At 63.1% G+C, this 49,886-nt stretch carries 41 protein-coding genes and 3 pseudogenes; 21 read left to right on the forward strand and 23 right to left on the reverse strand.

Features of this window, described 5'->3' with window-relative positions; translation table 11 throughout:
• Nucleotides 1–29: 29 nt before the first annotated feature.
• Nucleotides 30–1,177 (reverse strand): IS3 family transposase gene (locus J7E83_RS09720; RefSeq protein WP_214961497.1). Its coding sequence is split into 2 segments (ribosomal slippage): nucleotides 30–904 and nucleotides 904–1,177, totalling 1,149 coding nucleotides; the frame shifts between segments, so codons are not numbered across the junction.
• 380 nt (nucleotides 1,178–1,557) lie between these two features.
• Here J7E83_RS09720 and J7E83_RS09725 point away from each other — a divergent pair.
• Both J7E83_RS09725 and J7E83_RS09730 read left to right on the forward strand, forming a co-directional pair.
• The gene (locus J7E83_RS09725) at nucleotides 1,558–2,049 is read left to right on the forward strand and encodes a hypothetical protein (protein WP_251043703.1); all 492 of its coding nucleotides are present in this window, start codon (nucleotides 1,558–1,560) and stop codon (nucleotides 2,047–2,049) included.
• 184 nt (nucleotides 2,050–2,233) lie between these two features.
• The gene (locus J7E83_RS09730; RefSeq protein ID WP_214961498.1) at nucleotides 2,234–2,653 is read left to right on the forward strand and encodes a hypothetical protein; all 420 of its coding nucleotides are present in this window, start codon (nucleotides 2,234–2,236) and stop codon (nucleotides 2,651–2,653) included.
• Nucleotides 2,654–2,766: 113 nt separating this feature from the next.
• Here J7E83_RS09730 and J7E83_RS09735 read toward each other — a convergent pair whose 3' ends face one another.
• Complete coding sequence (locus J7E83_RS09735) at nucleotides 2,767–5,019, reverse strand: MMPL family transporter (protein ID WP_214961500.1); 2,253 nt, start codon at nucleotides 5,017–5,019, stop codon at nucleotides 2,767–2,769.
• A 258-nt stretch (nucleotides 5,020–5,277) separates the two neighbouring features.
• Here J7E83_RS09735 and J7E83_RS09740 point away from each other — a divergent pair, with 258 nt between their 5' ends.
• The 4 genes from J7E83_RS09740 to J7E83_RS09755 all read left to right on the forward strand — a co-directional run bounded on the left by J7E83_RS09740 (nucleotide 5,278) and on the right by J7E83_RS09755 (nucleotide 7,885).
• Nucleotides 5,278–5,799 carry a helix-turn-helix domain-containing protein gene (locus J7E83_RS09740; protein ID WP_311379629.1) on the forward strand — a complete coding sequence of 174 codons (522 nt, stop codon included), beginning with the start codon at nucleotides 5,278–5,280 and terminating at the stop codon, nucleotides 5,797–5,799.
• A 56-nt stretch (nucleotides 5,800–5,855) separates the two neighbouring features.
• The gene (locus J7E83_RS09745; RefSeq protein WP_214961503.1) at nucleotides 5,856–6,074 is read left to right on the forward strand and encodes an SDR family oxidoreductase; all 219 of its coding nucleotides are present in this window, start codon (nucleotides 5,856–5,858) and stop codon (nucleotides 6,072–6,074) included.
• A 553-nt stretch (nucleotides 6,075–6,627) separates the two neighbouring features.
• Nucleotides 6,628–7,029: a metalloregulator ArsR/SmtB family transcription factor gene (locus tag J7E83_RS09750; RefSeq protein ID WP_311379630.1), complete on the forward strand. Its 402-nt coding sequence runs from the start codon at nucleotides 6,628–6,630 to the stop codon at nucleotides 7,027–7,029.
• Nucleotides 6,995–7,885: an alpha/beta fold hydrolase gene (locus J7E83_RS09755; RefSeq protein WP_214961510.1), complete on the forward strand. Its 891-nt coding sequence runs from the start codon at nucleotides 6,995–6,997 to the stop codon at nucleotides 7,883–7,885. The genes J7E83_RS09750 and J7E83_RS09755 overlap by 35 nt, the downstream gene beginning before the upstream one ends.
• Nucleotides 7,886–8,249: 364 nt before the next feature.
• Here the strand turns inward: J7E83_RS09755 and J7E83_RS09760 are convergent, their stop codons facing one another.
• From J7E83_RS09760 to J7E83_RS09790, 6 genes and pseudogenes are all read right to left on the reverse strand, one after another.
• Nucleotides 8,250–9,854, reverse strand: a complete 1,605-nt coding sequence (locus tag J7E83_RS09760) for an APC family permease (protein WP_214961596.1) — start codon at nucleotides 9,852–9,854, stop codon at nucleotides 8,250–8,252.
• A gap of 153 nt (nucleotides 9,855–10,007) precedes the next feature.
• Nucleotides 10,008–11,540 (reverse strand): aldehyde dehydrogenase family protein, encoded by a 1,533-nt coding sequence (locus J7E83_RS09765; RefSeq protein WP_214961512.1) that lies wholly within the window; start codon nucleotides 11,538–11,540, stop codon nucleotides 10,008–10,010.
• A 3-nt stretch (nucleotides 11,541–11,543) separates the two neighbouring features.
• Nucleotides 11,544–13,256 (reverse strand): choline dehydrogenase, encoded by a 1,713-nt coding sequence (gene betA / locus J7E83_RS09770; RefSeq protein ID WP_214961519.1) that lies wholly within the window; start codon nucleotides 13,254–13,256, stop codon nucleotides 11,544–11,546.
• Between the two features lie 306 nt (nucleotides 13,257–13,562).
• A complete protein-coding gene (locus tag J7E83_RS09775) occupies nucleotides 13,563–14,147 on the reverse strand; it encodes a TetR/AcrR family transcriptional regulator (protein WP_214961521.1) in 585 nt (194 codons plus the stop codon).
• A gap of 867 nt (nucleotides 14,148–15,014) precedes the next feature.
• Nucleotides 15,015–15,796 (reverse strand): annotated as a pseudogene (locus tag J7E83_RS09780) (SDR family oxidoreductase).
• Nucleotides 15,793–16,674 (reverse strand): helix-turn-helix transcriptional regulator, encoded by an 882-nt coding sequence (locus J7E83_RS09790; protein WP_214961525.1) that lies wholly within the window; start codon nucleotides 16,672–16,674, stop codon nucleotides 15,793–15,795. Before J7E83_RS09790 ends, J7E83_RS09780 begins: the two are co-directional and overlap by 4 nt.
• Nucleotides 16,675–16,776: 102 nt before the next feature.
• On the opposite strand from J7E83_RS09790, the gene J7E83_RS09795 reads away from it, so the two are divergent.
• From J7E83_RS09795 to J7E83_RS09820, 6 genes and pseudogenes are all read left to right on the forward strand, one after another.
• Nucleotides 16,777–18,228: an MFS transporter gene (locus J7E83_RS09795; RefSeq protein WP_214961527.1), complete on the forward strand. Its 1,452-nt coding sequence runs from the start codon at nucleotides 16,777–16,779 to the stop codon at nucleotides 18,226–18,228.
• 114 nt (nucleotides 18,229–18,342) lie between these two features.
• Nucleotides 18,343–19,338 carry an aldo/keto reductase gene (locus J7E83_RS09800; RefSeq protein ID WP_214961529.1) on the forward strand — a complete coding sequence of 332 codons (996 nt, stop codon included), beginning with the start codon at nucleotides 18,343–18,345 and terminating at the stop codon, nucleotides 19,336–19,338.
• 193 nt (nucleotides 19,339–19,531) lie between these two features.
• A complete protein-coding gene (locus J7E83_RS09805) occupies nucleotides 19,532–20,563 on the forward strand; it encodes a zinc-dependent alcohol dehydrogenase family protein (protein WP_214961531.1) in 1,032 nt (343 codons plus the stop codon).
• A gap of 18 nt (nucleotides 20,564–20,581) precedes the next feature.
• Nucleotides 20,582–21,463: an aldo/keto reductase gene (locus J7E83_RS09810; protein ID WP_214961534.1), complete on the forward strand. Its 882-nt coding sequence runs from the start codon at nucleotides 20,582–20,584 to the stop codon at nucleotides 21,461–21,463.
• A gap of 35 nt (nucleotides 21,464–21,498) precedes the next feature.
• Nucleotides 21,499–22,524, forward strand: a complete 1,026-nt coding sequence (locus tag J7E83_RS09815; RefSeq protein ID WP_214961541.1) for an aldo/keto reductase — start codon at nucleotides 21,499–21,501, stop codon at nucleotides 22,522–22,524.
• A pseudogene (locus tag J7E83_RS09820) lies at nucleotides 22,521–24,188 on the forward strand (Na+/H+ antiporter). Before J7E83_RS09815 ends, J7E83_RS09820 begins: the two are co-directional and overlap by 4 nt.
• 271 nt (nucleotides 24,189–24,459) lie before the next feature.
• On the opposite strand, the gene J7E83_RS09825 reads toward J7E83_RS09820, so the two are convergent.
• Together J7E83_RS09825 and J7E83_RS09830 are read right to left on the reverse strand one after the other, a co-directional pair.
• On the reverse strand, nucleotides 24,460–25,905 hold the full coding sequence (locus tag J7E83_RS09825) for an SLC13 family permease (protein WP_214961543.1): 1,446 nt from the start codon (nucleotides 25,903–25,905) through the stop codon (nucleotides 24,460–24,462).
• 29 nt (nucleotides 25,906–25,934) lie between these two features.
• The gene (locus tag J7E83_RS09830; protein ID WP_214961545.1) at nucleotides 25,935–27,053 is read right to left on the reverse strand and encodes a PrpF domain-containing protein; all 1,119 of its coding nucleotides are present in this window, start codon (nucleotides 27,051–27,053) and stop codon (nucleotides 25,935–25,937) included.
• Between the two features lie 240 nt (nucleotides 27,054–27,293).
• Here J7E83_RS09830 and J7E83_RS09835 point away from each other — a divergent pair, with 240 nt between their 5' ends.
• Nucleotides 27,294–28,232, forward strand: coding sequence for a LysR family transcriptional regulator (locus J7E83_RS09835; RefSeq protein WP_214961547.1), 939 nt, complete (start codon nucleotides 27,294–27,296; stop codon nucleotides 28,230–28,232).
• A gap of 279 nt (nucleotides 28,233–28,511) precedes the next feature.
• On the opposite strand, the gene J7E83_RS09840 is transcribed toward J7E83_RS09835, so the two are convergent.
• Complete coding sequence (locus J7E83_RS09840; protein ID WP_214961549.1) at nucleotides 28,512–29,537, reverse strand: GlxA family transcriptional regulator; 1,026 nt, start codon at nucleotides 29,535–29,537, stop codon at nucleotides 28,512–28,514.
• Here J7E83_RS09840 and J7E83_RS09845 point away from each other — a divergent pair.
• Together J7E83_RS09845 and J7E83_RS09850 are read left to right on the forward strand one after the other, a co-directional pair.
• Nucleotides 29,491–30,852, forward strand: coding sequence for an MFS transporter (locus J7E83_RS09845; protein ID WP_251043705.1), 1,362 nt, complete (start codon nucleotides 29,491–29,493; stop codon nucleotides 30,850–30,852). The two genes, J7E83_RS09840 and J7E83_RS09845, sit on opposite strands and share 47 nt — an antisense overlap.
• Before the next feature lie 342 nt (nucleotides 30,853–31,194).
• Nucleotides 31,195–31,734: a hypothetical protein gene (locus J7E83_RS09850; protein ID WP_214961554.1), complete on the forward strand. Its 540-nt coding sequence runs from the start codon at nucleotides 31,195–31,197 to the stop codon at nucleotides 31,732–31,734.
• A gap of 40 nt (nucleotides 31,735–31,774) precedes the next feature.
• Here the strand turns inward: J7E83_RS09850 and J7E83_RS09855 are convergent, their stop codons facing one another.
• The 4 genes from J7E83_RS09855 to J7E83_RS09865 are packed head-to-tail and all read right to left on the reverse strand — an operon-like array spanning nucleotide 31,775 to nucleotide 34,785.
• Nucleotides 31,775–32,161, reverse strand: a complete 387-nt coding sequence (locus tag J7E83_RS09855) for a DUF6262 family protein (RefSeq protein WP_214961556.1) — start codon at nucleotides 32,159–32,161, stop codon at nucleotides 31,775–31,777.
• Complete coding sequence (locus J7E83_RS09860; protein ID WP_251043706.1) at nucleotides 32,148–33,215, reverse strand: tyrosine-type recombinase/integrase; 1,068 nt, start codon at nucleotides 33,213–33,215, stop codon at nucleotides 32,148–32,150. Before J7E83_RS09860 ends, J7E83_RS09855 begins: the two co-directional genes overlap by 14 nt.
• Complete coding sequence (locus J7E83_RS21115) at nucleotides 33,119–33,661, reverse strand: hypothetical protein (protein WP_251043707.1); 543 nt, start codon at nucleotides 33,659–33,661, stop codon at nucleotides 33,119–33,121. The genes J7E83_RS09860 and J7E83_RS21115 overlap by 97 nt, the downstream gene beginning before the upstream one ends.
• Nucleotides 33,658–34,785, reverse strand: a complete 1,128-nt coding sequence (locus tag J7E83_RS09865) for a tyrosine-type recombinase/integrase (protein WP_251043708.1) — start codon at nucleotides 34,783–34,785, stop codon at nucleotides 33,658–33,660. Before J7E83_RS09865 ends, J7E83_RS21115 begins: the two co-directional genes overlap by 4 nt.
• A gap of 361 nt (nucleotides 34,786–35,146) precedes the next feature.
• On the opposite strand from J7E83_RS09865, the gene J7E83_RS09870 reads away from it, so the two are divergent.
• The 3 genes and pseudogenes from J7E83_RS09870 to J7E83_RS21120 form a co-directional block, all read left to right on the forward strand.
• On the forward strand, nucleotides 35,147–35,572 hold the full coding sequence (locus J7E83_RS09870) for a DUF3995 domain-containing protein (RefSeq protein WP_311379632.1): 426 nt from the start codon (nucleotides 35,147–35,149) through the stop codon (nucleotides 35,570–35,572).
• A 383-nt stretch (nucleotides 35,573–35,955) separates the two neighbouring features.
• Nucleotides 35,956–36,480, forward strand: coding sequence for a GNAT family N-acetyltransferase (locus J7E83_RS09875; protein ID WP_214961557.1), 525 nt, complete (start codon nucleotides 35,956–35,958; stop codon nucleotides 36,478–36,480).
• 17 nt (nucleotides 36,481–36,497) lie between these two features.
• Nucleotides 36,498–37,368 (forward strand): annotated as a pseudogene (locus J7E83_RS21120) (IS3 family transposase); the annotation flags it as partial.
• Between the two features lie 68 nt (nucleotides 37,369–37,436).
• Here the strand turns inward: J7E83_RS21120 and J7E83_RS09890 are convergent.
• Together J7E83_RS09890 and J7E83_RS09895 are read right to left on the reverse strand one after the other, a co-directional pair.
• Nucleotides 37,437–37,751, reverse strand: a complete 315-nt coding sequence (locus J7E83_RS09890) for a CHY zinc finger protein (RefSeq protein ID WP_214961563.1) — start codon at nucleotides 37,749–37,751, stop codon at nucleotides 37,437–37,439.
• Between the two features lie 17 nt (nucleotides 37,752–37,768).
• Entirely contained in the window at nucleotides 37,769–38,410 is a 642-nt protein-coding gene (locus tag J7E83_RS09895) for a biotin transporter BioY (RefSeq protein WP_214961571.1), read from the reverse strand.
• An 811-nt stretch (nucleotides 38,411–39,221) separates the two neighbouring features.
• Here J7E83_RS09895 and J7E83_RS09900 point away from each other — a divergent pair.
• On the forward strand, nucleotides 39,222–40,112 hold the full coding sequence (locus tag J7E83_RS09900; protein ID WP_214961573.1) for an SDR family oxidoreductase: 891 nt from the start codon (nucleotides 39,222–39,224) through the stop codon (nucleotides 40,110–40,112).
• A 71-nt stretch (nucleotides 40,113–40,183) separates the two neighbouring features.
• Here J7E83_RS09900 and J7E83_RS09905 read toward each other — a convergent pair whose 3' ends face one another.
• Nucleotides 40,184–40,363 (reverse strand): hypothetical protein, encoded by a 180-nt coding sequence (locus tag J7E83_RS09905; protein WP_214961575.1) that lies wholly within the window; start codon nucleotides 40,361–40,363, stop codon nucleotides 40,184–40,186.
• Nucleotides 40,364–40,606: 243 nt separating this feature from the next.
• Between J7E83_RS09905 and J7E83_RS09910 the strand changes: the two genes are divergently transcribed.
• On the forward strand, nucleotides 40,607–42,865 hold the full coding sequence (locus J7E83_RS09910) for a glycogen debranching N-terminal domain-containing protein (protein WP_214961577.1): 2,259 nt from the start codon (nucleotides 40,607–40,609) through the stop codon (nucleotides 42,863–42,865).
• Nucleotides 42,866–42,878: 13 nt separating this feature from the next.
• On the opposite strand, the gene J7E83_RS09915 is transcribed toward J7E83_RS09910, so the two are convergent.
• Both J7E83_RS09915 and J7E83_RS09920 read right to left on the reverse strand, forming a co-directional pair.
• Nucleotides 42,879–43,838: a D-glycerate dehydrogenase gene (locus J7E83_RS09915; RefSeq protein WP_214961579.1), complete on the reverse strand. Its 960-nt coding sequence runs from the start codon at nucleotides 43,836–43,838 to the stop codon at nucleotides 42,879–42,881.
• Nucleotides 43,835–45,034, reverse strand: a complete 1,200-nt coding sequence (locus J7E83_RS09920; protein ID WP_214961587.1) for a pyridoxal phosphate-dependent aminotransferase — start codon at nucleotides 45,032–45,034, stop codon at nucleotides 43,835–43,837. The genes J7E83_RS09915 and J7E83_RS09920 overlap by 4 nt, the downstream gene beginning before the upstream one ends.
• Nucleotides 45,035–45,168: 134 nt before the next feature.
• On the opposite strand from J7E83_RS09920, the gene J7E83_RS09925 reads away from it, so the two are divergent.
• On the forward strand, nucleotides 45,169–45,333 hold the full coding sequence (locus J7E83_RS09925) for a hypothetical protein (RefSeq protein WP_214961589.1): 165 nt from the start codon (nucleotides 45,169–45,171) through the stop codon (nucleotides 45,331–45,333).
• Nucleotides 45,334–45,748: 415 nt separating this feature from the next.
• On the opposite strand, the gene J7E83_RS09930 is transcribed toward J7E83_RS09925, so the two are convergent.
• From J7E83_RS09930 to J7E83_RS09940, 3 genes are all read right to left on the reverse strand, one after another.
• Nucleotides 45,749–47,776: a BCCT family transporter gene (locus J7E83_RS09930; protein ID WP_396020527.1), complete on the reverse strand. Its 2,028-nt coding sequence runs from the start codon at nucleotides 47,774–47,776 to the stop codon at nucleotides 45,749–45,751.
• 387 nt (nucleotides 47,777–48,163) lie between these two features.
• Nucleotides 48,164–48,970, reverse strand: a complete 807-nt coding sequence (locus J7E83_RS09935) for an IclR family transcriptional regulator (protein WP_214961603.1) — start codon at nucleotides 48,968–48,970, stop codon at nucleotides 48,164–48,166.
• A gap of 193 nt (nucleotides 48,971–49,163) precedes the next feature.
• On the reverse strand, nucleotides 49,164–49,886 hold a 723-nt coding region (locus tag J7E83_RS09940), incomplete at its 5' end, for a catalase (protein ID WP_214961593.1).

A 49,886-nucleotide genomic window follows, 5' to 3' on the forward strand; every position in this document is an offset into this window, starting at 1 on the left:
TGATTGGGCCCCCGTTAGCAGTCCAGCGTCTATGCGATAGCTAATTGGTTTTCTTGCGTCCAGTTTTCCCAGTAGCGTTTCGGCGTCATGCCGTTCAGGGATCCGTGGGGCCGTTCATGATTGTGGATAGCTTTCCATTCGTCGGCCAAATACTTCGCTTCGGCCATGGTGTCCATGATTTCTCCGGAGAGTTGTTCCCTTCTGAACTGGGCATTGAACGATTCGATGAAGCCGTTCTGCCACGGTGAGCCCGGGTCGATGAACGCGGTGTCCACGCCCGCCGTGTTGCACCAATCGACCAGCGCGGCGGCGGTGAACTCGGGCCCGTTGTCGCAGCGGACGTAGGTCGGGGCGGTGCCGGTTTCGGCGATGATGTTCTCCAGCACCGCGACCACGTCGGCGGCCTTGAACGACCGGCGCGGAATGACGGCCAGCGCAGTGCGGGTGTATTCGTCGATGACGTTGAAGAACCGGATGTGCCGCCCGCAGGAGGTCACATCGGACTGGAAGTCGAAGCTGACCACATGCATCGGATACTGGGCCGTGAGCCGCTTCTGCTCCCCGGCGCCGGGCCCGGTGCGCCGCTTCTTCCTGGCCCGGGTTTTACAGGTCAGGCCTTCGTCGCGCCAGAGCCGGCGCACCCGCTTCCTGTTCAGCGCCATGCCCTCACACGCAGGCTGTCCCAGCAGATGCCACCGGGCCTTCCGCCAGCCCCACGCGGGGTGCTTCACCGCCACGGCCCGCAGCTCCGCCCTTAGCTGCACCTCCTCGAAACCCATGTCCGGCTTCCTCTTCCTGAACGCAGACCGGTTCTGGCCCAGAATTTTGCACGCGAGGCGTTCGGAAGCCCCGAACTTCTCCACCGCCATGCGCACGGCACGGCGGCGGGGTTCGGGGCTCAGAATTTTCCCTTGGCCACCTCGTTCAGGATGTCGATGGCCAGTTCCTTCTCCGCCAGCAGCCGCTTGAGCCGTGCGTTCTCCTTCTCCAACTCCTTGGTCCGCTTGGACGCCTCAGCGTTCTTCTCGGACCCGTACTGGTTCAACCACCGGTACCAGGTCGCCTCAGTGACCTGGAGTTCCTTGATGACCTCGACCATCGGACGCCCGTCATTGAGCATCTTCTGGCCCTGCCGGACCTTGGCGATGACCTGCTCGGGGGTGTGTCTGCGTGCCATAATTCGTGAATTTCCTCCTGTGTCCATTCTGGGACACGAAACTCACACAAACACTGGACTCCTACATGGGGTCCCAAACCAGTCTCGTCGGGCCAAGGCAGATCCGCTAGAGCAACTGGCGACAGCTGACTATTGGCGGCGTCTATCCGAATGGGAGAAGCCTCATAGTAGTCAGTTATCGAAATGCCTTCGACGCCGAGCGCCAGCTTTTATGTCGTTGACATGCACCTCTCCTTGAAGATTCAAGGTCATCGTACGAAAGCGCGTTGGCTTGGAAAATGTACCCGTTTCTGCCTGTGGTGACTTGCAATCGCTGGGTCGCCTTTCTCCGGCATAATGGCGGGATGGGGGAACAAGCGGACTCACATGCAGGGACGCAAATGAACGTGGAGGCGCAAGCGGAGGTGCCGCGCGCTTGGGTGCGACCACAAGACATGCCTGATATCGCCCCGATCAGCCAACTGGCCATCGCGTATCCAATCCTTACCGTTCTGTGGTTCGTCTGCATGATGTCCGCGAGCCCTGGATATGAGTTCTTGGGCACCGTCGTCTTCCTGATGATCGGACCCATATTCGTGATGGGGGCAGGCGTGGCGCTTGGCCTTCCTGTTCGCCTGAACCGCAGGTTGAGCCGGTGGTGGCTGGGAAACTGGCGAGTGTACATTCTCATTGCGGCAGCCGGAGCAGGGCTCTTGATTTCCGGCTTCAACGTACAGGAGCGCCAAGTTGGCGTAATCGACGGAATTCCCTTTGACGTAACCACCCCCCATTCGGGCCTACTCACGGCCGGGTGCTTCGTCCTTACTTTCCTCGCGGTAAATGCGTCGCTCCCCTTCCGATTCAGCCGGAGCGGCCATGACAGAGCGGCATAGGGCCGACATGCGCGAAAAGGCCAACGACGCGGAAAGTGCTAGTGTCCCACAAGGGCCCCCGCCCTACCCGGTCAGCCGCGAAACGCAGTACCGGGATGCGAACTGGCAGGACCTCGTCGCACCACCGCCGAAGCCACCTCGAAAGCTAGGCAACCTTCCTCGTGAGCGTTACGGAAGCACGGGTATGACGCCGTTCGGCCAACTGGCTCTGGCTTTCGCCATGCTGGCGCCAAGCTGGTGCGTGATCCAGATATCCCTGGCGGTCGCCTACGACGGGTTGCTGAGTTTGGTCGGCCTGGTTCTGAGCGGTCTCATTATGCCAGCGTTCACTATCCTCGGAGTCGTCGTGCTCGGCGTGCCTATTCGCCTCATACCGTGGGTCGACCGCCGGTGGGCAGGCAACGGTTGGGTATATGCCTCAATAGCTGCCATCGCCTTGGGCCTGATGGCCGCAGGATTCCTGACAAGGGTTCGACAGATTGGCAGTGGGAACGGCATCGACTACGACATCCTTACGCCGGATCCAAGTCTCCTCTGCAGTGGCTGGTTCCTCCTTGCGTTCGTCCTGGTGAACGCATCAATCCCACTCCGCTGGACGAGGTAATCCACTCTCCTGGTTGGGACGCAGCGCACAACGTCTCTCAATATGTGGCGGGAATTCGATTCTCGCCGAGTTTTTTCGTCCGGAGGTAGTCTTGATCGGGCTCAAGTTTCGTGTCAGCGAGACGCTTCGACTGGCATTTTCTCCGGCTCCTCGATGTCTTGGTCAGGTCCGGATGCTGCGGGCGCGGTATGGAGGGTCTTGGCGAGGCGGCTGCCTTCGACGTCGAGGTCGGGCACGATCCGATCAAGCCATTTGGGCATCCAGTAGGCGCTCTTGCCGAGCAGGGACAGGAGTGCGGGTACCAGGGTCATCCGGACCGGGAACGCGTCGGCGAAGACTCCGATGGCGAGTGCGAAGCCGATGGATTTAATGACAGGGTCGTTGGCGGTGATGAAGCCGGCGAAGACGCCGACCATGATCAGGGCTGCCGCTGTGACCACACGTGCCCCGTGTCGAAAGCCCAGGGCGATGGATTCATCCGGGCTGGCGCCGTGGACGTGTTCTTCGCGCATGCGGGTGACGAGGAAAACCTCGTAGTCCATTGCGAGACCGAAGAGGATGCCCACGAGCAGGATTGGCAGGAAACTGATGATGGGTCCGGTGGTGTCGACGCCGAGAATGTCGGCGGCGAAGCCGTTCTGGAATACGGCGACGACTGCGCCGAACGCGGCGATGACACTGAGCAGGAATCCGCTGACTGCCTTGAGGGGGATGAGTAGGCTGCGGAAGACCAGCAGTAGAAGGACGAATGCGAGCCCGACGACGACGGCCAGGTAGGGGAGAAGGGCGTCGGCGAGCTTCTGCGAGACATCGATGCCGACAGCAGTGGTGCCTGTGACGTAGACCTGGGCTCCGGCAGAAGAGTGCCATCCGGCAGAGTCGGCACGAATGGCATGGACGAGATCCTCGGTCTCCACACTCGTCGGTCCGCTCTTCGGGATCACAGTGAACACGGCAGTGTCGCCGCTACGGTTGAACACTGCCGGCGTCACGAAGGCCACGTTCAGAACTTTGGACAGATCCCCGCCGATGGTTTGCGCGGCCACAGGCCGGTTTTTCGCATCGGCCAGGTCGGCGACGATCACCAATGGCCCGTTGAAGCCAGCGCCGAACCCATCGGCCAGGGCGTCGTAAGCCTTGTGCTGGGTGGTCGTGGCCGAAGCGGTGGCGTCTGAGGGTAGGCCGAGGCGCATGTCCAGGGCCGGGACTGCCACGGCCCCGAGCGTAATGATGACTGCGAACATTGCCAGGACGCGGTGTTTGAGCACACCGCGGGCCCATCGCTCTCCGAAAGGCAGTCGCATCGGTGTCACGAGGGCGGGCGCTCCGGACATTGCGGCTGCACGGGCCGCTCGGCCGTTCCGGCCGAGGACCCGTTCCCCGGTGAAGGCCAGTAGGGCGGGGAGGAGTGTCAGGGCGATCACGACTGCCCCGAGGACGGTGGCGGCAGCGGCCAAACCCATCTGGGCAAGGAACGGGATATCCACGACCACCAGGGCAGCGAGGGCGATGATGACAGTCAGGCCGGCAAACACAACAGCCGACCCGGCTGTACCTGCCGCCCGGCCCGCCGCTTCTTCGGGAGTGTGGCCCGCGATGAGCTCATGCCGGTAGCGGGAGACGATGAACAGCGCGTAGTCGATTCCGACAGCCAGGCCGAGCATGAGGGCAAGGGAGGAGGTGTTCGAGCTGAGCTCGAAGAAACCGCTGGCGATCTGGATCCCGAGCATCCCCGCACCGACGCTGATGATCGCTGTCAGCAGAGGCAGTCCGGCGGCCACGAGGGCCGCGAAGGTGACGAGGAGAACCAGCGCGGCGACGATCAGCCCGATGCCCTCCGTGGCGCTCTGTTCGGACGCCGCGTTCACGGCGTCGCCGCCGAACTCGACAGTCATTTCCGCTATCTGGGCGCTGCGTCCGGCGTTGAACAGCCCATCGCGGTCAGCTGATTCCAGATCGGAGGCTTTCACCTTGTAGGTGACTGTGGCAAAGGCTGTGCGCTGGTCCGATGAAACGCCCTGGGCAGTGAACGGATCCGCGACAGCTCTGACATTTGGAAGTGCCGACAGGTTCTTCACGGCTGTTTCAATTGCCTCGTGGGCCGCCGGGCTCGTCACGGTATTGCCCTCGGTAACCACAAACACGACACGTGCGGTCGCCGAGTCGGCATTGGCTCCGGTTCGGGTGGAGAGCAGGTCCAGGGCCTGCTGAGACTCGGTGCCGGGGATGGAGAACGAGCTCGACACGGGGCCGGAGAGGGTCGCCGCACCCAGCCCAAGCCCACCGAGGACCACAGCCCACAGAAGAACGACAATGCCCCGGCGCCGGAACATAGCCCTGCCGAGTCGATATAGGAACGCAGCCAAGGAAGGACCTCCGGAATAGGGATTGATTCATGGCAGATGCTCAACAGCATGCAACCAGCCAAGCCGATCGGCTTAGTATCAAGTTAGCTGATCGGATAAGTAAATACAAGCCGATCGGCTAAGTTGGTGGTACGTTTGGATGTGGATGGCGACAATGCGTTGGCGTAGCGGCCACAAAGAGATGAACATCGGCCGCCAACGGGAAGGAAGACCATGGGACGACCAGGAGCGCCGCGCGGACAAGGGCGGGACCGTGTTGTGGCCGCCGCCCTCGAGCTGTTCTCGGAACGCGGAGTCAGCGGAACCTCTTTGCAAATGATCGCCGACAGCCTGGGAGTGGGAAAGGCATCGGTTTATTACCAGTTCAAAACAAAAGACGACATCATCCAGGCGGTAATCGCACCTGCCTTCGAACAGATCCGCCACATTCTCGCAGAAACAGAAGCTTCACCGGCTCCTCAGGAGACCCTCGTTGCCAGCCTTGTCGACCTCGTGATCGCGCACCGCGAAGTGATGGCCGCACTCAGCTACGACCCGGCGGTGCGCCGTTTTCTTGAGTCGCACGAAGAGGCTTCAGCTCTCATCTTGAAACTCGGACAAACGCTTCTGGGGCCCGCGCCCGCCGCACGCCGTCGGGTCGCTACGTCAATGTTTGGCGCAGCGCTATCCGGCGTCGGAGTAGACCCGAACCTGGCGGACATCGACGATGCAACGTTGCGTCGCGAACTCATCGATCTTGGACGAACCCTCCTTCATGCCAGCGCCGCGAACCAGATCTAGGATTCAAAACCTCTTGACAGTCTCTGGTGAGTGGGTGAACAGCCACCGGGGTGGGGATGACGTCCCCGGGGAGCTTCGACACCCCCATGGGTGAACTCGAGAAGGACAGCGGCGCCGCCGACCTGCTGAAGACCTCCGCGATCAAGCGGTTTGGTAAGCCTGGAGACATAGCAGCTGTTCTCGCTTTCTGTGCCGGAGAAGCACCTGGCTACTTGACCGGGACCGACATTCTTGTCGATGGCGGCAACCGCGCCGGAACGGCGCACACGAACTGACCGTCTCGCAATCATCCACCCGTTTCTGACCCATCCGGACTGCAGGGATGGGTGTCCCGGATTGGGCCGTGTCAGTGGCCTAGTCGGCATACCCATCAAATCGGGATTTTGGTTGTTTTGGTGCACAAAATCGTCAAAACGGCGATGTGCACATTGTGCACACTTGGCCTCTGGCCTGGTTCTTCGGGGTGTGTGGGTTCCCGGCCGGCCCGTATTCGGTTGTGTGTGTGGGCGAGCGGGCTTAGCCCGTCGGGGCTCGTCCTGCCTGAGCGGGCTTCTTCCGGGAGCTCATCTTTGTTTGTTCTTTCCGCTTGGTTTTTCGTCCTCACCAGTTCATGGCGGCTAGGGCCGGATACGACGTGACTAGCTGAGTAATTTCCCGTGTGGCGCGACGCCCCGACTTTGCGGCGCTGGTCGCCTTCCGGTGGCGCACCGGCGGAAGTGACATTCTGATCCGGCGCGGTGGGACGCTGTGCATGCGCAGGATGGTGCCTGCGAACAAATTTGGGTTCCGTCTTGACGACCCCGCCCGAGCCACCTAACATACAACCAAATGGTTGTAGATCTCGAGCTCTCTGACGCTGCGGTCGACCGCCTGTTCCGGGCCCTCGCCGACGCCACCCGACGCGACATCGTGCGCCGCACCCTCGCCGGTGGGGCCTCGGTGTCCGAATTCGCCACCGCCTACGACATGTCGTGGGCCGCAGTACAGAAGCATGTCGCTATCTTGGAAGGGGCCGAGCTGGTGACCAAGGAGGCGCGGGGCCGCGAGCGCATCGTTCGCGGCATCCCCAGCAGATCCAGCGCGCCCAGACTCTGCTGGATTCGTACGAACAGATCTGGCGGGGGCGGGTACAGAGACTCGTTGCCCTCGTTGACGAAGAAGACAACTGACCATCACTATCCACAAGGAGACGAATGTGACTACCACAACGCACACTCTCGAGCTCGCTGACGTTGATCTCGTCTACGACGTCCACGGGCCGGTGCCATCCGCGGACGGCAAGCCGATCCTCGTCTTGATCGGCCAGCCGATGACGGCAGACGGATTCGCCGACCTGGCCGCGCAGTTTCCCGATCGGACCGTGGTCACCTATGACCCGCGCGGTCTTGGCCGAAGCGTCGTGCGTCGCGATGGTCGCACCGACCAGCGGTCCGAGGACCAGGCGGCCGACCTCCACTCATTGGTCGAGCATCTTGGGGCGGGCAAGGTCGACGTCTTTGGCAGCAGCGGCGGCGCTGTCGCCGGCCTGACATGGGTCGCGACCCACCCGGACGACGTGCACACGCTGGTGGCGCACGAGCCGCCTTCGACCTGGGCACTCTCCCATGACGCCGACGAAGCCGATCGGGCCTTCGGCAACGTCCGACAGGCCTACCAGAGCGGCGGGTTCGGACCTGGCATGGCGCAATTCATCGCCCTGACCATGTGGCCCGGCGAGTTCACGAGTGAGTACTTCGCGCAGACGCCGGCCGACCCGGCGATGTTCGGATTGCCCGCCCAGGACGACGGCAGCCGAGATGACCCGTTGCTGTCCGAGCGCAGCCTGTCGGTCACGCGATACGCGTACGACCTCGACGCCGTTAAAGCGTCTCCCGCTCGGGTGGTGTTGGGCGTCGGCGAAGAAACCGGCAACACCATCACGGGGCGGACCACACATGCCGTCGCCGATCGCCTCGGCACGCCGCCGGTAGTGTTTCCCAGCCACCACGGTGGCTTCGTCGGTGGCGGCCCCGAGAACCCCTACGCAGGTAAGCCGGTCGAGTTCGGCGCCACCCTGCGCACTGTCCTCGATTCCCCCTCTCGCTAACCACCATCACCGACGAAAGTTGTCGCCGACTTCCTAGTGTTGCTATAGCTTCTGTGGGACACCTGTATCGACGGAACCTGAAGCAAATCGCCCTGACTCAGCACCGCGGACGGATGGCCGTGCCGGGTGATCTCGTGACTGCGGTCCGCCTCGGGGTGCGTTGCATGCAGGCATTCGTAAGGTGCCCGCTTGTAGTGGAAGACGCCCCGGACGAGCATCCCTCCGCCGGGGACAGTGGTGGAGGGATGCTCGTCCGGTCTGCGGGTACTGCCTGACGGTCGTGCTAATTATCCACAGGGTGCCAATCTATGACGCCGGACTTTTCTTTGAAATGGCGCCATTGAATGCCAACGCGTCAGGGATCTCAACTGGTAATGTCCGCGGGGGACCGTTCGGGTCTGGCGTGGACAGGATCCGAAGCCAGTTCGGTGGCAGCTAAAGTTGCGGTTTGGGCGGAGTCCGGCGACGGATGCGCTGCGACGGCCGCGGCGTGCTCCGCCAGGACGCCCGTCTGGTGGCGGATCTTCAGTCGGTACAGCAGGGCTCCTCCGGCGGTGACGGTGGCGACGAACATGACACCGCCCCATTGCAGATACCACTCGAAGGGCGGCACCGAGTTATAGATCTCCGGCCGTGGCCAGATTAGATTGAGCGTCATGGCACCGCCCCACAGCACGGCGAGGATATTGACGGGCAACCCCCACTTGCCCATGCTGAAGCCTGCCTTGTCGCTGCCTTCATCGCGCAACGGCCATTTCTTGAGAAACCTGTTCCGCAGCATGGGAGCGGTGACCAGCAGGTAGGACAGGTAGATCAGGACAATGCTGATGCTGGAGAGGATGGTGAAGATCGCCGGTTGCATGACGTTGACGAGCAGCGGAATGATGGCCATGACGCCGATCACGATGGCCGCGATGGTGGGCGTCTTGCGGACCGGGTCGACCTTGCTCAGCTGGCGGCTGAGCGGCAGGTTGTTGTCCCGGGCCATGGCGAACATCATCCGGATGGCGGCGGCGTGGACCGCCAGGGTGCACACCACTACGGCCACGACGATGCACACCAGGAAGGCCTTGCCGAACGGGCCACCCAGGACGGAGAGCACAACGTACTGCAGGCCGCCGTCGGCAGCGCCCACTTTGGGGTCGGAGAGGTCCGGGGCTGCCAGGATGCTGAAGAGCAGGATCAGCCCGCCCAGCAGGAAGGACGCGGTGACGGCACGTAGGATCGCCTTCGGCGCGGTGCGCTTGGGGTCCTTCGTTTCCTCGCCCAGGGAGCTGGCCGTATCGAAGCCGTACATTACGTAGCCAGAGGCCATTGCGCCGATCAGGAACACACCAAAGAAGCCGAGGTCGTGGCCCTCGCCGAACCCGGCTGTGTCAAAGAAGACCTCGGGACCGCGCACCATGTGCCAGCCCAGGGCGAGGATGAGCAGCACGGCCGCTGCCAGCTCCACGAAGACGCCGATGCTGTTGATCCGCGTCATGAGTTTCACGCCGAAGGCGTTGATGAGCGTGGAAATCGTGATCATGATGGTGGCGAGGACCACGCCGTTGACAGCAAAGTCCAGCGGGCCTGTGCCGTCGCCAATCAGCTGGAAGCCGGACCAGAGCTGCGGCAGGGTGAGCTGCAGGGCCAGAGCCACTGACCCGAGGGCCATGATGGAGGACAGCAGCAGCAGCCAGCCCGCGAGCCATGCTGACGTGCCGGAAGCCAGCCGTTTGGCCCAGTTGTAGACCGAACCGGCCACGGGGTAGCGGCCTGCCAACTCGGCAAAGCACAGCGCCACCATGAGCTGGCCCACAAAGACGATGGGCCAGGACCAGGCGTAGGCGGGGCCCGCCATGGAGAAACCAAAGTAGAACAACTGAAAAACGCCGGTGAGGATGGAGATATAGCTGACGCCCGCGGCGAAGCTGGCGAACTTGCCAATGCTGCGGTCCAGGGTCTGGGCGTAGCCAAACTCATCCATTCCGCTTGAATCCGTACTGTTGCTGGGTACTGGCATCTGAGCTCCTAAGTCGAAAAGCACGATGGTGATGTCCCGCGCCCGCCATTGGACGCGGGTGAATCAACGGCGGGCGCGGATGAGACCGCGCCCAGCCGTTTCCCCTTCTGGTACTGCCTAGCTGGTGACGGCCGCTCCCGGTTCGGGCGATGAGCCAAACCAGCCGCTGGGTGTGGGCTGAATGTTTTGCCAGATGTGCTTGGCCTCGCGGTACTCGTCTAGCCCCGTGCGGCCAAGCTCACGGCCGATCCCTGACTTTCCGAAACCGCCCCACTCCGCTTGGGGGACGTACGGGTGGTAGTCATTGATCCACACCGTTCCGTGCCGGAGGGTGCCCGCGACGCGCTGCGCCTTCGACGCGTCCGAGGTCCAGACCGCGCCGGCCAGGCCGTACTCGGTGTCGTTCGCGATCGCGATGGCCTCGGCTTCGCTGCGGAACGTCTCGACGGTCAGCACTGGGCCGAAGGACTCCTCCCGCAGTACGCTCATGCCCGAGCGGCAGTTGCCGAGCACGGTGGGCGGGTAGAAGAAGCCGTCCGCAAGCGGCTCCTCCTCGGGGATGAAGCCACCGCATAACAGTTCTGCGCCCTCCGCTATCCCGGCCTGGACGTAGGCGTGGACCTGCTCACGGTGCTTGGCGGAGATAAGCGGCCCCGTCTCGGCGTCGGGATCGAACGGTCCGCCCAGGCGGATCTTCTTCGCCCGCTCGACCACCTCGGCCACAAAACGCTCTGCGATCGTCTCCTCGACGACGAGCCGTGCCCCTGCCGAGCAGACCTGACCGGAGTGCAGGAATACCGCAGTCAAGGCGTTGTCGACGGCGGCGTCCCAGTCCGCGTCCGCGAAGACGACGTTCGGGTTCTTCCCGCCGAGCTCGAACGCGACGCGCTTCACGGTCTCCGCTGCGGCCGCCATGATCGTCTGCCCCGTGGCCAGGCTTCCGGTCAGGGAGACGAGGTCGACGCGCGGGTCGGAGCTGAGCGGGCCGCCCACCCTTGACCCGGCTCCGGTGACGAGATTCGCGACGCCGGCCGGGACACCGGCTTCTGCGAGCGTCTCCATGAGCAGAATCGAGGTTGACGGCGTAAGCTCGCTGGGCTTGAGTATGAACGAGTTCCCGGCGACGAGCGCCGGCGCGACCTTCCACGCTGCCTGGAGGAGCGGGTAGTTCCACGGCGCGATGAGGGCACAGACCCCGAGAGGTTCGTATACGACGCGACTGATGGCGTTCTGCCGTCCCGTGTCGATCACCCGGCCGGCTTCGAGGCCCGCGATCTTCCCGTAGTACCGAAAGCACGCGGCGATGTCATCGATGTCGTATTCGGCCTCGACGAGCCGCTTGCCCGTGTCGAGGGCCTCGGCCCTTGCGTAGGCGGCCTTGTCCCGTTCAAGCAGCGCGGCCACGCGGAGCAGAACTGCGCCGCGCTCGAAGTCCGTGAGCCGGCGCCAGGGGCCGCCGTCGAACGCGGCCCGTGCGCTGGCGATCGCCCGCTCCGCGTCCTCCACCGTCGACGAGGCGACTACCGCCACCTGGCGCCCGTCCGCTGGGCAGCGCACGGTGGTGGTCCCGCCGTCGGACGCCTGTTGCCAGGCGCCGTCGACGTACAGGCCCCGGGCGAGCTTCAGTTCAGTATCAATTGTCGCGCTCATGTCCTAGCCCTTCGTCGCAACGGTTTCGGCGGCCGCGGCTCCGCCGCGTTCCAGCGGGCTCACGCCGTGCCGGTAGAACTCGGCGTGCTGGGGCGCGAGCGGGGCTTTGCCGGCGATCAGGTCGGCAGCCTTTTCGGCGAGCATCATCACCGGGGCGTAGATGTTGCCGTTGGTCACGTACGGCATGGCCGACGCATCCACCACGCGCAGGCCGCGGGTGCCGTGTACCGACATGTCCAGCGGGTTCACCACGGCCATGGGATCGGAGTCCGGTCCCATCTTCGCGGTACAGGACGGGTGCAGCGCCGTCTCGGCGTCGCGGGCAACCCAGTCAAGGATCTCCTCGTCGGTCTGCACGCTCCGTCCGGGAGAAAGCTCGCCGCCGCTGAAGGGACCCATGGCGGACTGGCCGAGGATGTCGCGGGCAACGTGGATCGCCTCGATCCACTCGCGGCGGTCCTGGTCGGTGGAAAGGTAGTTGAACAGCATCGACGGGTGCACCGTGGGATCGGTGGACTTGATCTTCAGGCTGCCGCGGGCGTCGGAGTACATGGGGCCGATGTGCACCTGGTAGCCGTGTTTGGCGGCCGCCTTCTGGCCGTCGTAGCGGACGGCCACCGGCAGGAAGTGGAACATCAGGTTGGGGTAGGCCACGTCGTCGTTGGAGCGGACGAAGCCGCCGCCTTCGAAGTGGTTGGTGGCGGCCGGCCCCTTACGCCCCAGCATCCACTGCAGCCCGATCAGCGGATAGCGCCACAGATCCAGGTTGGGCTGCATGGAGACCGGCTGGGTGCAGGCGTGCTGAATGTAGACCTCGAGGTGGTCCTGGAGGTTTTCGCCGACGCCGGGCAGGTTGACCATGGAGTTGATGCCCAGCGAGTTCAGGTGGGCGGCATCGCCGACGCCGGAGAGCTGCAGCAGCTGCGGGGTGTTGATGGCGCCGCCGGCCAGGATCACTTCACCCGCGGTCACCTGGTGGGTCTTGCCGTTGCGGCGGTAGGTGACGCCGGTGGCCACGTTGCCCTTGAAGTTGACCTTAGTGACGAGCGCACGGGTCAGGACGGTCAGGTTCTTCCGGCCGAATTCGGGCCGTAGGTAGGCGCGGGACGCGGAGAGCCGCTGGCCCTTGTGGACGTTGCGGTCGAACGCCGCGAAGCCCTCCTGGCGGTAGCCGTTGACGTCGTCGGTCAGGGGGTAGCCTGCCTCCTGGGCGGCGGCGAAGAAGGCCTGGAACAGCGGGTTGGTGGCGGGGCCGCGTTCCAACACCAGCGGGCCGGAGTGTCCGCGCAGTTCATCGTTGGGATCGGCGGCCAGCGCGTTTTCCATCCGGTTGAAGTACGGGAGGCAGTGCGCGAAGTCCCACGTTTCCATCCCGGCGTCGGCGCCCCAGCGCTCGTAGTCGAGCGGGTTTCCGCGCTGGAAGATCATGCCGTTGATGGAGCTGGAACCGCCCAGGACCTTGCCGCGGGCGTGTGCCACCCGCCGGCCGCCCATGTGAGGCTCGGGATCGGACTCGTAGCGCCAGTCATAGAGCGGGTTGCCGCTGGGGAAGGTCAGCGCGGCAGGCATCTGGATGAAAAGGTCCCATGGGTAGTCGCTCCGTCCGGCTTCAAGAACCAGGACGCTGCTGTGGCCTCCGTCGCTCAGGCGGTTGGCGAGCACGGAACCCGCGCTTCCGCCGCCGACGATGACGTAGTCGTAGGTGGTCTGTGTCATGCAAAATCTCCTTCTAGCTGGTGCAGATCATCCGCCGGGAGAAGGTTGTCCTTCATCCGGGAGCTGGCGGTGGGCGTTGACGAAATGGTCAGGGAGCTGCGGCGAGCGGAGTTTCTCTGAGCCGCAATCCGGATGTCGCCGCTGAAACGCCGTTATTCCCGCGCGACCCCGTTTGTCTGGTGTAGGTCATACACAAGCACAGTAGTGCACCTTGAACAAGTGTTCAAGGATAAAACTGAACCGATGTTCAAGAAAATTTGGACGTAGTCTGCCGGCCGGCCGCTTGTTCAGCTGGGGGAGTAGCCGCTAGGCGGCGAAGGCGATTTGCTCCGTGCGGGCTATGCTCCTGCGGATGGAAGCCTCGTCGACGCCAAGGAGCGCCGTCAGCCACATCCCGTTTTGCACGACGACAATGTCAGCCGCCCGCTCTCTGCACTCGTCGCCGGAAAGCTCAGGCTTGGCATTTCCTATCAGCGCCGCGAGCCCATCGAGATACCGTTCAAACGCTGCCGCATTGATCAGCGCAAAGTCTTCATGGGCTTGCGCGAGCGCCCAGAGATGGAGGCGCAGGGACAGGTGCTGCGTGGTCAGCAGTTCCGGGTCCGAGACGCGCCGGAGAGCCGTGCGGAGCTGTTCGTCCGGGGGCGACGCCGGGTCACGGGCGACCAGCATAAGGTCGTGCTCGTCAATTCGGTGCAAGGCCGCACGGATCAAGCTTGTCTTGTCTTCGTAGTAGTAGTTCACGAGCCCTAATGCGACGCCGGCCTCGCGCGCCACGGCGCGCATATTGACACCTGAGATGCCATGGCGCGACAGCAGGTCCAGCGCCGCTTCGAGAATACGCGACTGCCTGTCAACCTGTTCGCCGGAGTTCACCGTGCTTGTATTCACCCGGCCAGACTATTGCGAAACCCGGATGAGTGCATCCCGCTAACCAGGCAGAGAAATATAGCGGGCCCTATCGCCCGACAAGGCCCGTTGATTTGGGTGGGGGAAACCGGGCAGGAATAGCGTGTTGAGAACCCGCGTTCTAAGTCTGTGCGGTATGAACGCACATGGGTCTCGCAGACCGTGGCGCACATGGTGAACGGGATGAAGGCAGTAGGCAAACGGGGTCATCTCACTGGCACCCGATGGTGGCAGCCCGTCTAGAACAAGGTGGCTGTGGGCACTGATATTCCGATGAAGCAGGATAGGAGGCCAGGGTCACGGGGTGAATTCGGCGGCCGTCGGCCGCTGCATACGCTGCCGCGACGCCGGTTGGCCTGTCATATTTCAGCGTCTCTTTTGATCTCTCTGAGCGCTTTCATGAATCCTTCTGTGCAGCCGCTGGATCCGGCTAGTCGGTCGATGTTGAGCTCGTCGATGTTCCGGCCGATGACTGCGTTGGGCAATGCGGCGGCGAACCGTTGCTGGTATCCCAGCGAGGTCTGATCCTGGGCCGGGCTTTGATCTCGATCGTGGTGACGGCGCCGCGGTCCAGTGTGAGGGTGACGTCTTGATGAGAGGGGAGGCTCCCGTACACTCCACGTGCGGTGTAGGACCCGTCCCGATACTGTACGGCCGCCGGTATTGCGGACGAATCGGTGACCTCCGCTGACGGTGCGATCTGGTCAGCGTTGTTCACCGGGACGTTGCTCCCGCTGCAGCCAGCTAGGGCCAGCCCAAAAGCCACAGTCGTGCCGGCACCCGCGGCAAGTCGTGCGCGGGGTGCTATCTGGGTTCCTTTGATTTCGGTCGAAGCTCGGACCTTAACCATCAAACTCTGTGGTTTCCTGCTGTGATCGTGGCGAGGTCATGCCGGAACGTTTCGGGCTCATTGGTGACCGGCAGGTCCACGCTGTCTCCGGCCGCGTCAAGGGACTCATCTGAGTCTGGCGTAAGTGCAGCGAAGGAGGGGGCGAGGTCGACTTGTTCGGGTCCGTGGTCAGCGATGAGTTCGAGTGTTTTGTGGTTGGCGGCGTCGATGTGGAGGCTGTCGATGAGGACGCGCGCGATCTGGTCGCGGGCGATGACGCCGTCGGCGGGTGAGCCGGCCTGTCGTTTGTCGCCTTGGAGCATGACGACGGTGCGCTGGTTGGGTTCGTTGTAGTCGAACCAGCCGGGCCGCACGATCGTGTAGGGGTTGCCGCTGGCTCTGACGAGCCGTTCGCTGCGCAGCTTCCAGGTAGCGTAGGCGACTCCCGGGCGCGTGGTGCCGATCGCGGTCATGAGTGCGATATGTACGCGGCGACTGCCCAGCAGCTTAAGGACGTTGGCGACGCCGGCGTAGTCGTTATCCCGCACGGCACGTTCACTGGTGGTTGAGCCGTGTGTGAAGACGATCGCCTCGACGCCGTCGACGGCGGGACCAAGGGTTTTGGACGGGTCAAGTCACCCACGACAAGGTCCACCCCTTCAGGGAGGACGCGGGCAGCCCGGGCCGGATCACGGACCAGCGCCCGGACGGCGTAACCCTGGTGCAGGGCTTCGGCCACGGCGTGGCGGCCGATGCTGCCGGTGGCACCGATGATCAGCACGGTGGAGGGACGGGGGTTCATATATTTTCCTTCACTGATGCTTCTGTTGTTTCGCGCTGGGTGGCGGCCCAGCTGGCGAGGACTTTCAGTGCGTCCTCTGAGGGTGTGTTGGGGTCGGCCGTGTAGACGTTGATGCGCAGTCCAGGGTCGGCGGGAAGTTCCATTGCCTCGTAGCTCAGGTCCAGGTCGCCGACGATCGGGTGGTGGAGGCGCTTGCGGCCGGTGCGGTGGTACTTCACATCGTGCCGGGCCCACCGGGTGCGGAACTCCTCGCTCCGGGTCGAGAGTTCACCGACCAGGTCCGTGAGGTCCTTGTCATAGGGGTTCTTCCCGGCTGTCGACCTCAGGACAGCCACGACGTCGTCAGCGGCCCGCTCCCAATCGATGAAGAACTCCCTTGCTTTCGGGTTCAGGAAGGTGAACCGTGCACTGTTCGGCGGAGCGGCCACCTCTGCCATCATGTCCAGATATAGTGCCCGGCCCAGCGCGTTGGCGGCGAGGACGTCCCCTCGGTCGTTGCGGACCCAGGCCGGCGCCGTCGTGATGGCATCAATGACGCGTTGCACGTTGGGCCGAACGGTGTGCGGGCTGCGCTTGCGACGCACCCGGGGGGAGGCGGTCGCGGCGCGGGCCAGGTCGAAGAGGTGGGCCGTTTCGGCGTCGTCAAGTTTCAAGGCGCGGGCGAGGGCTTCGAGAACACTGTCGGAGGCGCCGGAGAGGTTTCCACGCTCAAGGCGGATGTAGTAATCGATGCTCATCCCGGCGAGCATCGCGACTTCCTCGCGGCGCAGCCCTGCTACTCGCCGGTTTCCGCCGTAGGCAGGCAGGCCGGCCTCCTCGGGTGTGATCCCGGCGCGGCGAGAAGACAGGAACTTCCGCACGTCGTTGGTGTGTGTCATGGCATCCACGCTACGCCGCCGCCCCGGGGCGAGGGAGGCACTGGCGTTACCCGGAACGACAGTGACTCCCGGCCCTTGAGAGATCACGATTGCATGGAAAGCATGAAACCTGCTCCCAACGCTGCTGCCCGCCCGGCGGCGATCCTGGCGATCATCCTCGCCAGCTACTTCATGATCCTGCTGGACAACTCGGTCATCTTCACGGCGCTGCCCAGCCTGAAGGCAGACCTGCAGCTGAGCACCAGTGAGCTCTCCTGGGTCCAGGATGCCTACACCCTGGTCTTCGGCGGACTCCTACTCCTCGGCGCACGTGCAGGGGACCTGCTGGGCCGCCGGCGCGTCTTCGTCTTCGGCCTGGTGGTGTTCTCCATCGCGTCACTGCTGATCGGCCTGGCACCGGCAGGGTGGTGGGCGATCGCCGGCCGGGCAGTACAGGGTATCGGGGCGGCCATCGTCGCACCCGCGTCACTGTCCCTGCTCACAGCGAGTTTCCCGGAAGGCCGCGAACGCACCGGCGCTGTCGCCCTGTATGGCGCGACCGCCGGGATCGGTGCCAGCCTCGGCCTGGTCATCGGCGGCGCACTGGCCCACTGGATCTCCTGGCGGGCCGGGTTCTTCGTCAACGTGCCCATCGGCGCGGTGATGATCGCCCTAGCCCCGCGGTTACTCCCGGAAACCGGACGGGCCAGCGGCCGCTTCGACGTGGCCGGGGCGCTGGCTGCGACCCTCGGCGTCGGTGCACTGGTATTTGGGATCATCAATACGGCTGAAGTGGGCTGGACCTCGCCGGTCACAGTTACGGCCGTGGGCGCCGGCGTCGTACTCCTGGTCTTGTTCGTGCTGATCGAACGCAAGGCGGCCCAGCCGATCATGCCGTTGCGGCTGTTCGCGAGCCGCCGGCGCACTGGCGCCTATGTGGCACGTTTCCTCTACCTCGGTGCGATGATCGGGTTCTTCTTCTTTACCACCCAGTTCATGCAGGAAGTCCTTGGCTTCGACCCGCTGCAGGCCGGGATCGGATTCCTGCCCATGACCGCCGTGAACTTCGCCGTCGCGATGAGCATTCCGCCGCTCCTCAGACGGATGCCGGGCTCGGTTGCCCTGCTGGCCGGTATCCTGATCACCCTCGCCGGGATGTTCTGGCTCAGCCGCGCCGGTGTCGACTCCAGCTATTGGACGGGAGTCGCCCTGCCGATGGTCCTCATTGGCGCCGGCCAGGGGTTTGCCTTCGCGCCGCTGACCTCATTCGGCATCATTGGTGCCCCTGCGGCCGACGCCGGCGCGGCTTCGGGCCTGGTGAACACCTTCCACCAGGTTGGCACCTGTCTCGGACTCGGTATCGCGGTCGCGGCCGCAGCCACCGTCCCCACCGGAGGCCCTGCTGCGGAGCACCTGGCCGCACAGGTCGGGGCCGCACTCACCACGGGCAGCGTCCTCCTTTTCCTGGCCCTGGTCACCACAGCGGCCCTCATCCTGCCCGCAGATCTCGCGGTCCGGCGAGCCGGGAAAACACGGTCGACCGTGCCCGCACCGGAGGCTGAGCCCGCCCGCTGAACTGTCTGAGATCCGATTCCCTTGGGGCGCCACCGACAACAACACCTATCTCCCTTCTCTGCCTCCTTCCTCCCCCAAATCCACGCGCGTTCAACACCACAAAGGAAAAATACGATGAAAACACGTAAGCTCGGCGACGGCCTTGAGACATCGGCCATCGGCCTCGGTTGCATGGGGCTGAGCTTCGGCCTTGGCCCAGCTACCGACCGGACCGAAGCCCTTGCCGTCATCCGGTCCGCCGCCGAACGCGGCGTCACCTTGTTCGACACCGCCGAGGGCTCCGGCCCCTACGTCAACGAAGAGTTGGTCGGCGAAGCGCTGCAGCCCATCCGGGACGAGGTGCAAGTGGCCACCAAGTTCGGTTTCGACATCAACGCCGACGGGGAAACGGTCGGACTCAACAGCCGCTCCGGGCACATTCGGGACGTGATTGAGGCGTCGCTGCGCCGGCTGCGCACGGATCACATCGACGTGCTGTACCAGCACCGGGTCGATCCGGACGTCCCGATGGAGGACGTGGCAGGCACCGTCAAGGAACTCATCGCCGAGGGCAAGGTACGCCACTTCGGACTGTCGGAAGCGAGCGAGACAAGCATCCGCCGTGCCCATGCCGTCCAACCGGTCGCCGTCATCCAGGACCATTACTCACTGTGGATGCGGGAACCGGAAACCAAGAAGTTCGGGGTCTGCGAAGAACTCGGGATCGGGCTGGTCGCCTGGGGCCCGCTCGGACAGGGATTTCTCACCGGTGGCATCACCCGGGACATGAAGTTCGACAACCCTAATGATCTCCGGGCGGACTTCCCGCGCTTCACGCCCGAGGCACTTGAGGCGAACTTCGCTCTCGTCGACTTCCTCAAGAATTTCGGAGCCGAAAAGGGCGCTTCCCCGGCGCAACTGGCACTGGCCTGGCTCCTGGCCCAGAAACCGTGGGTCGTTCCGATCCCAGGCGGCACCCGCCTGACCCACCTCGACGACAACCTGCGCGCAGCCGACCTCGAACTCAGTGCGAACGACCTGCAGCGGATCGACGAAGCCCTCGCCGCGCTCGACCTCGTCGGCGCACCGCTCTCGGCAGGGCTGGACGCCGCCATCGACCGCGACCACTAACCACAGGGTCAACTGCTGGCCAATCATCGGTATCCCCGGGGGCGCCGACAATTGGCCAGCCCCGACTCTCACCAAAGCCGCCCGGCTGAACCAACACACCTGCACTTCATGGGGGTACTGACATGCACTCCCAAGCGGTCCGTGACCGGTGTTGACTGAAAACCGGCTATCAACCACGAAGGAACCCCTCACCATGCGAGCAACACTGATGTACGGCGCCGGAGACGTCCGCGTCGAAACCGTTCCCAGCCCCGCTATCCAGGAGCCCACTGACGCCGTGGTGCGCATCGTTGCCGGCTGCATCTGCGGCAGCGATCTGTGGCCCTACGCCTCCAAGCCGGAGACCTCAGACGGCGCGCGGATGGGCCACGAGTTCGTGGGCATCGTCGAAGAACTCGGTTCCGAGGTGTCCGGCCTGTCCGTGGGTGACTTTGTCATCGCGCCCTTCGTGGCCTCCGACGGCACCTGCGATTTCTGCAAGGAAGGACTGCAGACCTCCTGCCGCCACGGCGCGCACTGGGGCGGTCACGACGACGGCGGCCAGGGCGAATTCGCCCGGGTCCCGCAGGCGTCGGGCACCCTCGTCGTCGTCCCGGCCGGCTTCGACGAGAAGTTGATCCCGTCACTGCTGAGTCTTTCCGATGTCATGTCCACCGGATACCACGCTGCCAAGAAGGCCGGCATCCAGCCAGGCCAGACGGTTACCGTGATCGGTGATGGTGCAGTAGGGCTCTCAGCGGTTCTCTCCGCCAAGCTCATGGGCGCCTCTCGGATCATTCTCATGGGCCGGCACGAGGCCCGAACGGACCTCGGCCGCGAATTCGGCGCCACGGACGTTGTCGCCGAGCGCGGCGAGGAAGGCATCGCCAGGGTCAGGGAACTCACCAACGGCGACGGAACGCACGCCGTGCTCGAAGCCGTGGGCCTCAAACCAGCGATCGAGATGGCGATTGGCGTCGTCCGCGACGGCGGCATCATCAGCCGCGTCGGGGCGCCCCAGTTCTCCGACGTACCGCTGGGGTTCAGCGAATTTATGCGCAACATCACTCTCACCGGCGGCGTCGCACCGGCGAGGGCCTACATCGAGGAACTGCTGCCGCTCGTGCTCGACGGCACCATCGAACCCGGCAAGGTCTTCGACCGCACCATCGGCCTGGACGACGTCCCGGCCGGCTACCGGGCCATGGCCAACCGTGAAGCACTAAAAGTGCTCGTCCGCCCCTAACGAAAGCACCTGAATCTTATGAACATCACACTCAACAACGGCGTCATCATGCCCGCCCTCGGGCTCGGCGTCTTCCAAAGCCCACCGGAAGAAACAACCGCCGCGGTCGAGGCCGCCCTTGCTGCCGGCTACCGGCACATCGACACTGCCGCCGCCTACGGTAACGAGCGGGAGGTCGGCGAGGGCATCCGCAGCTCCGGGCTCGACAGGTCGGAGGTGTTTATCGAGACCAAGGTATGGGTGAGTGACTACGGCTACGATCAGACGCTGCATGCCTGGGACAAGGCGACCGGCAAGCTCGGGGTGGACTACCTGGATCTGCTGATCCTGCACCAGCCGGTGCCGAGCCGCTTCGAGAAGACCATCGCCGCGTACCAGGCGCTGGAGGCCCTGCTGGCCGACGGTGGGGTGCGGGCCATCGGTGTCAGCAACTTCATGCCGCACCACCTCAAGCAGCTGCTCGCCGAGACCGACATCGTCCCGGCCGTGAACCAGGTGGAGCTGCACCCGTACTTCAGCCAACCGGGTGTCCGGGCGGCCGACGCCGAACACGGCATCATCACCCAGGCCTGGTCGCCGATCGGCGGCATCACCTTTTACCCCGGCTGGGGCGAGGACCGGAAGAACGTCATGCAGGACCCGGCCATCGCCGCGATCGCTGAAGGGCACGGCAAGACGCCGGCGCAGGTCATGCTCCGCTGGCACCTGCAGCAGGGCCGCTCAGCCATCCCGAAATCGACCAACCCGGCCCGCATCGCCGAGAACTTCGACGTTTTCAACTTCGACCTGTCCTCGGGCGAGCTTGCGGCCATCGATGCGTTGGACACCGGCGTGCGCAACGGCCCGGACCCCGACGTCTCCCGCGACCAGTGGTTCGACCGGTCCATCCCCGAAGCCTAAGCACGGCAGAACCAGACCAGAGATAAGGAACCAGCATGGAATACCGTCCACTTGGCCGAACCGGAGTCAAAGTCAGTCCACTGTGCCTCGGTGCGATGATGTTCGGTCCTTGGGGCAATGACGACCGCGCTGACAGTATCGGCATCATCCACCGTGGCCTTGATGCAGGGATCAATTTCGTTGACACCGCGGACGTCTACTCCGGCGGGGTATCTGAGGAGATCGTAGGGCAGGCGCTGGAAGGCCGGCGTGATGACGTGTTCCTCGCCACGAAGTTCTTCATGCCCATGAGTGAGGACCCGAACCAGCGCGGCGGCTCCCGCCGGTGGATCATCCGGGAGGTGGAGGACTCACTGCGGCGGCTGAACACCGACTACATCGACCTATACCAGGTCCATCGGCCCAGCCCGGACACCGACGTGGAGGAAACCCTCGGCGCGCTCACCGACCTGGTCCGCCAGGGCAAGGTCCGGTACATCGGCTCGTCGTCCTACTCCGGATCCCAGATCGCGGAAGCCCAATGGGCGTCGAGGGAGCGGAACCTGGAGCGGTTCGTCACAGAACAGCCGCCCTACTCCATCCTGGTCCGCGGCATCGAAGAGGACATCCTCCCCACCGTGCAGCGCCACGGTATGGGCACCCTCACCTACAGCCCGCTTGGCGGCGGCTGGCTTTCCGGCCGCTGGCGCAAGGACTCCGCATCCGCACCGACCTCATCCGCTCGCCCGAGTGCTCGGTTCGACATGACCAGCCCCGCCAATCAGCGCAAGCTCGACGTCGTGGAGGACCTGGCTCTTCTGGCCGAAGAGGCCGGGTTGACACTGATCGAACTGGCCATCGCGTTCGTAATCAACCACCCCGGCGTCACCTCGGCCATCGTGGGACCCCGCACCATGGAACAGCTGGAGTCCTACCTCCCGGCCGCGGACACCATACTCACCGCGGATTTGCTGGACAGGATCGACAAGCTGGTCGCTCCGGGAGTCACCGTAAACCCGGACGACAACAGCTACGGCGCACACGAACTCACCGCACACGCACGACGACGGACCCGACCATGACCAACGAGGCGATTGAAGCCCTTCATGAGGCCATGTTCGGGGCGATGGTAGACGGGGACCTGGTAGAACTGGATTCCATCCTTGCTAGCGGATTCACGCTCACTCACATGACCGGATATGTGCAGTCCAGGTCGGAATGGCTTGAAGCTATTGAATCCGGCGAGATGCAGTACCACCGGATGGAAACGGTCGGGGCCACCCTAAGCGCGGATGGGACAGTGCAGATTGAGCTGCCACCGGAGACGGTGCTGCTGATCTTCTTGCCGGTGATGCTGTTCTGGGAAAGCCTGACCACCTCGCTCCGGTCCATCCGGCGGGACCTGCGTGGCATCGTGTTGCTCAGCACGCTGCTCGTTGTGGCCTCCGCCCTTGCCGTCGCCGGAGTGGCACACCTCCTCGGCCTGCCGTGGAATGCTGCTCTTATCCTCGGTGCCGCCCTCGCTCCTCCGGACGCGACAGCAGTTGCGGCTCTGGGCCGGATGCTGCCGCGCCGGAACTTCATGCTGCTCAAGGCCGAAAGCCTGACGAATGACGGCACAGCCCTGGTGCTCTACGCGATTGCCGTTGGCGCGACACTCGGCGGCAGCTACACGCCAGTCAACATCGCTGGCCTTTTCGCCCTCTCCTAAGTTGGAGGGGCGGTCGCGGGCATCCTGGTGGCAGCCGCGGCCTACCTGCTCCTGGTCCGGGTACGCGATCCGCTCATTACTAACATCGCCCTGCTGATCACCCCTTTTGCCTCTTTCCTGCTCGCCGAAGCCGTTCACGCTTCCGGAGTCCTGGCCGTTGTTGCCGCAGGGCTGATCATTTCCTTCACCTCCGGCCGGATCAGCACGGCGGCATCGCGCCGCCAAACCGAGTCCGCATGGCCCCTGGGATCCTACCTCCTCAATGGTGCCCTGTTCGTCCTCATCGGCCTCCAGGTCCAAGCCGCCATGCACGAAATCGATGCCCGCGATGCGGGCCGGCTTCTGCTGACGACAGTTGCCGTGTGGCTGGCGCTCATCATCATCCGGTTCGTGTTCCAAACCGTGAGCGTCGCCGTCATCCGGGTCCTGGACCGGCGCCCGTCCCAACGCGGGCGCAGGATGACCTATCGGGCCCGTATCGTCAGCTCCATTGCAGGCTTCCGCGGAGCAGTCTCCTTAGCCATAGCCCTCTCCGTGCCATCGGCTCTCGATGATGGCTCACCGCTTCCCGGGCGAGATGACATCATCTTCATCAGCGCCGGGGTGATCGTGCTGACCATGCTTGTTCAAGGACCTCTGCTGCCCACCGTGGTCCGATGGGCACAGCTTCCCGAGGAGTCCGAGGAGGAGGAACTGCGGCTTGCCGAACTGACTATCGCTTCCGCCGCTGTCTCTGCGGTCGACGAGCTGGCCGACGAACTGCGGATCAGTGCAGACGTATGCGGCCGCGTTGCGGGCGAGTACCGCTCCCATCTCTCTCTCGTGCAGGCGCTTCATGCTGGTTCCGACCCGGAACCACCCACTCAAGCACACCGGGAGGAGACAGTGCTGCGCCAAGCCGTACTCGACAGGAAACGGGAAGCACTCCTAGGGCTTCGACTCGCCGGCACAGTCGATGACACCGTTGCCCGGCGGCTTCAAACCAGGCTGGACATTGAAGAACAACGCCTCACCGGTGTCGAAATAGTGGACTGATCATGCCGAAGGTTCTTGTTCTTGCATACTGGACACGGGTAGCTGTTGGTCCGGAATTGATGCAAAGCCAAAGGCAGGGCGGCTGTGAAAGCCGCCCTGCCTTTGGTGCGCACGGGACGTTCCTGCGCCCGTCTATCGGGTTTCCTGTTGCGTTGGAGGCAGGGTTATCCCGTGCGCGTGCCGGACGTAGATCCGGCGGTCCTTGGTCCCGTCATCGTCTGGTGTTGTTACCTGAGGGGAGATGCCTGCGTGGGTTCGCAGGGAGCGATGGTCACATGATGCCGGTGGGTACGAGCAGGGCCCAGGCCAATGCGGGGGCTACGAGGACCACTCCGCCGGCGTACATCATCAGCTGCTTGTAGACGCGCTGGCGGTCGTTGTCCCGGGCGTTGGCGACGACGAGTGCGCCGTCTGTGGAGAAGGGGGAGACGTCCACGACGGTGGCTGCGATGGCGAGTGCTGCGACGGTTCCGGAGGCGCTGAGTGAACTGGTGGCCAGCAGCGGCCCGGCCAGGGGGATGAACGCGGTAAGTAGTGCGGTGGAGGAGGCGAAGGCTGATCCTACGCCGATGACGTAGCAGAGGACCAGGGCGATCAGAAGTGGCGCACCGAGTGCGAGGGCTTGCTCGGCGAGGGTATCGATGACGCCGACGTGCTGTAGCAGGGAGACGTAGGTGATCATGCCTGCCACCAGCAGGACCGTGGACCAGGAAACGCCGCCGATGAACGTTTTGTGTTCCTTGATGTTGACGAATGCCAGGAGGAGCCCGGCCGAGAGGGCGACGAATCCGATGGGCATGTGGAAGCCCAGGGTGCACACGAGAATCACAGCGATCAACGCCAGAGTCAGGATCTGTTGACCCTTGGGGCGTCCGGCGCGGGTTGCGTCGAGACCGGCGTACTCGTTGGCGTGGTTGTCGCGCAGCTTGCCCAAAAGGGCGAACAACACAATGGTCAGGGCTGAAAGGATGAGATTGAGGGCGAAGCTGGCCGTGAAAAGCGCGCCTTGGGAGATGGGGAATCCGTTTTTCAGTGCAATGTCGTGCACCAGCACGCCCGCAACGGACAGCGGGGAGAAGCCGCCGGCGTGGGCCCCGTTGATGACGAAGGCGCCCATGAGGACGGGGTGGATGCGTGACTCGTAGGCAAGTCCGAGGGCTGCCGGTGCCAGCAGTGCGACGGCGGCCGGGGAGAAGGTGCCCAGAGCGGTCAGCCCGGCAGCCATGAGGAAGAACACCCAGGGGAGGAGCAGTGTCTTGCCCCTGACCAGGCGCACGCAGGTCTGGACGATGATGTCGATGGTCCCGTTTCTTTGGGCCATGCTGAAGAAGTAGGTGACGCCGATGATTGTCAGGACGATGCTGGCCGGGAACTCCTCAAGGATTTCCTTGTCGCTCATTCCGAGCATGAAGTAGCCGACACCGAAGGATGCAACCAGCCCCATGACGCCGATGTTCAGCGGCCATTTCGTGGCGACGACGAACATCACGACGAGGATGACGAGCGGGATGATCTGGGTTGCGGTCATAGTCGGCTCCGATCCCGAGGCGGCCGCAGGGTTGAAGAGGACACCTCCGAACAGGAGGGTGAGCAGACCCAGGATAGCGGTGGCGGCTACCGTCACTAGCAGGATACGGCGGCGATGGTTGGTGCGCTGGGAGCGGTCCTGACGGGTGTCGCTGTCCAGCAGTGCTGTTTGATCTTCGGTTTTAGTCATGATGCTGTCTCCTCATTGAGTGGCGCGGGTCAGTTGGTGGCGTTGGCGAGGGAGGCGTCGACGGCGCTGCCGAGGGCCTCGGGGAGGTGGATGACGGTGGTCGCGAGGGTGCGGGCTGTTCGGTCGACGCCAACGAGCAGCGATCCGTCCCGTTCCTCGTTCCAGGTTTCGATGACGCCGGCCGGAGTGCGCAGCCGCAGGATGGGTTGAAGGGTGCCGCCGGTGATGTCGTTGAGTACGGTGCCCGGGGTGCGGGCGGCGAGTGTCAGTGCGATGCTGCCGGTAATGGCCAGCGCCGGGTGGGGCTTGCCCATCGAGAGCATCATGACGCTGACGTCGCTGTCCGGATCGGACTGGGCTGGCGAAGCCACGATGGCGACCTTGGGGACGGCGCGGGCCGCTTCGCTCGTGGTCGCTGCCAGGCCCATACGCACTGCGGCCTGACGACGGATATGTTCCAGGGTTTCCAGTTGCAGCTCCACCCCGGCGAGCCAGCTATCGTAGCTCTCGGGGTCAAGGCCAAGGTCCTCGGCACGGAGAATCACTACCGGCGCTCCGGCGTCGACCATGGAGACGGCCCAGCGGGTTCCGCCGGCGGTGATCCTGTCTGAGGCTGACCCGGTGGGAAGCAGCTTGCCGGTGGTTTTACCGGCAGGGTCTTGGAAGCCGAGCCCCACCCGGAATCCGGGGAACGGGACACCGGGCATCTGTGCCTCCGGGACAATTGGCAGGGCACCGGACGGCGTGGACACCCGCTGGATGATGATCTGGCCGGTGTTGGTGTTTCGGGTAACGATCCGGGTGACGTCACCGGTGGGCACTACCCAGCCCTTCTCGATGGCGTACAGGCCGACCACAGCCGAGCAGTTGCCGCAATTGCTGCCCCAATCCACTGCGGCGTCTTCAATCCCCACCTGGGCGAAGGTGAACTCAACGTCGACGTCGTCGCCGACGGGACGGCTAAGGATCATCGCTTTGCTGGTCGTTGAAGTCGCCCCGCCAACACCGTCGATCTGCCTGTGGTCGGGGCTGCCGAACAGCCGGGGAAGCAGCGCGTCCGGGCTGGTTTCAGCCTCACCGAACTGCCCGCTTTCAAAGACCCAGCATTTGCTGGTGCCTCCGCGCATCCATTCCGCTTCGATCTTCATGGTCAGTTCCTTGCTTCTCTGCCGCCCAAGTGTGTTCAAGGGCCTGCTTCGAGATTGAGGTACATTGCAAATGAAGACAATGTCGGATTTGTGAGGCAGGATGTAGAAACGCTTAATTCAGCTAATCTGAAAGGGTGCGCCGTCAAAAATCAGGCTTCGAGCGTCCGTAGAAACCACTGACCTCCCGGGGGCGAAGCGGCGCTTGTATAGAATGAACATGTTGTACAGAAGGGTGAATAATTGCTTAACGATGAGAGCCGGGATTTATTCGATATTCGCCGGTTGGCGTTGCTGGTGGTGGTCGTCGAGCAGGGATCGATCACTGCAGCGGCCGAACTGATGATGTACACGCCCTCAGCAGTCTCCCAGCAGCTGCGCAAGCTCGAGCAGGAAGTTGGCCAGCCTCTCCTCAACCGCCGCTCCCGCGGGGTGGTGCCCACCGAGGCAGGACAGGTGCTCGCCGGCCACGCCCGCAAGATCGTCGGGCAAATGCGGGCAGCACAGTCCGACCTGGACCAAATCGCCGGCCTCAAACGCGGCTCCCTGACCATCGGGACATTTCCGACTCTCGCTGGGTCATTTCTGCCGGTTGTAATCCGAGCCTTCAAAAAGAGGTACCCGGCCATTGGCCTCTCGGTGCGAAGCGCACGCTTCGATGACCTCGTGACAGACCTGCAGTCTGGAGTTACCGGCCTGTGCCTGCTGTGGGACTACCCCTGGAACCGCTTTGAGGATGATTCAATCCGTATAACGGAAGTCTTCCAGGAGAGCACCGTCCTCCTGGTGTCCCGCGGGCACCCGCTTGCCGGCCGCGATGAGATCCGGATGGAAGAGCTCCGCAAGGAATCGTGGATAGTGCGGGCCGAGGCCCACCCCGTGGTGGAAGTGCTGCAGCGCTCCGCCCACGAGGCTGGCTTCGAACCAACGATTGGCTTCCTGGCCAACGACTACCAGGAAGCCCAGGCCATGGTGAGCGTCGGGATGGGCGTGGCCATGGTGCCGAAAACCGCCGTCGCCCTTCAACACCCCGATGTCAGGGTGATCAGCCTAGGTCCCGGCGCACCCTTACGGCGCGTATTACTGGCCCAACGACAAGACAAGGTCTACGCCCCGGCTGAAGTCGCATTCCACTCCACGCTGCTGGAGATCGCCCGCGAACGAGCCGGAGACTACCTGTAACAACGGAGCGGGTCGTTTCGGCGGTGTGGTGGTCGCCCCATGGAAAACCGGTTTACGGGCGTCGGAGCTGCCCCCGGGCCCTCCGTGGCGGCTCTCCAGAACGGTTGAAGTTAACGGCATAGGCTGGCCATGAAAGCCACCCCGCCTGGTGCGTAGCGAAGGAGTCGTAGAGAACCACTGGCTGCACCGCAAAGGCCCACTGCACAAGGCATACGACGGCGATCGCTGCAGCCGCCGTCGGGAAACCGATGGGGGACTCTTTGAAACTGGTGGAGCTGTTTATCGGGGGGATTGAACGTCTTGGTTGGCGTTGAATGCGTGTCTGTATTGGCTGGGAGTCAGTGATGTGGACTTTTTGAAGGTGTGGCGGAAGTTGGCCCCTGTTCCCAGTCCGACTGAGGTAGCGATCCTTTCAATCGGTGCCGAGGTCGTTTCAAGGAGCTCTTTGGCCCGTTCGACGCGCTGAAGTGCGAGCCATTTCATGGGGGTGGTGCCTGCGTGTGTCTCAAATCTACGGGCGAGTGTTCTCTCACTGAGTGCGGTTGCGGCGCAGATGTCCGCGATCGTGATCGGCTGGTGCATGTGTGCGGTGGCCCATTCCATGGCTGCGGCGACGTCGGTTGGCTGGTTCGAGTTGCCATACAGCGGCCGATGCTCGATGAATTGTGACTGTGTACCTTCACGGCGGGGCGCTGAGACAATCGATCGTGCGGTCAGGTTCCCCTGGGCGGCACCCCAGTCACTCCGGACCAAGTGAAGGCACAGGTCAATTCCGGCTGCAACACCGGCCGAGGTAAGCACCTGGCCGTTGTCGGCGAAGAGTACGTTTTCATCCACTGAGATGCGCGGATAGAGCACTGCCAGGTCTGCCGTGGATTCCCAATGAGTAGTAGCCGATAGGCCGTCCAAGATCCCGGCCTGCGCCAGGGCAAAGGCGCCCGTACAGATGGAGACCAAGCGTGCTCCACGTCCATGCGCTGCGGTCAACGATAAAAGAACTTCATCCGGAAGAGGCTCGCGCGCTGTGGTGTAACCGGGAACGATGACTGTGTCCGCTTCCGCAAGAAGGTCAAGCCCCCTGTCCGGGACCACGGAAAACCCGCCCGCGGCCGGAACAGGCAGACCACCCGCCGAACACGTTTCCACCTCGTATAGGCCGGGCGTATTCCGTCCAAGAACTTGGATCGGGATACCAAAATCTAGAGCCAATACCTCCGGCAATGCCAGCACTGCGACCTTGATGGGTACCTTTCGGTTGATGCGATCAGTGCCGTTTTTCAGTGAAGTGGCAGGATTCTTTTGCATAGTGGCTATCTTGTCACTGTTTTGCGCGTTTACTCAATGGAATCGTGGGAGCATGATCAAGCCCATTTCCAGTTTTCCGATGCTGCTCGTCCGTCTTATCGCCGCCCAGGCTTGCTATTACATGATCGTGAGCGTCGATTTGACGCTCACCGGTCTGGTTGGGATGTCGCTGGCCACCAACCCGGCGCTGATGACACTGCCGCTCAGTCTGATCGTCGTTGTTGGCACGGCTTGTTCGTTCGTGGCCGGGCATGCAGCGGCGCGCTTCGGGTACCGGCCAGTCATGGTCGTCGGAGCCTTAACTGCGGTCGCCGGAGGCGTCCTCTCCGCCGTCGCCGTCGCATCGGACTCATTCATTCTCTTTTGTATCGGGACTGCACTGACCGGCGGGTACAGGGCGGTGGGAGGGTTCCTGCGGTTCGTGGCTTCAGAATACGCACCCCCGGCGAAGCGCGAGCGTGCCCTGGCCCTGGTGATGTACGGAGGCATCATTGCAGCAGCCTTGGGGCCATTCGCCGCTGTTGCTGCATCGCAGGCAGCTGATCAGATCTACGTTGGCTCATGCGCATTGATAGCGATTCTGGGAGTTGCCGCACTAATCCTCGCAGCGACCATGCCGCCGGCTACAGGAGGTAGCGCAGAGTCCGACAAACCGGCGATTCAGATTCGCGATCGTGTCTGGAACCCTCAGTTCCAGCAGGCAATTCTCGTCCTGGCCAGCTCGGGACTCGTGATGACGCTCGTTATGGCCACGGGTCCGTTGGCGAACGAACATGCCGGACACGGCTCGGCCTCGGGCGCAGCAATGATTCAGTGGCACCTCATTGGAATGTTCGCCCCGTCAGCCCTGAGTGCACTTTTTCTCAAGCGGTATGGCACGTCTAAAACCAACATCACTGGTGGCCTCATCATGGCGGCCGGGAGCGTGCTTGGTACATTCGCTGACACCGGATGGGCGATGACAGCGACGCTAGCCTTGGTTGGCGTGGGCTGGAATGTCCTGTTTGTTGCTGGATCAGCGCTGCTGCTCCAGTCGTATCCTCAAGGCAGGGGAACCAAACTTCAAGGGTTTACTGACGGAACAACTGCTGCCATCTCAGCAACGGGGTCCTTTGCGGCTGCGTGGATACTCCAAAGTGTCGGGTGGAAAGGCGTCAACATTCTGGCGATAGCTATAACCGCGACCGTCCTAATTCTCCTTGCTTGGTCGACCAGCAGAATGAGTAAACTGCCAGCGCCAAGGCACGACGCCGACGGTTCGTCGGCGTTGGTCGTTGCGGAGAGCCCTGTCCTGGAAACGTCCACCCGCGACTAGGCAGGACGACGCGACATTGCTCGGAAATCAATCCCCACAAACCTGCGAAGGCTTGAACGCTTCGCCAGCGCAACGGCCAACATTCGTTGGTTCCCGCACATCTGACCAGCAATTCTCTTGCAGCCACTTGAGACTGCTCGATGAATGCACATCCAAAAACGGTCGATATCTTTAGTCCGTCTCGTTTAGTGCCGTGATGGCGCGGCAGATCCGAGGTGGACCTTGTCCATGACGCATCTGCGACCGCACTGATTCCGCAGAATCAGACCCAGAAATCGTGACGTAACCGAGAACTTATAGTCGTAGCCACCTGGCCTCGACTGGCGGCCTAGTATTGGCCCCATGAAGGAATGGGTCCGCGGTCATCTAAGGTTGGCAGTCGCTGGTGCACTTGTGCTGGAGTGGGCTGTGCTGGTCGCCGGCGGGCTCGCTCTGGGGCGCACACCTATCGACGCCATCATTAATGCTGTAATCGGGACAGTCATCTCCGGGATGATACTTGCCTTCGAACTGCGGCGAAGAGGCCGGACCAAAGTTCGCCTCGACGCGAACGGTCAGGTTATGGTCTACATGCGTTACCCCGATTCGCTTCCGGGTTCTCTCAGTGGAATCTGGAACATGGGCATCGCAAGGCCCGAAGGAAGAAGTATCGAGTTCCAGCCTGCGGTTTATGACACCTTGGAACCGTCGGGGCGGCCAACAGAGATCAACGTAATTCAGGTGCTGCCCGAGCGTAGGCACATATCCAGCAAAGAACGGAAGTATGTTGGCGGTGTAGGGATCCAGGTCATGTCCCTGATCACAGAAAAGGGCAAGGTGGATATCGCTGGAAGTTCGGAGTCTTTGGCGAAACTGGTTGATGCGTTGGAAGGCGCATCTTAGAGTCGAACCAGGGTGTGATCAGCCGGCACCGGATTTCATTTCAGGGGCCGCCGGTGTTCCGTCGCCGCGAGCGTCCCAGGGCGAGGGCAAGTTGGTCTCTGAGGTGTTTGATTTCTGTGGAGGGCTCACGGTTCCTTTCCAGGGAGGCGTTGAGGCGTACTCGCAGGGACTCGGTGCTGGCGCTGCTTCGGCTTGCGCGGGGCTGCCGGGGCCGGCCATCATCGCGTAGACCGATAATGACGGCGCGCAGGTCGGCCTGGGTGTAGAGCCAGGACCGGGAAACCCCGGCGGCCGCCGCTACGGCTTCGAAGGTTACGGCCGAGCCCTGGTTCTGTAGTTCACGCAGTGCTGCCACGGCTTTGGATCGGGTGAGCTCATGTCGGCGCTCCGCGGCTTGCCGGATGTGGCGGCTGTTATCTGCCCGCACGGTTGTCCTCTTCCTCGATGTGGTTTGGGGCTGCATGCGTTTCGTCTTCGAGGGAGTCGATGATTCGGTCCAGGTTGCCGAGCACTCGGGTGTTCATTTCGGTCAGCCGCTGTTGCCCGCGGGCTTCGGCGGCGGAGATGATTTGCACGACCTGGATCCGGTGTTCGCGGTGTTGCGGGAGGAAGTCGGCCGTGGTGATGAACATGGGACAGGTCAGGCAGGCGTTGGCGTGCGGGCAGGTCTTCTGAACCGGGAGACCGCAGTAGCCGTTGGGCAGGGCCTGGGTGGCTCGGCCGAGGCGCTGTTTGGACCAGGCAGCCTCGGCCAGGGGGCCGTCGGGGTCAAGTTCGACGACGCTGCCGGATGCGTTGACTTTCCGGGCGGCTTCCCAGTGCCGCCGGATGCTCGTATCGCTGAGTCTGGCGTAGTCCGCGGTCATCTGGTGTGAGTCGTGGTCCAGGATCCGGCGTACGACCTCCTGCGGGACGTCGAGGTTGATCAGTCTGGTGCCCAGGGTGTGGCGGAACCGGTGCGGGCTGACCACGGCAGGATTGCCGTTTTCGTCGGTGACATCGCATTCTCTGACCCATCGCCGAAGGGCGGTGCTGTATGCGTTTGCGCTGATGTGTCCGGCGCCGTAAACGTCCGCCCGGTCATGGGCGAAAAGCAGATGTGTCCCGGAGTTGCCCGTGCCGTTGACGTAGCTGATTTGCTCGGCGATGGCCCGTTCAAGTTCCTCATCGATGGGAACGAGCGCCTCGCGTTTCATCTTGTGGTTCAGATACCGCAGGTACGGGGCGCCGTCCTTGTCCCGGGTGATGCAGTCCTGCCTCAGGGCCACGGTGTCGCTGATCCGCAGCCCGCACCGGATCAGAATCAAGGTGATCAGCCGGTGATGCGGGCTGGCCATTTTGGCGAGGTTTGCCGGGTGTTCCAGCTGGGCCATGACGTGTTCGCTCAGTGCCCGGGGTTGCCGGGCTGTCTCTTTGGGGTAGTCCTCGGTGTAGATCTGGGCCGTGCTGGGCAGATCGGTGACCCATCCGTGCCGGCGCATGGTGAGCAGGAAGGTGTGTTGAACTGGCCGATCCGCATCCTGTGCGAAACCGTCCCGGCGCTGTGGGTGTGCAGGTATGCCAGGAACCCTTCGATGACCTCCCGGTCAATGTGGGCGGTGCCGTTGACCGGGATCCTCGTTGAATCCAGAAAGGCATTGAAGCTCTCCACGGCCTTGGTTCCCAGCACCGCGGATTCAACCGTCAATCCGGTCGTTAGCCGCCAGCGGGCCCATCGTTTGGCGAGCTTCTTCAACCAGGGCCGGGTGATGTTTTCGAAGTGGACCGTGACGTGGCTGCGCGTGGCGATACCGAGGGCCCTGGCATGCCAGACATCCTTGGGGAACTCGTTCTCCCACGGGGCGGCGTCCGGGCCGGCCTTCCCCATTGGCCCCGTCCGGATCGGCAACGGGTCCTTTCGTGAGGGCACCGGACGCAGGGTGGTCATATCGTCACCGTCTTGGAGGCGAACCAGCCCGCATCGGCCAGTGCGCGGCGGGCATCATCGCTGGAGATATGGGCGTACGTTTTGACCGTAGTCGTGAGGCTGGCGTGGCCCAACAGTTTGGAGACGATCTCTATTGGGACTTTCTCCCGCAGCATCCGGGTGGCATACGTATGCCTGAACCAGTGCGGCTCGAAACCGATGCCCGTCTGGTGCCGGAGCCGCCGTACGAGATCGTGCACGGCGGCGTAGGTCATTGGCCGCCCGTAGGGCCGGCCCCACAGGTTGACGAAGACGTAGTCGCAATCCAGGTCACCGTACTCAGCATCAAGATAGTCGGCATACAAACGGATCAGTTCCGCGGTGACCGGGACCGTGCGCGAATGGGGCGATTTCGCCCGTGCACCGTTGATGTTGTCCCGCCGGCATATGGTGATTTCCCGTTCCGCCACGGCGATGTCCTCATGGCGGAGGCCCAAGGCTTCGCCGATCCGGATACCTGCGTCATGGAGCAGTGCGAAGAGCAACCGGTCCCGCAGGTGCCCACACGAATCCAGAATGCTTTGGACCTCATTCGGGGCCAGCAGGCGGGGAATCCTGGCAGTGGTCGGAAGCTTCACAGCCCGCCGCTGTTTCGCCGGTCCCTTGCTGATGTGATGCAGGAAGGGTTTCCACCCTCCCTGGCGGGCGGAGGGGTCCCAGCAGGTGATCAGTTCGCCCAGGTCCAGGCCGTGGCGGGCGGCGTGCTGATAGAAGATGGACACGGTGGAAAGCTTGCGGTTCACCGTTGCCTCGCCGCAATGGTGCCCAATGGCCGGAAGAACAGAAAAGACCTGGCCACGCATGTCCGGTGGACGCCGCAGCCATCGGATGAATGCTCCGAAGTCTTCGAGCTTCACGGACTGCCAGTTGTGTCCGTGTTCGTCCAGGAAAACGAACCAGTCCTTCAAATCGTGGGCATGGGCCTTGATCGTGTTCGGTGACCTCTCGGTATCGGCCAGGTACCGCAAATACCGCTCCGCCGGTTCCACCACGCCGGTCACGCCGATCAGCGTGAAAGACACCGCATCGCTTGCCGGATCCAATACCTTCGTTACCCGCATCGCCGCTCCCGTCACCTGCCTCATGGACGGAAAAGACGCTAACCCATCCACAACGAAGCAACCAGATCCCCAAACCCTCGTGGGCTACATGACGGACGGGCGCAGGAGGACTAAAGATATCGACCGTTTCTGACCAACCCGCCGTCGGCCACCCATGTCAGTTTCAGAAGCCGACTGCACAGAATGTCAGAAGTCTTCTGCATAACGCTGCCGCGTCCGTAATCCGGTCCCCAACCGGGCTGCAGAAAGAGCGGAGGTGGCACCTTGGCTCGCCGCCCCGGGGCGGATTAAAGCTTCGCGGTCAGCTAGTGTGAGTCGCGTGATCCCCGAGTGGAAATCGGCCCTTAGTCAATCCTTGGTGTGGCTGGCTGGTGCAGCCGGTACGGTGCATGCCGGGTTTAGCTTGTATTGGGCCTTCGGTGGGCAACATCTCTTGGCCACGGTCGGCAAATGGGCTGTCGAGTTGTCAGCTAAGGCTCCTCTCGAAGCAGGACTCGCGCTGGGGGCGGTTGCGATAGGAAAGCTGGTGGCAGCAGTAATCCCCGTAGCCGTCGCATATGGACGAGTACCCCGGCCGAAGTTTTGGCGGGCAGTAGCCTGGGTCGGTGCCTCGCTCCTCGTCGTATACGGCGGGGTGAACGCGGTGGTGAGCGGCGCCGTCCTTGCCGGCTTGATCCGACCTGCAGGCGGCTACGACGTTGACGCGATGATCGGCCACGCGTGGTTGTGGGATCCGCTGTTCTTCGTCTGGGGCGCAGCCCTAATGCTATCGCTCTGCTACTCGCGCCGACCCCCAGCAACAATGCCGTGACCCTATCCCTTTGCGGGCGGCCCAGCTGGGCAGATGACTTCTGACATTCTGTGCAGTCGGCTTCTGAAACTGACATCCGGATCCGCGGGGGAGGGCGGCCAGGCCTTTCGAGCCGGAACTAGTCGAAACGGTTTCAATCTAACGGATGATGCCGGCCGGATCGCATCCGTCTGCACCGGTGCCTTTCTCCTGGCGCACGGGGGCTTGCTGAACTACCGGAATGCGACCACTGATTACGGTGCATCACGACCAGTGGGCGTAGGTCCGCTGAACTAACCACGATTCCCAGTTCCTCATAGGCTTCGCGCGCTGCGGCGCCGATAGCTGACTCAAGCGTTCCCCGAGGGGGAGCACTCGATAGATCAACATCTAGAATCTGGGGCATGACGGAAAAGGGCGAGGTTGAAATCAGCGACGGTGTCATTGTGCTCCGCCCGCTGAGAGTTGAGGATGCAGCGGACCACCTTGCCGGCGAGGATGCCGATTTGGTGCGTTGGCTGAATGGAGGCCCTGGTACAACTGAGTCCGTTCGAAGGTATGTCGAGCACATTCAGCACATGTGGGAGAAGGGCGGACCCATATTTACTTTCGCCATCCGGCTCAGGGCTGAAGATACCCTCGTTGGAACAATAGACGTCCAACTCAACCAAGATGCCTTCCGGTCTGGCCAGGCCAATTTAGCCTACGGGCTTTACCCTGACTGGCGCGGTCGTGGGTTCGCCACCCGTGCAGTGAGCCTCGCTGTGGAGTTCTTGCGTCCCGACGCTACTGTCTATTCGGCTCTAATACGAGTCGAACCAGCAAACGCCTCATCCGCTGCAGTGGCCGTTCGCGCCGGCTTCACTCTTGCGTCCCGTGCTGCCGAGACTGGCGACGGCCACGACTGGTACGAGTACGTACTTCGTTGAAGGGTTCCTGCACTGCCCCCACAATGAGATATCCGCTGGTCCTAGACCAAGACGTGCGACGGTATTCCCGTCGCGGTGGCCTGCCTGGTGCTGGGTTTCTCCAAACAGACCTTCCACGCCTGAAAGGCCGCCCCGGTCACGGAGCGAGACTGCTCTGATGCGCACCTGACCAACGCGGCCCTGGATGTCCACCGGGACGATCCGGCGTTCGGTACGGTTCATCGCAGACGAGCTCGAAGTCCAGGGTTTCAACGCCGGAGAGAACCGCGTGGCGCGCCTATGCAGCAGCCAACGGATCTGGTCGGTGTTCGCCAAGAAACGCGGCCTGACACGCAAAGCCGGCTCACCGGTGCATGATGACCATGTCCGGCGGGACTTCACGGCGACGGCAGCAGATCAGTTGTCGCTCACGGACATCACCGAGCACCGGACCGACGAGTGCAAGCTCCATCTGTGCGCCATCAAGGACGTCTATTCCAACCGGATCGTGGGCTACTCCATCGATTCCCGAATGAAAGCGTCACTGGCCTTCTCGGTCCCTGCACAACGCGATAGCGCTTCGGGTCCCGGCAGGAACCCGTGGTCCATAGCGAGCGCGGGTCCCAATTCCCGCTCCAACGCCTTCGTGCGGACCTGAAAGGCAACGGGCTCAAAGGCTCCATGGGACGGTTCGGCGCGTGCGCCAACAACGCCGCCATGGAGTCGTTCTTCTCGCGCCTCCAAAGGAATGTCCTGGATCGAGTGCGATGGTCCACACGGGCGGACCTCCGCTTGGCGATCGTGACCTGGATCGAGAAAACGTACCGGCGGAAACGCCGCCAGCGCCGCCTCGGCCGGCTAACACCTGTCGAGTTTGAGACAATCAATACCGGCCTCAAAGCCGCCTAGCAACACTAAACCCCGGGAGTCACCGAAATCCAGAGCAGTCCCGAAGAGCTTGGTGCTTGCGTTTATGGTCACGTCGTCTGGAAGTAAAGGTGGGTGTGCGCGGCACACCGTTCGTTGAGGCGAACGCCGCAGCTTGGGCACGATGTGGTTGCCAGATAGGCGTGGATGGACATTTCGCATTCGCATACACCGCACAGCACAGCTGGCTCTGCCCACTGGTTCTTTGGCCACGTTTGGGGCTTGTGATCTGCTTCCTCCGCGTGACAGAGATGGCAGGGATAGTACCGAAGACAGCACTTGAACTTTATGGCTATCACGTCTTCTTCGGTGTGGTAGTGAATGCAGCGGGTTTCGTCGTCCACGGTTCTGCCGAAGATCTGCATGGCTAGGCGCTGCCTGCTCACTTCACGCGTCGCACGAGGATGTCAGGGAAAGCCCGGTGCGCGGCGACCGCCGCAGCCGACGCCACGGCGTCCTTCAGGATATCGCCCGGGTAGAAGATGAGGTCTGCGGCGAAGGCAGCCTGCCACGAGAGCTTGAGGTTGACTATCATGCCGAGCACCCCGAGCATGTGCGAGGCGACCACGGTGACTACGATCGCAGCGAGGAAGAACCACAGGCCGCGTCGCTTGCCCGGGAGGCGCCGGATGATCTGCTCGGCGGCAACGCCTACGAGCAGAGCGGCGAGGAGGAACCCCACGATGTATCCGGCGGATCCGCCCGCGAGGACATGCAGCCCTGCCCGGCCGCCCGAGAAGATCGGCAGCCCAGCGAAGGCAAGGAGAAGGTAGAGTGCCACCGCGGCGGCGGCACGGGAACCGCCGAGGACGAGGCCGGTCACCATGACGGCGAGGGTCTGCAGCGTGATGGGCACCCCGAAGCTGCCGACGGGGATGCCCGGGACGATCGCCGAGGCAGCGATGAGGGCTGCGAAGACAGAAACGAGTGCCAGCGACTGCGCGTCCCACAAGCGGCGGGACGCGCGGGGGCTGGTCTCGGCCGAGCGGTGGGGTGCCGGCGTCGGGGTCGTCGGGTGGCTCATGGTTCCTCCTGGTGGTTCGGGGCGGCGTTCTTCGAAGAAGGCTACGCGGCGCCATCCCCGGCCGTTTTGTAGAGAACCCACCAGCGTGCCCCATGATCTGTGGATCGTTCGCTACAAAGCGACGGTATTGCGCTTAGCATCGGATCGACCGTAGGCCCTTTCGCCAGCAAAGCCGGGTTTTAGAGTGTCTGGTCGACTAACCATTGGCGGTAGCTTGCGGCCAGGTTGTCGTTGCGAAGCAGGCCTCGTTCCAGAAGGGAGATCTTTGAGGGCCATTGGCCAAGGACGCGGGCTGCCGTCGTGATGGTGCAACAGAGCGTGGTGCGCATTTGTCGCAGATCGGAGATATCCGGGGCTGCCCGGAGGAATCAAATTTCATAGGGGGCATCGACCATGGATAACAGAACTAGTAGAACAAGCCCACCGCCCCGAAACGCATAACGTGCCCAAGCGAAGCGTCCTCGTTCAACGCCGTCGCCGCAATAGGATTTTGGGGGAGTGACGTTCTGCGGCTGCGCCTTCACCTGCCATCCCCTACCAAACCAAGTCCTGCCTGAGTAGTTCTCCAGCCTTGAGCGAGGCCGATAGCCTGCTATTTCTTGTGACTGGTAGAGCGCAGCCGCCGATAAAGTCGGATCGATGCAAAGAGAGCAGAATGGTTCCCGAACTGCTGACGCGGGCCTCGCCCACGCTGGCTCCGACCACTCCGCAGACGGTTTTGCTACGTACTCGGTGCCAGGGAAAACCATTGGCATGGCAGTGGCACCGCATGCACACTGATAGCAGTCAATCTACCTATGAAGGAGAAGGCGTGAGCCACCAGCAAGCCACCACGGGGGCATCCCCAGAAACATCGACCCGGCGGGGTGCTTTGGCTGGCCGTACGGCTTTCGTTACGGGAGCAGGGCGGAGCATTGGGCGTGCCATCGCGGTGCGCTGCGGATCAGAAGGCTCCCGGGTCGCCGTCAATGACGTCGATGCGGCTGCTGCAGCAGCGGTTGTCGCCGAACTGCAGGAGGCCGGCGCGGAAGCGCTGGCCGTTGTCGGCGATATGTCAGATTTCGTGCAGGTGGATCGGGCATTTGCCGAGACCGAAGCCACACTTGGTGTAGTCGACGTACTGGTCAACAATGCCTATACCCGTCGGGGCGACACAGCTTGGGGCAATTTCCTCTCAGTGGAGCCATCCGACTGGGAGCTTTTCGTTAGCGCGAATTTGAACATGCTGTACGGCTGCACCCAGCGGGCTGCACGGGCGCTGGCCGGAGCACGATCGGGGGGCTCGATCGTCAACATTAGCTCCATCGGAGCCGAACGCGCACACCGAAACCTCATTCCTTACGACTCCGTAAAGGGGGCGATGGAATCCTTCACCCGGGCCGTCGCCGTTGACCTCGCCCCGTGGGGCATCCGGGTCAATGCCGTGCGCCCCGGGGCGATCGCGACTGAGCGGGAGCAGCCCCTGCAGGACGGGTGGGAGGATCTCCGTGCCGCGCAAATTCCGCTGGGTCGGGCCGGAACCCCGGAGGACGTTGCCTCCGCCGTGGTCTTCCTTGCCTCTTCCGAGTCAGCGTATATCACCGGACAGATCTTTAACATCGACGGCGGTATGATGGCCCAGGGGCGGGCTCCCCAAGTCGAGGGCGCGCCGGTGATGCACCCGGGAAACGCGGCGCCTGCTCCGGTAACTCTTCTCCGCTGACCCACCGCCAAGCGCACCAGCCCTTTGCCGGCAGTCGTTTTCCCACACTGCGGTTCCGTTGATCTATATCGTCATGTGCCAGTGGCGCCTTCTCTCGGAAGGCGTGGACGGGCCCATAGCACCGCCCGTGCATAGTCCCGGTGCCAGCCGGTCAGCTTCTTGACCTCGTCCAGGATCTTTCCCTTCCGGGCCCTGTCCCCGGCCCGATAGGACCTGGCCAGCTGCTTCGTCACGGCCTTTCGCTCAGCCATCGTCAAACCCATCCACCCGGCGTAAGCCCGCAAACATCCGCCTGGCAACCGCCGACCCAGCCGGAGGATTATTAATGAGGCAACGTATCCCCCTTCGCGGAGATTATTTTACGAGTCAACGCGGTGCCTAGCATCGAGGGGAATGCAAGCGTAGCGTCTGTGATTGAAGCAAGGCGGAAAGTCGACGGTGGGACCCACGTTCGCACAGCGCAGCCAGGGTTTGGTGCCGTTGAAGGAGGCAAGATGGCTGGATGGAACGCCGACACGGCCGCGGGGCCGCTCGGCGCCGGGACTGTTACCTTGGTGGAGGGTTCCTCCTTCTGCATCTCCCTGGAAAACGGGGACATCCATCCGGAGCATCCTCATGGGGTTTTCCATGAGGACACCCGCATCCTGTCACGCTGGAGCCTGGCCGTGAATGGACAGCCGCTGGAACCGCTGACAGCGGAGACAAAGGAACCGTATCGGGCCCTGTTTATTGGCCGTGTTCCCCGCTCGGACGGGTACGCGGACAGTCCGCTGATCGTAGAGCGCCTGCGCGAAATCGGAGCTGGAATCGTGGAGGAGGTCACTCTTCGGAATTACTCCTCCGATGCAGCCGAATGCCTCATTACGTTCGGCGTCGAATCGGACTTCGCGGACCTGTTCGAGGTGAAGGAGGCACGGGTCCAGCGGAGCTGGAAGCAATCCCGCTTAGCTGACGGCGACACGCTGTCTATCCGAGCCGTTTGGCAGGACGTCCGAAAAGGGGTCATTGTGAAGGCGGAGGGTGCCACCGTGACAGCGGATGCGTTGGCCTACCGGCTGGTGGTTCCCCCGCGTGGGCACTGGCGCGCCGTGCTGACGGTGTCGCCCACTGTCAATGGCGACGTGCCGGTGGCTTCGTTCGTGCATCCGGCTGCGGGAGAAATGTCTCCACGAGACCGGCGCAGGCAGGAATGGGTCGCCAAAATCCCGAAACTGCATATGAGCAACCGCTCCATCGAGCGGACCTTGCGGCGCAGCTACGATGACCTGGGCGCGCTCCGCATCGAGGACCCCGACCATCCTGAACGGATCGTTGTGGCCGCTGGCGCTCCCTGGTTCATGACTCTTTTCGGCCGGGACTCGCTCCTTGCCTCGGAAATGGCGCTGCCGGTGGACCCATCCCTCGCCCTCGGCACCCTGCAGACCCTCGCTGATCGCCAGGGCCGTGTCGTGGATCCGATGAGCGAAGAGGAGCCTGGGAAGATCCTGCATGAAGTCCGGCTTGGCGTCTCCAGCGGTTTGGCGCTTGGCGGAAAGTCCGCCTATTACGGCAGCGTCGACGCCACACCGCTTTTCGTAATGACGCTCGGCTCGGTGAGCCGCTGGGGCTTTGCCAAGGACACCATAACCGCCCTGCTGCCCCACGCAGACCGGGCACTGGACTGGATCCGGAACTACGGCGACAAAGACGGCGACGGGTTCGTCGAGTATGAGCGCCTGAACCCTCGGGGGCTCGTCAACCAGGGCTGGAAAGACTCCTGGGACGGCATCAATTTCGCGGACGGAACACCGGCCGAACCGCCGATCGCACTCTGTGAAGTCCAGGCATACGTCTATATGGCGTATCAGTCCCGCGCGTGGATGGCGTATGACGCTGGAGATGCGACCTTGGGTGCTGAGCTCGCTGAGCAAGCAGCCCAGTTGAAGAAACGCTTCAACGAAGAGTTTTGGATGCCGGACCGTGGCTATTACGCTATCGCCCTCGATGGCAAGAAGCGGCAGGTCGACGCCTGTGCGTCCAACATGGGGCAATGCCTGTGGCACGGAATTGTCGATGAGGACAAGGCTCCTCTGGTTGCCGAACGCCTCATGTCACCCGAGATGTTCAGCGGCTGGGGCATACGGACCTTGGCCAGCGATATGGGCGCCTACAACCCGGCGAGCTACCACAACGGATCCGTTTGGCCGCATGACAGTGCCCTCATCGCAGCGGGCCTGCTGCGCTACGGCTTCGTGGAGGAAGCCCAGCAAATCTCCACGGCACTGCTGGAGGCAGCCGAATACACCAACGGACGGCTCCCGGAGTTGTTCTGCGGCTTCAGTCGTGACCAAGTCACCGTACCCGTGCCGTATCCGACGGCATGCTCTCCGCAGGCCTGGGCAGCGGCCACACCAATCATGCTGGTAACGAGCCTGATGCGGTATGACGCCCATATTTCACGCGGCGGCCTGTGGATGGATCCGGTGCTCCCGGAGTCCTACGGAGATCTTCACATCACCAACGCACCGATGGCTGGAGACCGGATCACCATCGACATTGCCGGTACCGAACCGTCCGTCCAAGGCCTGCCCGAAGGAATAGCATTCCACCGTGCTCACCGACCCTGGCTGACCGAACTCGTGGAACAGGCAGGACTGCGAAAGGTGGACGAACAAGACCTTGAGGTGAATCAGCTCCCGCTCAGGTCGTTGAACCAGCAAGGCCACGGCGGACTGGGGCGGCATGGCGACCAGGATGGCAGCCAGCCGGAGTGAGCGCCCGTTACCACTAGTTAATCGGTGTGGCCGGTTGCTCTCCGCAGAGTAGGGCGAGGGCGTTGTCTGCAGCGAGCATCGCCATCGCAGTGCGCGTTTCGACAGTGGCGGAGCCGAGGTGCGGCACGAGCACCACGTTTTCGAGCTCAAGCAATCCGGGGTGCACGGTGGGCTCGTTCTCAAAAACATCGAGCCCGGCGCCCGCGATCCGTCCCTCGCGAAGCGCAGACGCGAGCGCTGCTTCGTTAACTATCGGCCCGCGCGCCGTGTTGATGAGGTACGCCGAGCTCTTCATCGCCCCGAGTTGCTCGGCGCCGATCAGGTGATGCGTGGCAGCCCCGTAGGGGCAGTGCAAGGAGACGATGTCGGAGATGGCCAGCAACTCATCGAGATCGACCCGCCGTGCGCCAAGGTCGGTTGCGATCGCGGGGTCGATCTCACTGCGTGACTGGTAGACAATTTCCATGCCGAAGGCCTTGGCCCGGCGTGCGGTCGCCTGGCCGATGCCACCCATGCCAACGACGCCGAGGGTCTTGCCTTGCAGGCTGCTGCCGAGCAGGAAGAACATGCCCCACTTCCAGGCCTGGCCGGAGCGGATTAGCCGTTCCCCCTCGCCGAGTCGTCGGGTCACCGTAAGGATGAGGCCGAGCGCGATGTCAGCTGTGGCCTCCGTGAGCACGCCAGGCGTGTTGGTGGCCACGATGCCCCGTTCAGTGCAGGCTGGCACGTCGATGTTGTCATAGCCGACGGCGACGTTTGCGACCACTTTGAGCTGCGGGCCCGCGGCGTCGAGTAGCTCGGCGTCGATACGTTCGGTGAGCAGGCTCACCACCGCATCGGCCCCGGCTACCCGGCAAAGGAGCTCCTCGCGGCCAATCGACTCCGGACCAGACCAGGCATCGACTTCGTGCTCGGCGCGCAGCTTTTCCAGCGCGGTTTCGGGTACACATCCCGTGACGACGACCCGGCTCATGCCGTCTCGATCCACTTGCGCAGGCGCCCGAGGCCGTCACAGATGTCGGCGACGTCGATGCCAGAGTAGGCGAGCCGGATGTACTGCCGCTCTTCGCCGGGCTGGCGCCGGCCGAAGTGCTCACGCGTGCAGAAGGAGACGCCGGTTTCGTACAGGGCTGCGGAGGCGAAATCGCCGACTGCCGTGTAGCCCATACGCTCCATGACCTCGGTGACGTCGGGGAAAAGGTAGAACGTCGACTGCGGCACGGCGACGTGCATGCCTGAGATGTCGTTCACGAGTTCGCATGCGGCATCCCGGCGGACGCGCAGGATGTCGAGCATCTGCTGTACGGGTTCCTGGGTACCGCGGAGCGCTTCAATGCCGGCCCATTGCACGTAGTGCGTTGTGCATGACTCATCGTTGGTGTTGAGTGTGCTGAGAATTTTGGCGATTTCGATCGGGGCGACGGCGCAGCCCAGGCGGGATCCGGTCATGGCGAACTTCTTGCTGAAGGTGTAGAGGATCACGGTGCGCTCCGGCATGCCGGGAATCGATGCAATTGAGCTAGAGACACCCTCATAGCGCGTCTCGAAGTACGCCTCATCGGAGAGTACCCAGAGGTCGTGCTCCTGCGCGAGTTGGGCGATTGCCTCTCGCTCGGCCGCCGTCGACTCGGCCGAGATGGGGTTCTGCAGGTCGTTGTAAATGATTGCGACCGTATTCGGCGTGATCGATGCGCGCACCTGTTCGAGGTCGATCGCGAAGCCTTGGCTCGTGGGCAGGTAGCGGTAAGGCACGGCCGTGCCGCCCAGGTACTCGATCTGCGATTCGTAGATCGGGAAGCCGGGGTTTGGGTAGAGCACCTCCTGGCCTGGGTTCATGACCGCCTGCAGGAACTTGGTGATCACGGGCTTGCCGCCCGTCATCACCACGACGTTGTCGGGGGAAAACTCGATACCCCGGCGGGCCCCGAGATCCTCGGCGAGGGCCTCGCGCAGCTGCGGGATGCCCGGGCCGGGGCAGTAGCCTGTATGGCCGTCGCCGATGGCCCGGTTCATCGCTTCGACGATATTCGGGGCCGTCGGGATGTTGATGTCGCCCAGGTGGAAGGGGTACACGCGGTTCCCCGCCGCTCTCCAGGCGGCCGCTGCTTGGGCGACGCTGAAGGCGGTTTCGGTGCCCAGACGCTCAAGCCGTTGCGCGAATTGCTTCATGCTTTTCCACTCCTCATCGAGTTGACAACGATCCTCCAGCGGATCCGATCTAGTATACGACTAATATATCAATTCTGGAACGAGATATACGGATAAATTCTTGGAAATGAACGGCGCGAAACCTGGCCTAAAACATGCCTGGCTATGCGAAGGAGAACGTGGAAGTGCAGTTCGTCGAACCTCCCCTGAACGGACGGGCCCTTCCAGGGGAAGTCGCCCACGCAGCCCGAGCCATCGTGCGGGGCATGCTGTTGGCCATGCTGGACCAACCAGAAGTCTGCAGGGTCCGGGCCCAGTGAAATTGCGACGGCGAGAATCTGCTGATCAGTGTCCGGACGACGGCGGCGGCAACTTTGCCGCCGCCGCATCCAGTTTGGGCAGGCTGGACCGGAGGATCAGGCCCTGAACGGAAGAAGGCAGATAGGGGTCATGCCCGGCCAAGGTCGCTGTCAATGTACGAGCCTGGGCGGTTTTCGGTGCCGTGCTGGCAACTGCAGCCACCATCCAGCTGCAGCCGAACGGTCACTGGACTCGATGACTCAAGCCGGATGTCAACAGGCTCCTCCTCATTCCTGCTAAAGCGGAGAATGGGTTCTTGGTCGTTGCGATGGGTCATGTAATTACCTTTGCTGATAGGTGGGGAGTGAGTGCGCCCCGGTGGCACGCGCTGGGAAGCCGTGTGCCACCGGAACGGATTGCTATTTCTGTGAACAGCTATTTGTTGTCCCGGTCCGCGTGCCGTGCCTTGACGGCGGGGATGCTGCCGGTGTGGGTGCCGCCCGTGTGGGAGTCTGGGTCCGGACATGATTCAGCGCAGTCATGCTTCGTGACAAGTTCAAATTGAACGCCGCCGTGCTGTTCCACCCCGGTCCGAATGGCCCGTTCCACCACCGATGTTGCCAAGCGTCTATGCAATGACAGTGGATCGCGGCGCAGGTCCTTTGCCAGGGCAAAACAGAGCAGGAACATGACGACGACGAACGGCAGCGCGGCTACGATAGTGATCCTTTGTAGCCCGGCCAAGGCTTCAGATGGTTCGTCGCCGCCGGCCAGCAGCATGACGGCTGCTACTGCACCGGTGAGGCTGCCCCAGAAGATCACCACACCGCGCCGGGGGTGCTCGGCACCATTGGAGCTAAGCGATCCCATGACAATGGAGGCTGCGTCGGCACCCGTGATGAAGAAGATCGCCACGAGAACCATGGCCAGCACGATGACGCCAGCGGTGAGCCAGCCGGGCATGCCAAGGTTCTTGACGAGGTCGAAGAGTGCGCCGTCGAAATTGACGGACGGCACCCCGTTGCTCATGGTCACCAGGCCTGGTGTGCCGGCCTTGTCGGCTTCCTGCTGGACGTTGAAGGCGGCTCCGCCGAAGATTCCGAACCAGATGATGCTAACGATGCTGGGTACCAGCAGTACGCCCGTGACGAACTGGCGGATGGTCCGGCCGCGGCTGATGCGGGCAATGAACAGGCCGACGAAGGGCGTCCACGAGATCCACCAGGCCCAGTAGAAGATGGTCCAGCTGGTCATCCAACTGCGAAGGGCCTCGTCGCCGACCGCCTCGGTCCGGGACGACATCTCGGCCAGGTCACGGACGTAGTCGCCGACTGCGGACGGGATCAGGTTGAGGATGAAGAGGGTGGGACCGGCGATGAACACGATGAGTGCCAGGACGACGGCCAGGACCATGTTGATGTTGGACAGCCACTGGATGCCGCGGCTGATGCCTGAGACCGCTGAAGCGACGAAGCAGAAGGTCAGGACAGCGACGATCACCACCAGGACAGGAGTTCCGATTTCGCCTACCCAGCCGTTGGAGGTCATGCCGCTGCCGATCTGCAGGGCACCGAGGCCCAGGGACGCGGCGGTTCCGAAGAGGGTGGCAAAGATGGCCAGGATGTTAATGAGCTTCCCAATGGGCCCCTCAACCATCCGGATGCCAAACAGCGAGGTGAACATTGCTGATACCAGCTGCCTGCGGCCCAGACGGTAGGTACCGTAGGCCATGGCGATGCCCACTACCGCGTACATGGCCCAAGGGTGCAGGGTCCAGTGGAAGATCGAAGTGGCCATGGCGGTCTGGATGGCTGCGGGAGTGCGGCCGTCCACGGTGCCCGGTGGTGGCGAGATGTAGTGGTAGAGGGGTTCGGCCACCCCGTAGAACATGAGCCCGATGCCCATGCCGGCGGCGAACATCATCGATACCCAGGAAACGGTGCGGAATTCGGGCTTCTCGCCGTCCTTGCCCAGCGGGATGTTGCCGAACTTGCCGAGGGCCAGCCACAGCACAAAGATGACGAACAGGGAGGCCATCACCATAAAGAGCCAGCCGGTGTACTCCATGACCCAGTTGAGGGCAAGTGTTGAGCTGGAGGCCAGGCTGTCCCGGCCGACGAAGCCCCAAACCACGAAGGCGACAGCGATGGCACCTGTGATCCCGAAGGTAACTTTGTCGAGGGTGAGCGTATGGTTCCGGCGTTGCGAAACGGCTTGCTCGGTCTTGGCATTGCGCAGCTCCTCGAGGATCTGCTGATACTCCTCGGCGTCCGGCAATGGTGCTGCGTCTCCCTCCTCCGGTTTGGGGACTGTGGGGTTGGTGTTCTCTTCTTGAGAGACACTGATGACTTCTTCGGTATTGCCCAAACTTTCGGGCTCCTCACTAGGGTGAGTCTCTGCCAGACCGTTGTCGGCAGGTAACTCCTCAGGTGACAGGGTTTTTAGATCACTATTAGTAGCCATGAGCGGGTCCTTTGCTCGGCGAGTCATGGGCTTGCGGTTTACACACGGCCTTCGGCTGTTAGTCCAGGCGGAAGGTTGGGGGCTTCGCCCGTTCCGAATGACCATGATGTTGCCCTCGGGTCGTTCCGCATGGATCAACAGGGTTCGCCTTATGCAACAGCGTGCTCTTCGCCACAGTCGGCAGACTTCAGAAATACCTTGACATTGACGCCTGTATGTGTCGATGGCTTGCCGCACGTTGACAGTCAACGTGGCTTAGGCCACTCTGTTGCATAGTGTGACCCTCGTTGCGTAACAAGCAACTTAGTGGAGTGAGAAAAGTCGGGGACACTACTAAGCACTCGTAGAGCTCTTAGGAAACTGCAGGCCTGGACCGTTGAGAAGGGCCTACCGGCGTCTGTAGCCCATTTTGGTGCTAATGGTTAGACCTGCATCGCGGAGACCGTCAATAAGCCCGGGCTGCTCCTCTGGCGTGAAGCGGAAGGCGGGGCCGGAAATGCTCACAGCGGCGATGACGTTTCCCAAGTGGTTGTAAATGGGTACTGCAACCGCCGTCAGACCGATTTCGAACTCCTCGTGAACGACGGCATAGCCACTGTGGGCTACTTCCAGCAGCTGCTTCTCCAGCTCCGAGCGGTTGGTGATGGTGCGTGGCGTGCGGGCAGGCAGGCCCATCCTCCTAAGGATCGCGTCCCTTTCGTCGGCAGTCAGGGCAGCGAGCAGCACTTTGCCACTCGACGTGGCGTGCAGCGGTGTCAGGCTGCCCACCCAGTCATAAGTCGCCAGCGTCGAGGGGCCCATTGCCTGATCCACGTTGACGGCAAAATTCGACCGCAGCACGGCCAGGTTGACCGTTTCCTTATATGACGCTGCGAGGCTCTCCAGAACGTCCCTGGCCTCGTGAACTACGCTCAACCTGCCCGGGATGGACGACGCCAGGCGCAGGATGCCAAATCCCAGCTGGTACTTTCCACGTTCGCTGTTCTGCCGGACCAGCTCGCGCCCAACCAAGGATCCGACCAGTCTGGACGCCGTGGACTTGTGTATGCCCATCTCCTCGGCGATTTCACTGACACCAGCGTCGCCTTCCCGGGCCAGGATTTCCAGAATCTGGAGGGCGCGATCCACCGATTGGACGCCTCCCGCCTGTGCATCTGCGTCCTTGTCCATGTCCGGGTCGTTGCGTGCGGCCATCATGCCTCGTGTCATCGTCCATGCCGGTGTGCAAGCGCGGAGGGAGGTTCAGCCGACCATCCGCTTCATCTTGTTTCATCCTAGACGGACACCGCCGCAACGCTGTCAAATGGGCATCGGGCGCAGCCATGCAGAACACCCCGCCGGGGCTCCCGCGGCGGGGTATTCGTAAATGGCGCAAGCCTAAGGCCAGCTAGCCGATCTTGTTGGCTGCCTCTGCCTCGGACGCTGCGGCGGGGGCGGCGCCAAGGTTGGCGCGGAGCTTGGCGCCGAGTTCGGCGTCAACGTTGGTCCAGTACTGGATGGCACGTTCCTTGATGCCGGGGCTCTTCACGCCGCTCACGGCACCGGTGATGGTGTCCAGGAAGCGGGCCTTGGCGGCCTCGTCGTAGACCTCGCGGTAGAGGGTGCCGGCCTGGCCGAAGTCGCCGTCCTCGGCGTGGAGGGTGTGCGCGGAGAGCGTCAGCTCGCCGTCGTTCTCCCAGCCCCCGGCCGGGTTCTGCGGCTCAACGGCAGCGGGGCCGCCCACCGAGTTCGGTGCGTAGACCGGGACGGAAGGAGCGTTGAAGTGGTAACGCCCGGAGCCGTCCTGGCTGTAGTTGTTGACCTGGTTCTTGGGCTGGTTCACCGGGATCTGTGCGTGGTTGGTGCCCACGCGGTAGCGGTGTGCGTCGGCGTAGGAGAAGATGCGGGCCTGCAGCATCTTGTCCGGGGAAGCGGCAATCCCCGGCACGAAGTTCGACGGCGCGAAGGTGGCCTGCTCGATCTGCGCGAAGTAGTTCTCCGGGTTACGGGTCAGCTCCATGGTGCCGACCTTGATCAGCGGGTAGTCGCTGTGCGGCCATACCTTGGTCAGGTCAAACGGGTTGAAGCGGTAGGTCTTGGCATCCTCGTGCGGCATGACCTGGACGTGCAG

The organism is Arthrobacter sp. ISL-48 (assembly GCF_018613805.1).
Classification (GTDB): Bacteria; Actinomycetota; Actinomycetes; order Actinomycetales; family Micrococcaceae; genus Arthrobacter.

Excerpts from the sequence above, each read along its gene's own strand:
- J7E83_RS09725 (WP_251043703.1), top strand. The coding sequence starts at position 1,558 with ATGAACGTGGAGGCGCAAGCGGAGGTGCCGCGCGCTTGGGTGCGACCA.
- J7E83_RS09730 (WP_214961498.1), top strand. The coding sequence starts at position 2,234 with ATGACGCCGTTCGGCCAACTGGCTCTGGCTTTCGCCATGCTGGCGCCA.
- J7E83_RS09745 (WP_214961503.1), top strand. The coding sequence starts at position 5,856 with ATGACGTCCCCGGGGAGCTTCGACACCCCCATGGGTGAACTCGAGAAG.
- J7E83_RS09750 (WP_311379630.1), top strand. The coding sequence starts at position 6,628 with ATGGTTGTAGATCTCGAGCTCTCTGACGCTGCGGTCGACCGCCTGTTC.
- J7E83_RS09760 (WP_214961596.1), bottom strand. The coding sequence starts at position 9,854 with ATGGATGAGTTTGGCTACGCCCAGACCCTGGACCGCAGCATTGGCAAG.
- J7E83_RS09765 (WP_214961512.1), bottom strand. The coding sequence starts at position 11,540 with ATGAGCGCGACAATTGATACTGAACTGAAGCTCGCCCGGGGCCTGTAC.
- betA (WP_214961519.1), bottom strand. The coding sequence starts at position 13,256 with ATGACACAGACCACCTACGACTACGTCATCGTCGGCGGCGGAAGCGCG.
- J7E83_RS09790 (WP_214961525.1), bottom strand. The coding sequence starts at position 16,674 with ATGACACACACCAACGACGTGCGGAAGTTCCTGTCTTCTCGCCGCGCC.
- J7E83_RS09795 (WP_214961527.1), top strand. The coding sequence starts at position 16,777 with ATGAAACCTGCTCCCAACGCTGCTGCCCGCCCGGCGGCGATCCTGGCG.
- J7E83_RS09800 (WP_214961529.1), top strand. The coding sequence starts at position 18,343 with ATGAAAACACGTAAGCTCGGCGACGGCCTTGAGACATCGGCCATCGGC.
- J7E83_RS09805 (WP_214961531.1), top strand. The coding sequence starts at position 19,532 with ATGCGAGCAACACTGATGTACGGCGCCGGAGACGTCCGCGTCGAAACC.
- J7E83_RS09810 (WP_214961534.1), top strand. The coding sequence starts at position 20,582 with ATGAACATCACACTCAACAACGGCGTCATCATGCCCGCCCTCGGGCTC.
- J7E83_RS09815 (WP_214961541.1), top strand. The coding sequence starts at position 21,499 with ATGGAATACCGTCCACTTGGCCGAACCGGAGTCAAAGTCAGTCCACTG.
- J7E83_RS09825 (WP_214961543.1), bottom strand. The coding sequence starts at position 25,905 with ATGACTAAAACCGAAGATCAAACAGCACTGCTGGACAGCGACACCCGT.
- J7E83_RS09830 (WP_214961545.1), bottom strand. The coding sequence starts at position 27,053 with ATGAAGATCGAAGCGGAATGGATGCGCGGAGGCACCAGCAAATGCTGG.
- J7E83_RS09845 (WP_251043705.1), top strand. The coding sequence starts at position 29,491 with ATGCGATCAGTGCCGTTTTTCAGTGAAGTGGCAGGATTCTTTTGCATA.
- J7E83_RS09840 (WP_214961549.1), bottom strand. The coding sequence starts at position 29,537 with ATGCAAAAGAATCCTGCCACTTCACTGAAAAACGGCACTGATCGCATC.
- J7E83_RS09850 (WP_214961554.1), top strand. The coding sequence starts at position 31,195 with ATGAAGGAATGGGTCCGCGGTCATCTAAGGTTGGCAGTCGCTGGTGCA.
- J7E83_RS09860 (WP_251043706.1), bottom strand. The coding sequence starts at position 33,215 with ATGCGCCGGCACGGATGGGTCACCGATCTGCCCAGCACGGCCCAGATC.
- J7E83_RS21115 (WP_251043707.1), bottom strand. The coding sequence starts at position 33,661 with ATGACCACCCTGCGTCCGGTGCCCTCACGAAAGGACCCGTTGCCGATC.
- J7E83_RS09865 (WP_251043708.1), bottom strand. The coding sequence starts at position 34,785 with ATGAGGCAGGTGACGGGAGCGGCGATGCGGGTAACGAAGGTATTGGAT.
- J7E83_RS09875 (WP_214961557.1), top strand. The coding sequence starts at position 35,956 with ATGACGGAAAAGGGCGAGGTTGAAATCAGCGACGGTGTCATTGTGCTC.
- J7E83_RS09890 (WP_214961563.1), bottom strand. The coding sequence starts at position 37,751 with ATGCAGATCTTCGGCAGAACCGTGGACGACGAAACCCGCTGCATTCAC.
- J7E83_RS09895 (WP_214961571.1), bottom strand. The coding sequence starts at position 38,410 with ATGAGCCACCCGACGACCCCGACGCCGGCACCCCACCGCTCGGCCGAG.
- J7E83_RS09905 (WP_214961575.1), bottom strand. The coding sequence starts at position 40,363 with ATGGCTGAGCGAAAGGCCGTGACGAAGCAGCTGGCCAGGTCCTATCGG.
- J7E83_RS09910 (WP_214961577.1), top strand. The coding sequence starts at position 40,607 with ATGGCTGGATGGAACGCCGACACGGCCGCGGGGCCGCTCGGCGCCGGG.
- J7E83_RS09915 (WP_214961579.1), bottom strand. The coding sequence starts at position 43,838 with ATGAGCCGGGTCGTCGTCACGGGATGTGTACCCGAAACCGCGCTGGAA.
- J7E83_RS09920 (WP_214961587.1), bottom strand. The coding sequence starts at position 45,034 with ATGAAGCAATTCGCGCAACGGCTTGAGCGTCTGGGCACCGAAACCGCC.
- J7E83_RS09925 (WP_214961589.1), top strand. The coding sequence starts at position 45,169 with ATGCCTGGCTATGCGAAGGAGAACGTGGAAGTGCAGTTCGTCGAACCT.
- J7E83_RS09930 (WP_396020527.1), bottom strand. The coding sequence starts at position 47,776 with ATGGCTACTAATAGTGATCTAAAAACCCTGTCACCTGAGGAGTTACCT.
- J7E83_RS09935 (WP_214961603.1), bottom strand. The coding sequence starts at position 48,970 with ATGGCCGCACGCAACGACCCGGACATGGACAAGGACGCAGATGCACAG.